This window comes from Gloeotrichia echinulata CP02 (assembly GCA_038087035.1).
GTDB classification, from domain to species: Bacteria; Cyanobacteriota; Cyanobacteriia; order Cyanobacteriales; family Nostocaceae; genus Gloeotrichia; species Gloeotrichia echinulata.
The window spans coordinates 4,250,910-4,308,580 of the sequence record CP051187.1 but is presented as its reverse complement, the minus strand read 5'-3'; the positions used below and the strand labels follow the sequence as shown (position 1 = coordinate 4,308,580).

Annotated in this window: 41 protein-coding genes (1 of these 41 only partly in view); 17 read left to right on the top strand and 24 right to left on the bottom strand. The window is 42.9% G+C overall.

Annotated features, from left to right (window positions below; translation table 11 throughout):
* Positions 1–1,962 carry the 3' end of a CHAT domain-containing protein gene (locus HEQ19_18980; protein WYM01266.1) on the top strand. It extends 2,565 nt beyond the left edge of the window, so the window shows 1,962 of its 4,527 coding nt (coding positions 2,566–4,527); its start codon lies off the left edge, out of view; it ends in the stop codon at positions 1,960–1,962.
* Here HEQ19_18980 and HEQ19_18975 read toward each other — a convergent pair.
* The 3 genes from HEQ19_18975 to HEQ19_18965 all read right to left on the bottom strand — a co-directional run bounded on the left by HEQ19_18975 (position 1,937) and on the right by HEQ19_18965 (position 6,777).
* Positions 1,937–2,146 carry a hypothetical protein gene (locus HEQ19_18975; GenBank protein WYM01265.1) on the bottom strand — a complete coding sequence of 70 codons (210 nt, stop codon included), beginning with the start codon at positions 2,144–2,146 and terminating at the stop codon, positions 1,937–1,939. The genes HEQ19_18980 and HEQ19_18975 overlap by 26 nt on opposite strands.
* Positions 2,147–2,540: 394 nt before the next feature.
* Entirely contained in the window at positions 2,541–4,247 is a 1,707-nt protein-coding gene (locus tag HEQ19_18970) for a serine/threonine-protein kinase (GenBank protein WYM01264.1), read from the bottom strand.
* An 814-nt stretch (positions 4,248–5,061) separates the two neighbouring features.
* Positions 5,062–6,777, bottom strand: a complete 1,716-nt coding sequence (locus tag HEQ19_18965; GenBank protein WYM01263.1) for a ShlB/FhaC/HecB family hemolysin secretion/activation protein — start codon at positions 6,775–6,777, stop codon at positions 5,062–5,064.
* Positions 6,778–7,232: 455 nt separating this feature from the next.
* Between HEQ19_18965 and HEQ19_18960 the strand changes: the two genes are divergently transcribed.
* From HEQ19_18960 to HEQ19_18940, 5 genes are all read left to right on the top strand, one after another.
* Positions 7,233–8,087 (top strand): hypothetical protein, encoded by an 855-nt coding sequence (locus HEQ19_18960; protein ID WYM01262.2) that lies wholly within the window; start codon positions 7,233–7,235, stop codon positions 8,085–8,087.
* A 372-nt stretch (positions 8,088–8,459) separates the two neighbouring features.
* Positions 8,460–12,575 (top strand): CHAT domain-containing protein, encoded by a 4,116-nt coding sequence (locus tag HEQ19_18955; GenBank protein ID WYM01261.1) that lies wholly within the window; start codon positions 8,460–8,462, stop codon positions 12,573–12,575.
* Positions 12,576–13,100: 525 nt separating this feature from the next.
* Positions 13,101–13,616, top strand: coding sequence for an FHA domain-containing protein (locus HEQ19_18950; GenBank protein ID WYM01260.1), 516 nt, complete (start codon positions 13,101–13,103; stop codon positions 13,614–13,616).
* Between the two features lie 84 nt (positions 13,617–13,700).
* Entirely contained in the window at positions 13,701–15,386 is a 1,686-nt protein-coding gene (locus tag HEQ19_18945) for a hypothetical protein (protein ID WYM01259.1), read from the top strand.
* A 123-nt stretch (positions 15,387–15,509) separates the two neighbouring features.
* Entirely contained in the window at positions 15,510–15,962 is a 453-nt protein-coding gene (locus tag HEQ19_18940; GenBank protein WYM01258.1) for a hypothetical protein, read from the top strand.
* A gap of 331 nt (positions 15,963–16,293) precedes the next feature.
* Here the strand turns inward: HEQ19_18940 and HEQ19_18935 are convergent, their stop codons facing one another.
* The 5 genes from HEQ19_18935 to HEQ19_18910 form a co-directional block, all read right to left on the bottom strand.
* Positions 16,294–18,114 carry a serine/threonine-protein kinase gene (locus tag HEQ19_18935; GenBank protein WYM01257.1) on the bottom strand — a complete coding sequence of 607 codons (1,821 nt, stop codon included), beginning with the start codon at positions 18,112–18,114 and terminating at the stop codon, positions 16,294–16,296.
* A gap of 317 nt (positions 18,115–18,431) precedes the next feature.
* The gene (locus HEQ19_18925) at positions 18,432–18,617 is read right to left on the bottom strand and encodes a hypothetical protein (GenBank protein WYM01256.1); all 186 of its coding nucleotides are present in this window, start codon (positions 18,615–18,617) and stop codon (positions 18,432–18,434) included.
* A 119-nt stretch (positions 18,618–18,736) separates the two neighbouring features.
* Positions 18,737–19,198, bottom strand: coding sequence for a DUF4079 domain-containing protein (locus HEQ19_18920; protein ID WYM01255.1), 462 nt, complete (start codon positions 19,196–19,198; stop codon positions 18,737–18,739).
* Positions 19,199–19,213: 15 nt separating this feature from the next.
* A complete protein-coding gene (locus HEQ19_18915) occupies positions 19,214–19,651 on the bottom strand; it encodes a hypothetical protein (GenBank protein WYM01254.1) in 438 nt (145 codons plus the stop codon).
* Between the two features lie 55 nt (positions 19,652–19,706).
* Complete coding sequence (locus HEQ19_18910; GenBank protein ID WYM01253.1) at positions 19,707–20,096, bottom strand: DUF1830 domain-containing protein; 390 nt, start codon at positions 20,094–20,096, stop codon at positions 19,707–19,709.
* A gap of 586 nt (positions 20,097–20,682) precedes the next feature.
* Between HEQ19_18910 and HEQ19_18905 the strand changes: the two genes are divergently transcribed.
* The 3 genes from HEQ19_18905 (at position 20,683) to HEQ19_18895 (ending at position 24,552) form a co-directional block, all read left to right on the top strand.
* Complete coding sequence (locus HEQ19_18905) at positions 20,683–22,275, top strand: photosystem II high light acclimation radical SAM protein (protein WYM01252.1); 1,593 nt, start codon at positions 20,683–20,685, stop codon at positions 22,273–22,275.
* Between the two features lie 130 nt (positions 22,276–22,405).
* Positions 22,406–23,764 (top strand): DICT sensory domain-containing protein, encoded by a 1,359-nt coding sequence (locus HEQ19_18900; protein WYM01251.1) that lies wholly within the window; start codon positions 22,406–22,408, stop codon positions 23,762–23,764.
* 149 nt (positions 23,765–23,913) lie between these two features.
* Positions 23,914–24,552 carry a pentapeptide repeat-containing protein gene (locus HEQ19_18895; GenBank protein ID WYM01250.1) on the top strand — a complete coding sequence of 213 codons (639 nt, stop codon included), beginning with the start codon at positions 23,914–23,916 and terminating at the stop codon, positions 24,550–24,552.
* Positions 24,553–24,855: 303 nt separating this feature from the next.
* Here the strand turns inward: HEQ19_18895 and HEQ19_18890 are convergent, their stop codons facing one another.
* The 3 genes from HEQ19_18890 to clpS all read right to left on the bottom strand — a co-directional run bounded on the left by HEQ19_18890 (position 24,856) and on the right by clpS (position 26,687).
* Entirely contained in the window at positions 24,856–25,095 is a 240-nt protein-coding gene (locus HEQ19_18890) for a hypothetical protein (GenBank protein WYM03501.2), read from the bottom strand.
* A 192-nt stretch (positions 25,096–25,287) separates the two neighbouring features.
* Positions 25,288–26,118 (bottom strand): type II CAAX endopeptidase family protein, encoded by an 831-nt coding sequence (locus tag HEQ19_18885; protein WYM01249.1) that lies wholly within the window; start codon positions 26,116–26,118, stop codon positions 25,288–25,290.
* Between the two features lie 287 nt (positions 26,119–26,405).
* The gene (gene clpS / locus HEQ19_18880) at positions 26,406–26,687 is read right to left on the bottom strand and encodes an ATP-dependent Clp protease adapter ClpS (GenBank protein WYM01248.1); all 282 of its coding nucleotides are present in this window, start codon (positions 26,685–26,687) and stop codon (positions 26,406–26,408) included.
* A 753-nt stretch (positions 26,688–27,440) separates the two neighbouring features.
* Between clpS and HEQ19_18875 the strand changes: the two genes are divergently transcribed.
* The gene (locus HEQ19_18875) at positions 27,441–27,776 is read left to right on the top strand and encodes a hypothetical protein (protein ID WYM01247.1); all 336 of its coding nucleotides are present in this window, start codon (positions 27,441–27,443) and stop codon (positions 27,774–27,776) included.
* 244 nt (positions 27,777–28,020) lie between these two features.
* On the opposite strand, the gene HEQ19_18870 is transcribed toward HEQ19_18875, so the two are convergent.
* Positions 28,021–28,218: a hypothetical protein gene (locus HEQ19_18870; protein ID WYM01246.1), complete on the bottom strand. Its 198-nt coding sequence runs from the start codon at positions 28,216–28,218 to the stop codon at positions 28,021–28,023.
* A 758-nt stretch (positions 28,219–28,976) separates the two neighbouring features.
* Here HEQ19_18870 and HEQ19_18860 point away from each other — a divergent pair.
* The 4 genes from HEQ19_18860 (at position 28,977) to HEQ19_18845 (ending at position 37,541) form a co-directional block, all read left to right on the top strand.
* The gene (locus HEQ19_18860; GenBank protein ID WYM01245.1) at positions 28,977–31,721 is read left to right on the top strand and encodes a TIGR03960 family B12-binding radical SAM protein; all 2,745 of its coding nucleotides are present in this window, start codon (positions 28,977–28,979) and stop codon (positions 31,719–31,721) included.
* A 1,388-nt stretch (positions 31,722–33,109) separates the two neighbouring features.
* A complete protein-coding gene (locus HEQ19_18855) occupies positions 33,110–35,194 on the top strand; it encodes an Rne/Rng family ribonuclease (protein WYM01244.1) in 2,085 nt (694 codons plus the stop codon).
* A 332-nt stretch (positions 35,195–35,526) separates the two neighbouring features.
* Positions 35,527–36,192 carry a ribonuclease HII gene (locus HEQ19_18850; GenBank protein ID WYM01243.2) on the top strand — a complete coding sequence of 222 codons (666 nt, stop codon included), beginning with the start codon at positions 35,527–35,529 and terminating at the stop codon, positions 36,190–36,192.
* A 125-nt stretch (positions 36,193–36,317) separates the two neighbouring features.
* Positions 36,318–37,541: a transposase gene (locus HEQ19_18845; GenBank protein ID WYM01242.1), complete on the top strand. Its 1,224-nt coding sequence runs from the start codon at positions 36,318–36,320 to the stop codon at positions 37,539–37,541.
* 14 nt (positions 37,542–37,555) lie between these two features.
* Here HEQ19_18845 and HEQ19_18840 read toward each other — a convergent pair whose 3' ends face one another.
* Complete coding sequence (locus HEQ19_18840) at positions 37,556–38,140, bottom strand: DUF1997 domain-containing protein (GenBank protein WYM01241.1); 585 nt, start codon at positions 38,138–38,140, stop codon at positions 37,556–37,558.
* A 350-nt stretch (positions 38,141–38,490) separates the two neighbouring features.
* On the opposite strand from HEQ19_18840, the gene pheA reads away from it, so the two are divergent.
* Positions 38,491–39,363, top strand: a complete 873-nt coding sequence (gene pheA, locus HEQ19_18835; GenBank protein WYM01240.1) for a prephenate dehydratase — start codon at positions 38,491–38,493, stop codon at positions 39,361–39,363.
* On the opposite strand, the gene HEQ19_18830 is transcribed toward pheA, so the two are convergent.
* From HEQ19_18830 to HEQ19_18795, 9 genes are all read right to left on the bottom strand, one after another.
* Entirely contained in the window at positions 39,356–39,997 is a 642-nt protein-coding gene (locus tag HEQ19_18830) for an LON peptidase substrate-binding domain-containing protein (GenBank protein ID WYM01239.1), read from the bottom strand. The genes pheA and HEQ19_18830 overlap by 8 nt on opposite strands.
* A gap of 211 nt (positions 39,998–40,208) precedes the next feature.
* A complete protein-coding gene (gene rpsJ, locus HEQ19_18825; GenBank protein WYM01238.1) occupies positions 40,209–40,526 on the bottom strand; it encodes a 30S ribosomal protein S10 in 318 nt (105 codons plus the stop codon).
* Positions 40,527–40,693: 167 nt separating this feature from the next.
* Entirely contained in the window at positions 40,694–41,938 is a 1,245-nt protein-coding gene (gene tuf / locus HEQ19_18820; protein ID WYM01237.1) for an elongation factor Tu, read from the bottom strand.
* A 23-nt stretch (positions 41,939–41,961) separates the two neighbouring features.
* Positions 41,962–44,040, bottom strand: a complete 2,079-nt coding sequence (fusA, locus tag HEQ19_18815; protein ID WYM01236.1) for an elongation factor G — start codon at positions 44,038–44,040, stop codon at positions 41,962–41,964.
* Between the two features lie 609 nt (positions 44,041–44,649).
* A complete protein-coding gene (gene rpsG / locus HEQ19_18810; GenBank protein WYM01235.1) occupies positions 44,650–45,120 on the bottom strand; it encodes a 30S ribosomal protein S7 in 471 nt (156 codons plus the stop codon).
* 545 nt (positions 45,121–45,665) lie between these two features.
* Positions 45,666–46,049, bottom strand: a complete 384-nt coding sequence (rpsL, locus tag HEQ19_18805; GenBank protein WYM01234.1) for a 30S ribosomal protein S12 — start codon at positions 46,047–46,049, stop codon at positions 45,666–45,668.
* Positions 46,050–46,125: 76 nt separating this feature from the next.
* On the bottom strand, positions 46,126–46,248 hold the full coding sequence (locus tag HEQ19_31180) for a hypothetical protein (GenBank protein ID WZI66958.1): 123 nt from the start codon (positions 46,246–46,248) through the stop codon (positions 46,126–46,128).
* A 39-nt stretch (positions 46,249–46,287) separates the two neighbouring features.
* A complete protein-coding gene (locus HEQ19_18800) occupies positions 46,288–46,644 on the bottom strand; it encodes an iron-sulfur cluster assembly accessory protein (protein ID WYM03500.1) in 357 nt (118 codons plus the stop codon).
* 371 nt (positions 46,645–47,015) lie between these two features.
* Complete coding sequence (locus HEQ19_18795; protein WYM01233.1) at positions 47,016–47,444, bottom strand: phosphomannose isomerase type II C-terminal cupin domain; 429 nt, start codon at positions 47,442–47,444, stop codon at positions 47,016–47,018.
* 220 nt (positions 47,445–47,664) lie between these two features.
* On the opposite strand from HEQ19_18795, the gene HEQ19_18790 reads away from it, so the two are divergent.
* The gene (locus tag HEQ19_18790) at positions 47,665–47,904 is read left to right on the top strand and encodes a hypothetical protein (GenBank protein WYM01232.1); all 240 of its coding nucleotides are present in this window, start codon (positions 47,665–47,667) and stop codon (positions 47,902–47,904) included.
* A 45-nt stretch (positions 47,905–47,949) separates the two neighbouring features.
* On the opposite strand, the gene HEQ19_18785 is transcribed toward HEQ19_18790, so the two are convergent.
* Positions 47,950–49,959 carry a phosphodiester glycosidase family protein gene (locus HEQ19_18785; protein ID WYM03499.1) on the bottom strand — a complete coding sequence of 670 codons (2,010 nt, stop codon included), beginning with the start codon at positions 49,957–49,959 and terminating at the stop codon, positions 47,950–47,952.
* A 907-nt stretch (positions 49,960–50,866) separates the two neighbouring features.
* On the opposite strand from HEQ19_18785, the gene gltB reads away from it, so the two are divergent.
* A complete protein-coding gene (gltB, locus tag HEQ19_18780) occupies positions 50,867–55,555 on the top strand; it encodes a glutamate synthase large subunit (GenBank protein ID WYM01231.1) in 4,689 nt (1,562 codons plus the stop codon).
* A gap of 85 nt (positions 55,556–55,640) precedes the next feature.
* On the opposite strand, the gene HEQ19_18775 is transcribed toward gltB, so the two are convergent.
* A complete protein-coding gene (locus tag HEQ19_18775) occupies positions 55,641–56,555 on the bottom strand; it encodes a polysaccharide deacetylase family protein (GenBank protein ID WYM01230.1) in 915 nt (304 codons plus the stop codon).
* Positions 56,556–57,671 lie beyond the last annotated feature (1,116 nt).

Here is a 57,671-nt window from a genome sequence, read left to right as displayed (position 1 = left end):
GGTGCAGTCACCATCACTGCAAATAATGGGAGCATCACAAATCGAGGATATACCAACAGCAACAACATCACAGATACAGGATATATAACATCAGGTGCATACTCAGAAAATGGGAATGCTGGTAATGGGGGTGCAATTACTTTAAATGCCAAAAATGATATTTCCACCGGAGTGCTAGTTTCTGCTGCTTATGCTCCAAAAGGCACCAGCGGCACTGGGGGTAATATAGACATCAATACTGGTGGATTATTTCGTGTAACTGACAAAATTAATGATTCGACCATACAGAATTTCCCAGCCGTCAGCATCGCTTCCTTTGGTGGTTCTGGTAACGGTTCTATCGCTATCAAATATGGCGGTAATGCTACTTCTTTTGTTGTCGGCGACGCCACTACCAACGGCACTGCAGGAGCAATTATTCCTAGTTTAACTAACATCATTTCACCTATTACATCTTTTCAAGGCAACATTCTAATAAATAGCCAAACACCAGCACCCACGCCAACAGCAATACAACCACCACAAGTAAATACACCCAATCAAGAAACAACATCAGAAAAAGAGCAGACAGGAACGACACCCACCACCATTGCATTACCATCAACTAGCAGTAATCCACCCATACAAACCAGCACAGCTATTGAAGAAAAAGAAGAAAAATTGACGCAGCAATTTAATGTATTGGTAGGACAACCGACAAATCAAACTCCAATCAAAACTACAGGAGAAGCACGGGCTACCCTGCGTCAAATTCAAGCACAAATAGGCATTAAACCAGCAATTGTTTATGCTTCCTTTACTCCCGAAAACTACATACCTGGCTCTACTAATTCCAACTTTGCAGCCCAAAATAGTGACGTTCTCGATTTAGTTATCGTCACCGCCGAAGGTGAACCCATTCGCAAACAAATACCCGGCGCAACTAGAGCCAAAGTTCTCGCAGCGTTGACAGAATTTAGAAGTGACATTGCTGACCCTAACAAAATTGTCACTGCTAATTCAACCGCCAGCAAGCAACTGGGAAAAACTAATAACACCAGCTATTTAACCAGCGCCCAGCAACTTTATCAATGGCTAATTGCGCCGCAAGAAGAGGAATTGCAAAAACAGGGAATCAAAAATTTAATGTTTGTCATGGATGAAGGATTGCGATCGCTCCCCATAGCAGCGCTCCATGATGGTAAACAGTTTCTCGTCGAAAAGTACAGTGTCGCACTGCTTCCCAGTCTCAGTCTCACTGATACTAAATACGTTGGCGTCAAAAACACCCAAGTCTTAGGATTGGGTGCAGAAATGTTTACCGCAGACCAAAATCAACCAAGTTTACGGGCTGTACCTGTAGAAATTTCTGCTATCACTCAAAAACTGTGGCGCGGAAAATATCTCCTCAACCAAAGCTTTAAACTAGAAAATCTTAAAGGACAACGAGCCACAACACCATACGGAATTGTTCACCTAGCTACCCACGCTGACTTTCCCAGTTTAGAAAAAGGTGGGCGCAATGAATCATACATCCAGCTTTATAACCAAAAGCTGCGACTCAATCAAATACGCGAGTTAGGCTGGAATAATCCACCAGTAGAATTACTAGTGTTAAGTGCTTGTCAGTCAGCTTTAGGCGATGCTGAAGCGGAGTTAGGTTTTGCTGGGTTAGCTATACAAACTGGGGTCAAATCAGCCGTTGCTAGTTTGTGGTACGTCTCCGATCCTGGAACTTTGGGACTAATGACGGAGTTTTACCGACAGTTAAATACAGCACCAATTAAAGCCGAAGCCCTGCGACAAGCTCAAATAGCCATGATACAGGGCAAAGTGCGAATTGAAGGTAATGAATTTGTTGGTACTAACGGTAGCATTAAACTCACACCGGAAATAGCCCAATATTTGCGCCAGAATATCGCAGGTGATCTCTCCCATCCATTTTACTGGGCAGCGTTCACGATGATTGGTAGCCCCTGGTAAGCGATGGGGTGGGCGACAATTCAATTGTATTGACTTGCAATTGAATTGTATCGACTCGCAATTCAATTGTATCGACTCGCAATTCAATTGTATCGACTCGCAATTCAATTGCATCGACTCGCAATTCAATTGTATAGCATTGTAGAAAATTGTCGTAGGGGCACGGCACGAATAAAATTGTCATTAGAAGCAAAAATTTTGGATGCCGTGCCCTTGTCGTAGGGGCACGGCACGAATAAAATTGTCATTAGAAGCAAAAATTTTGGATGCCGTGCCCTTGTCGTAGGGGCACGGCACGAATAAAATTGTCATTAGAAGCAAAAATTTTGGATGCCGTGCCCTTGTCGTAGGGGCACGGCACGAATAAAATTGTCATTAGAAGCAAAAATTTTGGATGCCGTGCCCTTGTCGTAGGGGCACGGCACGAATAAAATTGTCATTAGAAGCAAAAATTTTGGATGTTCCCTACAGTGTATATCATTCGAGCCTAACATCCCTGTATTGTCTTATATCTCGCTTCCACGCAGAGCATGGGAGCGAGACAAAAAACGCCAAAAAGGGCGCAAGGCCTTGCGCCCCTACTGGATTTGTTGAATTAGGGCGTCTGCATTTTTGACACCATCAATCAATCCTCTTCCAGAATAAAGCTTTTTCGCTTGCTGCAAATCGGCAATTGCTGCTTGTTTATTTCCTTGGTCAATGTAGACTATAGCGCGATTTTTATAAGCATCAGCAAAGTCTGGTTTGATCTCAAGTGCTTTAGTAAAATCTTCAATTGCTCCCTGTTTTTCTCCTAGTTGAAAGCGGGTAAAACCTCGACCATTATATGCTTCGGCGTATTGAGGATTGTGTCCTATTGCTTGGTTAAAATCTGCGATCGCATTTTTGTAATCTGGAATTCTATAGTAGGCAACGCCCCGATTTAGGTAGGCTTGAGCATCGCTAGGATTGCCTTCAATCACCATTGTTAAATCAGTAATAGCTTCCTGATTTTTCCCTAGATTAACACGGGCAGCGGCACGATTGACGTAAGCATCGATATATTTGGGATTCAGTTCCAGTGCTTTAGTGCAATCACCATCAGCTTGCTGATATTCTGCTAGATTTACATAAGCACCACAGCGACGACTGTAAGCTTCAACATATTTAGAATTAATATTAATTGCTGCAGTCGCATCCTCAACTGCTCCTTTATAATCTCCACTAAAAAAGCGAGCATTTGCCCGTTCGTAAAAAGCTGCAGCATACTGCGGATTAATTTCAATCGCTTTGGTAAAATCCTTAATTGCTTCCTGCTTATTTCCACTTTTAGACTTAGACAGTCCTTGCTCATAAAGTTCTACATTCTCAGATGGATGTACCTGTTTATAGATAAGCAACCCAACACCAGCAAGTATAATGAACGTGATTACACCAGCGACAATAGATCGATTATTCAATGGTTTACCCTTCACTCCTACATTAACTTTATTTAAATAATTCAGTACGTCAGTCGCTGAATTGTAGCGTTCACGATGGTCAAATTTCACCATTTTATCAATCACGTTTGCCAAAGAATTGCTAACTTTGAATTGGTTACGCCAGAGGATTTCCCCTGCTTGATTATTATTAGTCCGTAGAGTTGATAACTGATTATCTCGTATACCCAAAAGCGCTTGAATGGCAATCATTCCTAATGAATAAATATCACTATTAAATTGTGGTAAACCATGAAGTTGTTCTATCGGCATATAGCCGGGAGTACCGATAGCAATAGTAATATTTGACGAATTTGAACCTGCTTGATTGCCAATTTCTTTTACAGCGCCAAAGTCAATTAGCACTAGCTTATTGTCAGAGGAACGCCGCATTAAATTACCAGGTTTAATATCGCGATGAATTACACCTTGACTATGTACAAATACCAAAATTTCTAAAACTTCTGTTAATAACGTAAAAACTTGGTCTTCACTCCAAGGTTGACCTGGTAAAATTTCTTGGTTTAAAGGAAAACCATCAATAAATTGTTGAACCAAGTAAAATTCCTGATTTTCCTCAAATTCTGCTAATAGTCTGGGTATTTGGTCGTGTTGACCTAACCTTTCTAATATTTCTGCTTCTGTTTTAAATAAGCGCCCGACAGTCTGTAAAGCTTGAGGATTTTTACTTGAGTAAGTCAGTTGCTTAACTACACAGCTTGGATGACCAGGGCGCAGGATATCTTTCGCCAAAAAGGTCTTCCCAAAAGCGCCTCCACCCAATACTTGGACAATTTCATACCGTCCGCTCAAGACTTGACCGTTCATCGTAATATCAACGCCACTATAAGTAAATTTTAAAACTTAGATATTTCCTTTTTTCAAGTTTAATTACTTAAAAAAATGGCTTTGATACCAAATGGGGATTGGGGGGATGAGTAATGAGTAATGAGTAAGGAGTAATGAGTAAGGAGTAAGGAGTAATGAGTAATGAGTTATGAGTTATGAGTTATGAGTTATGAGTTATGAGTTATGAGTTATGAGTTATAGCACTTCCCATTCCGATGAAGTACAAAATTGTATCACGCGGTGTAGGGGCACGGCATTGCCGTGCCCAGGAGGGTGTACGTCACTAGGGCGATAAACGCGATATGAGTTATGAGTTATGAGTTATGAGTTATGAGTTATGAGTTATGAGTTATGAGTTATGAGTTATAGCACTTCCCATTCCGATGAAGTACAAAATTGTATCACGCGGTGTAGGGGCACGGCATTGCCGTGCCCAGGAGGGTGTACGTCACTAGGGCGATAAACGCGATATGAGTTATGAGTTATGAGTTATGAGTTATGAGTTATGAGTTATGAGTTATGAGTTATGAGTTATGAGTTATAGCACTTCCCATTCCGATGAAGTACAAAATTGTATCACGCGGTGTAGGGGCACGGCATTGCCGTGCCCAGGAGGGTGTACGTCACTAGGGCGATAAACGCGATATGAGTTATGAGTTATGAGTAATGAGTTATGAGTAAGGAGTAAGGAGTAATGAGTAAGGAGTAATGAGTAATGAGTAATGACCAATGACCAATGACAAATGACCAATGACAAATGACAAATGACCAATGACAAATGACAAATTACAAATTACAATCGATAGCCGAGAGAAAAGTAAAATCCACCGTCTTGGGGATTATCGCCTTTATCATCTAAACGAATTAGGGGAAAACTATAGTCTAGGCGCAGATTAATATTTGGTAGTGGTTTTAACAAAACTCCTAATCCCGTACCTGCTAAAAAGTTCTGTCTTTGCAAGCGATTGGGGTTATTGTTGACGTTCCAGGCGACTCCCATATCAAAAAATGGTGCTAATTGTAACACTGGTCTTCCACCTTCTTCACGGCTTAAGGTAATCTGGTCTTCTAAAGACAAGCGGAAACCGTTGTCACCAGCGCGGACGTTTTGACGATAACCGCGCACTGACTGACCTCCACCAATGACAAATTGCTGTCCGGGTAATAAACTGTGGGGTGTGAGTTGCAAGTCGGCTTGGGCGATTAAGCGATGGTCTTCACTCAAGAGTTGTTCTCGTCGTATTTGCCATAACCAGCTAAAAAAGCGACCATCGGGCTTGGGGTCATGGTTAATGGTAGCATTGAATAAACCAGTACCAAAACTGAGTTGCGATCGCAATGCCCAAGCGCCTTGTTCATCTCGGTGGATGAAATCTTGTCCGAATTTAATTACACGGGTGCGACTGTTACCTTGGTCATCTGGTCCAATACTAAAGGGTGTAGGTCCTGCAAAGGTAAAGGTCTGACCATTTTGGACGCTAAAGCCTAAGTATAAAGCAAATTCTTTTCGCGTTGACCGTTCTAATGGTTGACGATAAGTAATTTCTGATAGTTGAGATTCTCCCCGAATTTTCAAAGTGTCAAAAGGCGATTGAGTGACTTGGTTATTGTTAATTGCAGTTCGTAATTGCAATGTGCCATTCATGGCATTTATTGGCACTTTATAGCTAAAATCATAAATATTTGAGCCGTTGGTTGTGGTGCGGTAATAAGCAGCAGCTAGTTCATCGCCGGCGCCTGTTGGGTTACGATAAATAGCGCTAACTCCTAATCTTTCGGAACCGACGCTAGGGGGCGAATAATTATCAAAACTTAAGGCGACATTAATTGGTTGAGCCTCAGTAACTCGCACTCGCAAAATCCGTTGACCTTCTTGAGTTCCTAGGCGTAAACTAGCTTCGATATTTTCAAATAGAGGGTCAGCGCGTAGTAACCTTAATTGTTCTTCTAAATTAGCGGTTGAAAGTGGTTTACCCGCACCTAAAGCAATCCGCGATCGCACATATTCAAGATTTATCCGTTGTGCGCCTTCAATACAAATATCTTCTGGTTTTAAACTCCCTTCAATTACTTTAATTTCGACAATACCATCCTGAATTTTTGTTATGTCTGGAGGAATTGCTCTGGAATAAACATAGCCTTTCTTCAGATATAAATCGGTGATAGCATTAGCAATTTCATTGATTCTTTTCTGAGTTGCTAGTTTTTGGGTCTTTGATGGCTGAATATATTGATTCCAGTCAGCTTCAGTTAAAATTGTGCTGCCGATTATCTTAATATCTTCAATGGGAATATCTTTAGTATCTGGAGCAGGTAATGTTTCTGAGTTATCGGTCTCTGGAGAATCTTGTGGTAACTCAAAGGGTTGCTGACAAGGATTATTTTGATTTTCTGGCTTCGATGTCACAGATTGACTCACCAACTCCGCATAACTGGGCGATGTACCCACAAGTAACAAAGCGCTGGGAACTAACAGTAAACTCCAAGCAAACTGTAAACTAAAGCGCATACAATTTTCTCCCTTAAATTTAAATTGTTAATAATATCTGGCGATAGAAAACATAAACTCTCACGTAACAAATATTATCGGATTTTTTCTATATTTATTGTTAACTAAAAAACCAACAAGCTTTTTATAAAAAGAAAAATAATATCAGCCTAATCTTAATATATCAGGAGATTTATCTAATTTTATGCAAAATATATAATGTAGGAAAATGTATAATTTAACGGTGAAACTCTATTCATTATTTGGGATGATTTATATCATGTTTTGATAAATACTTGTCATTGCGAGACGCAATGAGTTAAGGAAAATCGTAGGTTGGGTTTCGTTCCTCAACCAAACCTACGAATTTTAAGTTTTTTGAGCTTAACCGAGCAGTATTGGAGCTACAGCCCTGAATGCGAACAAAAAAAGATTTGTTTAATGGCGTCGAATTACTTATCAAGGAGAAAAAAATCATGTTAAATCGGTATTTATTACCAAGTTCTGTAGTTAGTGCAGCAATAGTATTTATAGCTAGTCCAGTTTTGGCGCTAGAAACCTTACCATCCAACCAAATTGCTCAAATTGCTAGAGAAACTGTAGTCAGAATTGAAGCTAGCAATGGTGTTGCGGGTTCTGGAGTAATTATTAATCGCGAGACCAAAGGCGGAAAGAATATTTATGTTGTGCTGACAGCCAAGCAAATAGTTCAGAATAAAACTCAGCAATATAACATTATTACTCCGGTGTTTGACGAAAGTGGTAAACGCCAAAAAATACAGATTTCTCCAGATGGAGATATTGAAGAAATACCGGATACCGATTTAGTGCAACTACGGTTTCGCAGTGACCGGAATTATAAAACTGCAAACACTAACGCAAATCCCACAAAATGTGCTGGTGTCTATGTATCTGGATTTGCGAAGAGTTTAATAAATAGAAAACGGGTATTTCAGTTCATCTCAGTATTTGATGAAAAAGCAAATGATATGGGGATGATTGGCGCCCCTATATTTGACGTATCAGGACAAATAGTTAGTGTTAACGGTTCCCAGGAAGAAGCTGCAAATAATAGTAATGAATCTGCGGATGACTGCAAATGTCCTCCCGGAACACGAGGATTTGGAAATAAACGCAAATTTGGTCGGCTTCTGCGGAGTTTTTTACAACGCTTGGATATAAATCAAAATAATGTAGCGGATAGTCCAAAACCTACATATAGATCTCCGTTTTCTGAAGGAATTGCATCTGGTAGTGTTAGAGGTTCTGAAATTTGTATCAATCCTTATATTGACATAGTAGAACCGACAAATATTGAGGTGGAGAAATGAGTTAGGAGTAAGGAGTTAGGAGTAATGAGTAATGAGTAATGAGTAATGAGTAATGAGTAATGAGTAATGAGTAATGAGTAATGAGTAATGAGTAATGAGTTAGGAGTAATGAGTAATGAGTAATGAGTAATGAGTAATGAGTAATGAGTAATGAGTAATGAGTTAGGAGTAATGAGTTAGGAGTAATGAGTAATGAGTAATGAGTAATGAGTAATGAGTAATGAGTTAGGAGTAATGAGTTAGGAGTTAGGAGTAATGAGTAATGAGTAATGAGTAATGAGTAATGAGTAATGAGTAATGAGTAATGAGTAAGGAGTTAGGAGTACTGAACCGCATTGACTTAATAACATCATAAATTTTAGGAAATGTGTAATGCTAAAGATTAATTTACTATTATTGACAGGTGCGATCGCTCAGATAATTGCTCTTGCAATGAGTACACCTGTAAAAGCTCAATCAATCACGCCAGCAGCTGATGGTACAAATACCGTTGTCACACCGGATGGTAATCAACTAAATATTAATGGTGGTACTCTTTCGGGAGATGGCGCGAATCTCTTCCACAGCTTCCAAAAATTTGGTGTGGACTCTAACCAAATTGCTAATTTTGTTTCTAACCCGAATATTCAAAATATTTTAGGGCGGGTTGTTGGTGGTGATCCTTCAATTATTAACGGATTAATTCAAGTTACTGGGGGAAATTCTAATCTGTTCTTGATGAACCCCGCCGGTATTTTATTTGGTACAAATGCAAGTTTAAATGTCCCCGCTGATTTCACCGCTACAACGGCTAACAGTATTGGCTTTGGTGACAATTGGTTTAATGCTTTTGGTGATAACAATTATGCTGCTTTAGTCGGAAACCCAAATGCTTTTGCTTTCACCACAACAGAACCAGGAAGTATTGTTAATCTGGGGAATTTGGCTGTAGGTAATGGCAAAAATTTAAATTTATTCAGTAATACCGTTGTCAGCAATGGAGAACTATCAGCACCGGGGGGAAATATCACCGTTGCTGCTGTACCTGGACAGAATATTTTACGCATCAGCCAACAAGGACATCTATTAAGTTTAGAAGTTCCTGTTTCTATTTCTGTGCCTTTTTCTCCTGCTTACCTGCGCGAACTTTTAGCAGGTGGAAGTTTAGCAGATACTGGAGATGTGGTAGTTAAGGGAGTAACAGCACAAACAGCTACTCTTTCTGCGGTTAATAATTTGAATTTGACAGAAAGTCAATTGGTGACAACTGGCGATTTAAATTTATTGGCTGGTAATACTGTCAAGGTGCGTGATAGTGTCGCGAATCCCTTTTTAGCGCAAGCGGGGGGAAATCTTGATATTCAGGGTAATCAAAGCATTGATATTTTAGCTTTAAATCATCAACAAACACCCTTTGTTAGTGGGGGAAATTTAACTTTAGTTAGTGATGGGAATATTTCTGGCGATGCACATTTTTATAGTGGTGGACAATTTGCGATTAAAAATTTAGCCGGTGGTGCGGGTAATTTTGTCAGTTTATTTGACCCAATTATTTTTAGTCAGGGAGATGTGAGTTTAGGAAACTACAGTGGCGCTTCCCTACATATCCTATCAGGTGGTAGTGTTAGCTTAGGCAATGTAGAGATTACAGGAGCAGGAACAGCAGCAGAGACAATAAACCCTGCAAACCCAGATTCATTCATTGCTAATTTGGCAACTGTCACTTTATCAGATAATACTTCTTTAACAATTAATGGCAGTGCTACTCCTACTTTAGATATTAGAGCCGGTATTGATTGGACTGCTTTAGGCGGCTTATCTCAAAACAAAGTTATCGGGGTAAGTCCCACATTAGCTAATAGTGCTAGTAATGCCAGTATTACTGTAGGTGATGTGAAGATAAACGCACCTTCTGGCGCTAATGGTACAGTCTTTTTGTCTAACCAGTTTAAACCTAATCAAAATTTAGCCAGTGGAGCAATTCAAACTGGAGTGATAGATTCAGGAGTAGGTGGTTCTCTCATAATTGATTCCAGAAGTTTAGTTAACAGTAGTGCCTTTCCTTTTACTGTGACAGGTAATGCTACCATTCGCAGCACAGGTCAGCAAACAACTCTCAGTTTAGAGTCGCCAACCTTAACTTCTAAGGACAGAATTGTGTTGTCAGGGTTTATTAATCCTGGTCAGTTTACCAGTGGTCAAAAATACAATGTCGCTTTTGTCATTGATGTTTCTGGTAGTACTAGCCTTGGTTTTGGTTCCAGTTCAAATGTTGGTGACGTGAATGGAGATGGTCTGGCTAATACCATTTTAGATGCAGAAATTGCTGGTTTTCTGGCGCTGAACAAGTCAATTATTAATTCTGGAGCGGCAAATAACACATCAGTTGGTGTCATACCTTTTGATAGTTTTGCCACTCTGAAAACGTTCACAACTGCAAATGCTGATGTAGAAACTTATCTGCGCTCCTTGCGTGATGGAGGTGGGACAAACTTTGGGAATGCTTTAAGTAAAACTATCGATTTTTTCAACCAAGCGCCTACAGGGAGAAATAATCTAGTTTTCTTCCTTTCCGATGGTCAAGGATTTGGTAACACTCCAGCGCAGACAACTACTCTCACTGACCCCAATGGTATTAATGCGAAGATAACATCTATTGGTGTGGGATCTGGCTCCAGCCTGACAGAACTGGATCGTTTGGATGATAACCAACTAAACAACTCTGCTACCCCAGTTTTAGACCCCTCATCTCTGACTGCTAATTTGACTGGTGGTGACACCAAGATAAATGCCAGCGATGTACAAAAGGTTGAAATATTGGTTAATGGAACTTTAGCTCAGACCCTTTCAAAAGATCAGTTAACTAGTAATTCTTCTGGAAATGGACTAAGTTTTAATACTGAACTCAATGGGCTAGTTTCTGGGAATAATTCAATTCAAGTTCAGGTAGTTTTCAACGATTCAGATACTACTAAAGTTAATGCTATCCAGAATGTCAATGTCATATCTACCACGCAATTTTTCCAAAATAGTAACTCGCAAGGCAATGTAAAAATCATCATTGGACAGCAACCACCCACACCCACACCGTCACCCACACCCACAGAACCAGCACCACCAACAACAAATACACCAAATGAAGAAGAAAAAAAGGTTTCTGACAGTAAACCAATAATCGAAATACCACAGAGTGACAGAATTAAAACCTTAGAAGCTGATACATTAGCTGAAGAATTAGAAGTACGCGCTACACAGCAATTTACCGGATATTTAGGAGCAGACAACAAGCCTAATAATCTCAAAACGATGCTTAAAGCACGGGCTACCCTGCGTCAAATTCGGGCACAAACAGGTATTAATGCAGCAATTGTTTATGCAGCATTTACTCCTAAAAACTACGTTTCTGCTTCTTGGATTTTAACTCCTCAATCCCAAGATAGTGATGTTTTAGATTTAGTCATCGTCACCGCTGATGGACAACCTATTCGCAAGCAAATAGAAGGCGCAACCAAAGCTGAAGTTAGCGAATTTACAGAGAGATTTACCAAAACAGTCGCTGAAGGAGCGCAATTTATTGGTGGTAGCGAAAAACCAGAGCAAAAACTTTATCAATTGCTAATTTCACCCTTAGAAGCTGAGTTACAAAAACAAAACATTAAGGTCGATCACTTGATGTTTATTATGGATGAAAAATTGCGATCGCTCCCCATCGCTGCTCTAGTTGATGACCAAGGTAAATATCTCATCGAAAAATATAGTTTGGGACTTCTCCCCAGTCTCAGCTACACCGACACAGAATACCGTGGTGTGAAAAATTTGCAAGTTTTAGCAGCAGGCGCTAGTGAATTTGCTAAAGACCAAAAGCAAAGTAATTTACCTGCTACCAGTCTAGAAACCTCGCAAATCGCCAAAATTTGGGCGAGTCCTGAACCTTTGTTTGGTGATAAGTTTACCTTGAATAATCTCCAAGCTCAAGGCACTAAATTTGGTATCATTCACTTAGCAACCCACGCTGATTTTCCATCTCAAAACGAAGGCGATCAAAATAATTCTTACATCCAGGTGTATAATGAAAAGCTGTTCTTCGATAAAATTCGTCAGCTTGGATGGAATAAGCTACCAGTAGAGTTATTAGTTTTAAGTGCTTGTAGAACAGCTTTGGGTGATACAAATGCAGAGTTAGGTTTCGCTGGTTTAGCAGTACAAACTGGTGTGAAATCAGCTTTAGGTACTTTGTGGAAAGTGAACGATAACGCAAGTTCGGCGCTGATGATCGAATTTTATCGCCAGTTACAAACTGCACCAATTAAAGCCAAAGCCCTACAACAAGCACAACTGGCGATGATTAAAGGTGATATTCGCATTGAGGGAAATCAGTTAATTGTTCCCAATCTTGGGAAGATTTCACTAGATAAAAATATAGTTCCAAATTCCGAACCAACAACGTCATTGAAATTCCAAGAACCAAATTTCTGGGCAGCTTTTACATTGATTGGTAGCCCCTGGTAACGGATTGGGGAACAAACCAGCAGATAACCCCACCATCCCTCAAAGTTTTAGTATTGGGGGCGCAAGGCCTTGCGCCCCTACGAATATCTGTGGTTATCGCCTGAAAATTGCTGTCATTTGAATAAACAATATTTCTCTCTACATAGATATATAATAGTATACTTTTTTAATTAGGGAAATTAGATAGAATCATAACAAATAATTGCCCTAATTATTATTAGGGATGACTTACGCAACTGGCACATATATCTTCTTTCTTGGAAGTCAAGTGTCAAAAGTTCTGGTTTTTTTGACTTTTGACTTTTGACTATTGTCTGCGACACGCTGCGCGATGACAACCTCCGCGAAAAAAATATGACAGTTGCGTAAGTCCTATTAGGTTTAAATCGTATCAAGTATTGGCAGGGTGGGCATTTACTCTCAAAATATCGATGTCGTGGGCAATGTCTACAGATATTTAAATATGTTCAAAAATTAAACCTGATTCATATGGTTATTGATTAATTAAATCCCTAGGTAAAAATCATGTACAGCTTAACCCTGGAATGGGTAGAAAATGGTCGTGTCCGTTCTCAAATTGTGTCATTGGCAAAAACAATATTTCCCGGAATCATTCGGCTTGGACGTTCTGAGGAACAGTGTGATTTAGTAGTGAATGATCAGGAACAAACTGTTTCTCGTTTACACGCAGAAATTTTTTATTTGCCTCATCTGAATACTTTTAATCTCCGCAATATAACTCAAACCCGTCCGAAGCCTAATCGCGTGGTTGTAGACGGTAAAAATATTGTTGAACAAGTTGTTCCTCTCCATTCTGGTAGTGTAATTTGGCTGGGTAAAGTTGAGATAAAAGTTAAGGAGATTTTACTTCCTCAACCAAAACCAAAAGTAACACCAAAGCCTTTACAAACAGAACCTAAAAGTTTCATGATTAAATGTCCTAATGGTCATGAAGTTCCATTTGAATATGCTAATGGATTTTGTCCCCATTGTGGCACTGCAGTGCAATCGGGCGGTACTGTAATTGCGCCGCAAAAGTAATTAATTGGTTTTTATTGCACGCAGAGGCGCAGAGAGAGAGGAACAAGAGTGTGGTTTGTGATTTTAAATTAGTGAGGAGAAAATATGGCATCACCAAACGAAAATTTTGATTTGGAGACGAAAATTCTCGACTACACAACTATTGAGAATAAAGCTGTCAAATCTCAAGAAACAACGATTATTTTCAATCCAGAAACAGATAATCTAGAAACTGAAGTTACTCCGACTCCAGTTCCTGAAGAAAATCAATTTCCCCCGCCAGGAATTTGGTCAAATAAAAAAGTATCTGTACAAGCACTTCATGCCACAGGCTTATCTGTAGAAGAAACAGAGTATGCGGCTCTTGGTGGGGGTATGGGTAGTTTTGTTTGGGTAGATACTATTAGAATTTATGGTGTAAAGCCAGACCAAATTGTTGTGTTGGGCATTGAATCAAAGCCTTATGCACGTTACAAAACTCTCACAGGTAATTCACAAATTCCACTCCATGAAAGAATCCGTTCTGGTTCTGATTCTTGTCCAGATAATATTTGGGGTTGGCCTGGATATGCTTTGCGGGAAGCATGGGGAGAAACGTTTCGGCGAGGTAGACTAAATCGCACTATTGGATTACTTTGGCAAGTGTTTGCTGAACCAGCTTTGGCGGATACTTATACACCTAAATTAGGGAATGTTTTTGATTCTTTAGACAGAGAAGCAGAACGCATCAGTTGGGATAGAATGTGGCGTTATGGTGCGATTCGTTCTATTCGTCAAACTGAAGATGGACGTTATGCGATCGCCTATTCCCGTTCTACCGAACAACGTCGGGAACATCGCTTCTTAATTGCACGCTATGTTCACTTGGCTATGGGTTATCCCGCCATTCGCTTCTTACCAGATTTGCAAGCCTATCGCGCCACCACCGGAGACTTTAAATCTGTTGTTAACGCCTACGAACAGCACGAACATATCTACAATCACCTAATACGTAACGGCGGTAAAGTTGTAGTGCGGGGACGGGGAATTGTCGCTTCCCGTGTGATCCAGCGACTTTACGAAGTACGTCAACAAAATCCCCAAGTTAGCATTATCCATCTCATGCGAAGCCCCAAGCCAGAAGGGGATAAATTTGAGTTTTCCCAGCGTTATGCAGAAAATCAATGGGAATTCCAACCCTACAACTGGCCTAAAGGGACTTGGGGTGGCGATATGCGCTCCCGGTTAGAAGCCGCTAGCCCCACAGAACGATATAAGCTACTCAAAGCTTGGGATGGTACTACTACCGCTAGTCGCAGTGACTGGCGCAAGATGATTAACGACGGACTCAAAGAGGGATGGTACACCATCGCTTTTGGTCAAGTACAGCGCGTAGAACGTTCCACCAATGGTAAACCACTGACTTACATCACCACCAACCAAGGGGAAATCAAAGTTGAGGCGGACTTTATTATCGACTCTACCGGACTAGAGGCGAAACCAGACGCTAATCCCTTATTAAAGGATTTAATTAACCACTACAATTTACCACTCAATCCCTTTGGGCGCTTAGATGTCGCCAACGACTTTGAAATGCTGCAAATGCGGAATGACCGCTCCCGCATGTATGCTTCTGGAGTTATGACTCTCGGTGGTCCCTACGCCCCAGTCGATACATTTTTAGGACTCCAATACGCCGCTCAACGATCTGCAGATGCTTTAGTACGATCCAGAGCCGCCAAAATTCACTATCTCGATGGTCTTGGCTCCTTAATTCAATGGATTAAATGGGCGACAAATCAAAATCCCTAATCGGGATTGCGAATTGGGGATTAGGGATTAGGGATTGGGGGGAGATAAAAAGTTATTCTTCCTCATCCCTCTCATCCTAAAATCTACAATCCAAAATCAAAAATCAAAAAATCAAAAATTGAAATGACACCAACATTATTTGGACGCTGGCAAACACGTGTTTTTCTTTTAGCAACTGTGGGCGCTATCTTCTCTTTACCATTTTACTTTGGTTTAATTGGTAATCAACCAAGCCCAGTTTATTTTTTTGTCCTGTTCTACATTGGACTTTTTGGCTTGGCGTGGGATATCCTCTATGACTTTCTCCAAAAATTCATGTGGGACCACGATTGGCCTGGTGTTTTTCAGTTTATTGCTGCCATTATTGAAGCAATATTCCTGGCAATCATCATTACATTTATTGGCTTACCACCAATTGACGCAACCCAATTTCACATAGATTTATTTGCACTACATTACAGTGTCGTTTGGGTAGCTGTTTACATAGCTTCTTGGGTGCTGATGCGCCTGTTGTTTCCTCGCGCTAGATTCCGGGGTGGTCAATGGTTGGGAAAATGGCCTAAAGGTAACGCTTAATCTTGTTTAATTACATCATCATTAGCAGCACGGGCACAAAATCAAAATTTTGTGTCCTTTTTTTTGATTAGCAACTATCAAAGCAATTTCCACGCAATAATACCATTTCACCAAAACTCTGATACATATAGAAGCCAGTAGGGGCACGGCAATGCCGTGCCCCTACCAACGTATTTGTATCATACTTAAAGTGAAACGGTATAACCACAGATATTCGTAGGGGCGCAAGGCTTTGCGCCCCGCAAGGCTTTGCGCCCCGCAAGGCCTTGCGCCCCTACCGCGTGATCTATTTACCTACAATTCAAAAATCAACAAAAATCAAATACTAGCCCTATGGCTGCAGTTTAGTAATCTCGCTTTGTGCTTTAGTGGCGCAATCTGTCAGAGCTTGTTCAATACATAGCGTTTTCGCTTGCTCAAAATCGGCGATCGCTTTTGGTTTATCCTTTAAATTTCGGTAGGCTAGTCCGCGATTATAGTAAATTAACCCACTCTTAGGTGCTAATTTGATAGCTGCAGTAAAATCGCCGATCGCTCCTTTTTGGTCTTTGATTTCTAACCGTAACAAACCCCGGTTACTATAGGCTTTAGCACTAGGAGATTTGGAACTGCGTTTTATTGCTTGGTTGAACGCTTCTAGCGCTCTTTTGTTGTCTTTAAGACTAGCATAAGCCAGCCCAAGATTGGTATAAGCATCAGCTTTGCTAGGATCTAATGCAATCGCTTGATTCAAATCGGCGATCGCTCCCTCATTGTCTCCTAAATTATGCCGGATAAATCCCCGATTGTAATAGGAATCATAGGCAATTGGATTATCTTTTTTCAGGAATTTAATTCCCTGAGTGCAATCCTGCTGCGCTTTTTCATATTCGCGACTCAGTGCGTAAGCCGCACAACGTCGGCTATATGCTTCCCCATATTCAGAATCTAAAGAAATCGCCTTGCTTGCATCTTCAATTGTTCCCGGATAATCTTGAGTGTAAAAGCGAGCATTTGCTCGTTCATAAAAAGCTTCAGGATATTCACGGTCAATCACAATCGCTTGATTAAAATCTAAGATAGCTCCTTGCTTATCTCCTTTTTTAGCCTTTTCCAACCCTTTTTGATAAAATGCTACTGCTTCTGCTGGTGGCTCGTCCTTGAGAAAATTGTAAGCAACAAAACCCCCTACACCTAATACAATTAACGCACCTATCCCCGCCAAAATCGGCCACCGTGGCTTCTGATATGAATTGACAATAGTATGTGGAATATTAATAATTGATGGTAGGAACCCAGAATCTCCAGATTGCTCTGTTGCGCTGACTGAGTTCGTGGATACTGTACCAACTTTCCCCAATGCAATCAGCACTTCACTGGCTGACTGATAACGTTCATTAGAATCAGAATGCACCATTTTATCAATCACATCGGCTAAAGCCTCATTCACCTGCACTCGGTTACGCCAGAGAACTTGATTTTTATTCGGACTATTGGGATTTCGTAGTTTGGATAATTCACCAGTATGTAACCCAGAAAGTGCTTGAATAGCAATCATTCCCAAAGCATAAATATCACTATTAAATTGTGGATGTCCCTGCAATTGTTCTATGGGCATATATTGTAAAGTACCCACAGCTACACTAGGTGCTAACTGTCCTTGAGGTGTTTGAGTACCAATTTCTTTCACCGCTCCAAAGTCAATCAAAACTAACTTGTCATCAGCGGAGCGTCTCATTAAATTAGCAGGTTTAATATCCCGGTGAACTACACCCTGTCCATGTACAAATATTAAAATCTCTAAAACTTCTGTCAACAGCCGAATCACTTGGTCTTCATTCCACGGTTGACCTGGTAAAATTTCCTGGTTTAAAGGATTACCATCAATAAATTGTTGAACCAAGTAAAATTCTTCATTTTCTTCAAATTCTGCTAACAGCGTGGGAATCTTATCGTGTTGACCTAACTTTTCTAATATTTCTGCTTCTTTTTTAAATAAGCGTCGAGCAATTTGCAAACTTTGAGTATCTTGACTTGAGTAACTCAGTTGCTTAACCACACAGGTGGGATGACCAGGGCGCTGATTATCTTTTGCTAAAAAAGTTTTCCCAAAAGCGCCTCTACCCAATACTTGGACAATTTCATAACGTCCGCTCAAGAGTTGATCGTTCATGGTAATATCAACGCCATTTTCACGTAAATTATATCACCTTGTGTGCCCAATAAATTGAGTATTTTTACTCTTGCGGATGGTTATTATACAAAAACGTGATTCAATGCAGGACTTACGGACTAGGGCGTGTTTTCAAAGTCTTATACAATACCACTAAAACGCTGACACATGTATATTTCGCGTAGGGGCACGGCAATGCCGTGCCCCTACAGCTGCTATCATATCGTGTGGATTTAGCGGATTGCGTTCTACAAAATAAATTACGGGTGCTGTATCCAGAAATAAGCGAGAAATTCCAGCTAACGCATCGCTAATCCTCATTCTTCTGCTCGCAACAACCGTTCTCGATGCTCATCTGCTTTCTGGCGAGTCCGCGAAACCCATTCCTGAGCATCCTCACCTAACAGCGGATAGGGTGCCATACCCTTCAAATCACTCCATTTGCGTTTTGGTTGCGCTTCGGTGATATGTTCCGATCCAAAAAAGCTAACAAATGCTAACAAATGTCCGCTTTTTCTTCCTGCAACGACTAGGAAGTGTCGGCACTATCCAGTCCACAGGCTAACACGGTCAATCTGACCGCTTCTTTTCTTAAATTAATATTACGTAAGTGCTACCAAAGTTATGGCAAATATTTTTGCACCACACTCCACCCAGTCAGGGACACCCAAGCGAATCCCACAAACAGGATCATGTTCACACCGATGTGTAAACTTCTAGCCCAAGGTCGTCTGGAACTAATTTGTGTAGCACTCAAAGCAGAAACTAAAACTAATACTACAACCGCCAAGCCAGCCACCAAATGTGACGAATGTCCCAAGGAGCCGAAGTGACCTAAAGTACCAACAATCCCAATGGCCAGTAGTAGCAACACTAAACTTACCATAGTGATACCAATGAAATAGTGGAGCGATCGCACCCCATGATTTCCCTCAGGAAACAGAGAGAAACTAGGAGCAAACTGCGAAGTTCTCACCCGAAACATCCAAAAGCCGGTGATCGCTAACATCAAATATGCCAGCAGAGATAACCCCATAGACCAAGCGGCTATTTTCCACAACCACAGAAAAGTAGGCAAATTCATACATTAATTGTAAACCTAATTGGGGATTGGGGAAATGACAAATGACAAAGAGTAATGAGTAATGAGTAATGAGTAATGAGTAATGAGTAATGAGTAATGAGTAATGAGTAATGAGTAATGAGTAATGAGTAATGAGTAATGAGTAATGAGTAATGAGTAATGAGTAATGAGTAATGAGTAATGAGTAATGAGTAATGAGTAATGAGTAATGAGTAATGAGTAATGAGTAATGAGTAATGAGTAATGAGTAATGAGTAATGAGTAATGAGTAATGAGTAATGAGTAATGAGTAATGAGTAATGAGTAATGAGTAATGAGTAATGAGTAATGAGTAATGAGTAATGAGTAATGAGTAATGAGTAATGAGTAATGAGTAATGAGTAATGACAAATGACCAATGACAAATGACAAATGACAAATGACAAATGACAAATGACCAATGACAAATGACATAAACAAAAAGGGCTGCTGAATTTAGCAACCCTTAAGGTTGGGAAAAATTGTTTTTTTAATCAACGGATGCTAAACCAGCTACTGTTAGAGGTTTTGTGGTATCTTCAGTTTTTGTTTTAATTGACTGCACCATTGGTGTATTGATAGAGCCTAGTGCTTCTGAATTGGTATCAAACTCAGAAGTACTAGGCTCGTTAATTACAAGGCGATCACACGGAATAGTATCTGACAAAATAGCACTCGCCATCATCCCCGTATGAATCTCCATGTGAGCTTCGCGCGGGGCTTCAAATACGAGCCGTTGTCCAGGAAATACAACTCTTTCAAAGTACCAATTGGGAATATCACAGATGCGAGCTACCTGGATTTTGCTCGTGGCATTAATGTAGCAGCAGAGAATCTTTCCCGATTGCTCAGGTGGTAGAGGATCTAATATTTGAGCCATAACTGCTGAGGAGCTTTACGCCACAATTTTACATTACACCAGCAACGCTAGCACTGGGTGATCCCCACAAGCTGTAACTGCGACTACCATCTGCAGCATATCTATACGATTTCTATCTAAAGATATGTCTCCAATATAAAATTGTGTAAAGATATATGGTTTTTCCGTAATTATACATTACAAAAGCGGGTTTTCCACAGTTTTGTCTAGCCAAACAGGCTGTAAATTGCTTTATGTAGCTAATGTCACGTAACACATAGCGATCATCCCCTTGCGTGTCAGCCAAGCTAACAGTCAATTCTCCTGTGCCATCTATCCCCAGACTAATAGGCTGAGATCATCGCTTTATGAATAAACTCAATGTTATGGTAAAGCTATATGAAAAATGCCCTCATAAATAAATGTTGTGGATGCCACAAATATGGTGTCCAAAGAGGTTTTAGCTATTCCCACGTCAGCAAAAGGGGGTTATGACATATCAAAGATTGGTGATAAAGTCAATCGAATTAGACAAACAAAAGCAAGCAAAACAAACACGCGCCCAAAAACGGGATTTTTCTGAACTTTTCCCCTGAACAACGGCAAGATGGTAGTTAACCCACGCATAATGGAAAACCGAATTCTCTACGTTCGCCTTCCCTGTAACCCCATCTTTCCCATTGGGGTTGTATACCTGAGTGATCATGTCCACAAGCAGTTTCCCTCTATCGAACAGCGGATTTTTGATTTAGGCACTGTACCACCTTTAGATTATGCTCACGCCCTAGAGCTATGTATCGACCAATTTAAACCGACACTACTAGTATTTTCTTGGCGGGATATTCAAATTTATGCCCCAGTCGGTGGTCGTGGCGGAAATCCTCTGCAAAACGCCTTTGAATTTTATTACGCCAAGAATCCCCTACTGAAACTACGTGGAGGATTGGGAGGTTTACGCATCTTCATCGCGTACTATACAGAACTCTGGCGTAACCTGGGATTAATTAAACGCGGTTTAAAACGCGCCTTGAATTATCAAAAAGACGCCCGCGTAGTCCTTGGTGGTGGTGCAGTCAGCGTCTTTTATGAACAATTAGGCAAAAGCTTACCCAAGGGGACAATTATCTCAGTAGGAGAAGGCGAAACCCTGCTGGAAAAATTCCTAAGTGGTAAAGAATTTCGTGATGAACGCTGCTATGTAGTCGGAGAAAATCAACCCAGGAAACGGTTAATTCACGAACAGCCCACCGCACTAGAAAAAACCGCTTGTAACTACGACTATATCGAAAACATCTGGCCGGAGTTTAACTACTACCTGCAAAGTCAAGACTTCTACATCGGTGTCCAAACCAAACGCGGATGTCCCCACAATTGTTGCTATTGCGTTTACACCGTAGTCGAAGGTAAACAGGTACGGATCAACCCAGCAGATGAAGTCGTTGCCGAGATGCGACAATTATATAATCGTGGCATTCGTAACTTTTGGTTTACCGATGCTCAATTCATCCCAGCCCGGAAATTTATCGACGATGCGGTCGAACTCTTACAAAAAATCGTCGATTCCGGGATGACAGATATCCACTGGGCAGCATACATCAGAGCCGACAACCTCACACCACAATTGTGTGACTTAATGGCGAAAACTGGAATGAACTATTTTGAAATCGGAATAACCAGTGGTTCCCAAGAACTAGTACGAAAAATGCGGATGGGTTACAACCTGCGAACAGTTTTGCAAAACTGTCGCGACTTAAAAGCAGCTGGTTTCAACGATTTAGTTTCCGTCAACTACTCCTTTAACGTCATAGACGAAAGCCCCGAAACCATACGCCAAACCATCGCCTATCACCGCGAACTCGAACGCATTTTTGGCGCAGATAAAGTTGAACCCGCTATCTTCTTTATCGGACTACAACCCCATACTCATCTAGAAGAATATGCCTTCAAAGAAGGAATCCTCAAACCAGGATACAATCCCATGAGCTTAATGCCCTGGACCGCCAAAAAATTATTATGGAACCCCGAACCCCTAGGTTCATTCTTTGGCGAAGTCTGCTTACAAGCCTGGCGACAAAACCCCAACGACTTCGGACGCGAAGTCATGAAAATCTTAGAAGAGAAATTGGGTTGTGCTGACTTAGAAGAAGCACTTTCCGCACCAATTGAAACGAAAGAAAAACAGTTAGTCACTTTATCATAAAGGACAGGGATTGGGGACTGGGGACTAGGGGACTAGGGACTAGGGTCAAAAGTCATTAATGATCCCCATCCCCCCATCTCCTCCTCTCCCCATCTCCTTCTCCCCCTCTGCGGTTCATTTAAATAAACTCATGTTAGAAGGTTCAATACTACAAAAGCTGGAAGCAAACCATCGCTACAGCTCCAGACCAATTAGATTCGGGGTATACTACAAAAATACCCTAGTAGCCCTGTGTCATGCCTTAGAAGACCACATCTTAAGCGAAGACGGTACACCTTTAGTGATCACCGCCTTTCAACAAGGTAAATGGTATTTACAAGAAGCAGAACGATACGCAGACATTGCCAAGTACAGCCGTGAAATTACCATTATGGCTGCCTCGGATAGTGGCTTTGCTGAACATCCCACAAGTCTTTTACCAAATATAGACTTAGTGCCCTTAGATCCAGCAGATCCAGTCGCCCAAGAGTGGCATTTGATTATTTTGTCACCTAAATACACAGCAATGGTAATTTGTCAAGAATTATCAGAAACTGATTACAACAAAATAGGCTTACCCGCATCAGACGTAGAGCGGAAATTTTATGGCTTGTGGACATTTGAACCAGAGTTAGTGAACGAGACAGCAGAAATTGCGATCGCCCACATTCAAAAATATAATCTTGAATTAGCAGCAAAACTCACCGCCCATAAAGATGCAATTCAGCCTCGTCTCGCCACACCAGAAGAACTCAGTACAGTTGTCTCCCGCGTAGTCGATTATCTCCAAACTGGGCAGGAAAATTTATCTATCCCCACCGCAGGGCGTCAACAAGTGCTAGATCGCAACTTGGTTTCCAACGAAATCCAAGCATTTTTGCGGATGGCACAACTAATGGATCTAGCCGATATCAACAACCCCATGGCCGCCTCTGAAGTCGTAGCCCTAGTAGAAACAATGGGGCAACTTTTAGATCTTCGCGCATGGCAAATTAAAAGATTACGCCTAGCCGCCTTGCTACATCGCATAGATCCTTTACAGAAAGCAGAAAGCTTACTCACTCCAGGTACATCTAAACGTTACCAACAAGAGTCCCCCAGTTGTCCCTTGGTACCAGGGGCCCAGGTATTACGAACTATGCCCAGATTGCGGGCGGTTGCTCAAATTATCACCCATCAAACCGAATGGTGGGACGGTACAGGAGAACCAGCAGGTTTAGCCGCCGATGAAATTCCCCTAGAGTCGCGAATTTTAGCCTTAGTCGCCGACTTTCAATGGCGAGTCAATCAAAAAAAATCATCCCAATTCAATCGCCCAGAGATATTTGCTCAAGCATTCGATGAATGTAGACAACAATCAACCCGCTTTGACCCTAAACTGATAGATACCCTAGGTTTGTTAGTCATGGGTTTACAACAAGGACTCGACTTAGCCTTGATAGAACCCAAAGTCAGCGCCGGCTTGTGGCTAATTGATTCCCGATGGGATAACACCAGCCAAACTAAGTAGGTCGGTAACAATAACGTTTACAAATGTCATTTGTCGTTTGTTATTTGTTATTCATAATTAGTAAGGGTTTCTGAGAGATTTACGTTTTGCAATATAGTTTTGTTGGTTTTTGTTCACCTACTTAGTGAGGAGATTAGTAGTTAAGCGAAATGAATATTGAAGCCATTAAAACCGGAAATCTAAAAGAACTTTCAGGCGCAAATTTAGAAGATGAGGAACTCTCTCAACTAGATTTAAGCCGCGTCAATTTTGCCGGCGCCACCCTTGTCGGCACCAATTTCTCTGGTTCCAAACTCGAAGGTGGACATTTAGAAGGCGCAAATTTGATGGGTGCTAACCTCCAAGCAACTGACTTGCGGGCGAACCTCATGGGCGCTAACTTAATGCAAGCCGATTTAACAGGCGCTGACTTGCGGGGAAGCAATTTACGCGGCGCTAACTTAATGGGCGCTACACTCAGCGAAGTCTCTTTGGCGGGTGCTTTTTTGAGTGGTACTAATTTAATGAACGTCAATTTACAAGGCGTTGACTTACGCGGTGCTGACTTGCGCGGTGCTAACCTGACAGGCGCAAATCTTAAAGGTGCTGACTTGAGTCGCGCTGATTTACACGGCGCCTTGTTGAGTGAAGCAAATCTCGAAGAAGCTGACTTACGCGGCGCAAATTTAGCCGGGGCGAATTTCACCAGGGCGAATTTGTTATGTGCGGAGTTAGAAGGTGCGAATTTTACTGGGGCGAATTTGGATAAAGCTTGTGTAGTGGGAACAGTTGTGGAGGTGGCGTTGTGAATTGGAGTTAATTTACACAAATTAAAAAGTCATTTTATATTTTCAAAAGATCAATTTTTCGGTAATATCAATTTAGAAAATCTTGTCAACAAGTCGATAATCTGTAGGAGCGCAAAGCAAACCTTTGCGCCCCTATACAATACTTATATAGCGGTTCTCGGTTGAGTCCAATACACTCTTTTGGGCACAGCAGTGCTGTGCCCCTACAGGCTACGATATAATTTGTAAGGCATCCAACTGATAACTCCCCTGGTAAAGCATCCAATTGTTTTTGTACAGGCTTGGGGATAATAACCTGGTAGCTCATGAAGTTTCACCAGATTGATTAGCAATGTATTCTTCAATAGTTTGATAATCACCATTTTGATAAGCCTTGCGAGCCTCAAAAACCTCAGCAATAACCTGTGGATGTTCTTCTAATAAATCTTCTTCTGCTGACAAAACTTGCTCTTGTAAGATTTCTATAAGCTGATGCTTTTCTTCTAATCTTAGAGATGCAATTGCTTCAATTAAAGATTCAAAGGTAATTTGTAGCCTAATCATGGTCATAATTTTCTCCTTAGCACAATATCATCGATGTAACAGGAATAATCGTTATACCCGCACTAATAAGATGCGGCTCAATGGCAATCTTTACTAAAAACACCACAGCTATATCTGTTTTAATATCAAACACATTTTGTGCAAATTGAAGAAGTTGCCTGCATCTGAAGCGTGATACTTTCATATCGTTAATTATAACTCATTCTTAACTGTCCTTCCCCTCATCCAAAATGCCAATATACTCATAAATAACACCCCCATCACACCTTGCAAAGGATTATTATTTACCCCCGTCACCCAATCAGGAACTTGACCAGAATATTTAATTAATCCCCCAACATTAATAATGTAATAACCCCAAACTAAACCACCATGTAAACCAATTGGTAAACCCAATCTTCCCCGACGCCAACGCTTTCCCCATACCTGCGTTAATCCCAACAATACTAAAGCCGGAAATTGCGGTAATGTCTGAATAATTGCCTCTAAGGGTCTAATAAAGTGCAAAATCGCAAAAGTAACAGCATCTATCCTCAAAGCCACAGTCGGATTATAATCTCGCTCCAACTCATCCAACAACCACCCCCGGAAAACTAATTCCTCCGCAAACGCCACACCCAAGCTGACAATTAAACCTTCTAAAATTACTTGTAATAATAAAATTTTAGGTTGTTGCCATACCAGCCAACCTAAAAAGCCTTGTACCACAAACAGTATAGTAATATTAAATACACCCATAACCAAACCACACAGCAGTTCTACACCATTTAGCCGCGTGATTTCTAAGCCATAATGGCGCAGTATTTGAGGTTTATGGTAGGCTTGCTTCCCCCAAAATTTAAGTAGAAAAATAAACTCTACATAAAGTATCACCATTGTCAATATACTTACTAAATTGGCGTCATGCACTAGTAAGTATATTGGTACCGCAAAGGGCAACCATAGTAATGATAAAATTAGAATGAAACAACCCAGCCTGATGGAGGCAGGGCGTTGAGCTAAACGAACAAAGTTGATTTTCATAACAGCTTTGTAGATTGTCTTAGGGAACACCAAAAAATAAATTATCCCAACTTGGCTTAGGTTAGGGTGCGTCAGTACCAATAATTTCTGGCGATATCAAGGATTTCTGGCTCCTGATGCACCCTACATATGGGATATTTTTTTATTTGGAAGTCCCTGATTAAAACACTCTACTAATCTGCCTTAAATAATCAAGACTGACGCACCCTACAACCAGATTTTGACAAATGACAAATGACCAATGACAAATGACAAATGACAAATGACCAATGACCAATGACCAATGACTATTCGTCAGGTTCGATTGTGCTGCTCAAACCATGACTTTTCAATGTTTCGCAATAAAACTCAGCATGTTCCTGAGCGCAAGTAATCACTAAAGCAAACCCATTTGTATGGGCTTCCATCATGATACTAACAGCCTGGGGCTGGGTTAGGCTCGGCACAGTGGTTAATAGCACTTGTACCACGTACTCCATCGGGTTGTAGTCGTCATTATGGAGCAAAACGCGATACCGAGGCGCGAGCTTGCGGGACGTGGAACGCTTCTCAATGGTTTCGACTGACACTGCTCTTTGCTCTTTTCCCGTTCATTTACTACAACAGAAGCTCTGTTCAGCATTTGCTTCACAGTTCTTGACCTATTCTATAGCATTTCCTCACAAATGCCGTAGCAGAAAAAATTTTTGTTGCCTTTTAACGGAATCACGGAAGTCCCCACCTTCAACGAAGTAAGGTGGGGATGGACAGTGGACGATGACGAAAACATCTTGAGCCGACATCAACCGCTGGTTGATTAGAGATCGGGATGGTTGAGGAATCGTCACTGTTTGTGAGACAATATTGATGGTTGTTGACCCACCCGAATGACTAAGAGGCCACCCTTGGGGTATAAAGTATGTACTCGGCAGAGATCGCTTAAGCTGAAAACCTAGCTGGTTGACTATTGTCGTAAATCCAAGGCGAGTAAGACGAAAAGTAATCAAACTGTCTGCGGGAGGCGGATAGCTGCGCGGGTTCTCTCTTGAGAAGATAAAGGTAGAAATACCAGAGACGCTGTGTAAGACTTAGACCGGATTTGGTTCCGCTTCCTCAGTAATGAGTACGCCCAACAGAGCAACGGCGAACGAGACGCGAAACGATGATGGTTGTTTCTTTTGAAGCTCCGGCTTCAGCGGATCTTGCCGGAGTACTTCACCAGGTTTAAAATTATATGATCTACGCAACTGGCACATTAATAATCGTCGGATGCGTGACGCTGCGATAAATATTGTACGCAGTTACAGGACTTGTGGCGTCATGCACCATTGTTTAAATTTGACATGAGCCTCAACTTCCAACCAGGACAAATTGTGTCTTTAGAATATGGCGACAGGAATCTGTATGCAGAAGTCATTCAAGTTGTAGTTGAGCGCCAGTTGTGCTGGGTGCGTCCGTTACTGCTGGTAACAGTCACCCAAGAATCGCCGCTGATCACTGACTTGCGAGATGGGTCTGACCTGCTTTGGCCTGTGAATTTATTTCGACCAGCTTTAGATACAGAAGTAATTACAATTTTGACTCAGCTGTTTGCCAAACCACCAAAGGCTGAACCCGACTCCGCAGCCAAACAGCAACTCCATCAGTTTATTCACCAACTCTGGCAAGCATACCAATAAATACCAGTTATGTGATTGCTGTAGTTATCGGTGCTGCAGTTATTACCTTGATTAACTACCCCTGCTCCCCTGGGAAAGGACAAATCACGCCATCCTAGTACCGCTGCGTGTAATTCGTCATGGGTTACGCCCTGCTACGTCAACGGAATTCGTCATTACCTTTTTTTCAGGGTTTGTAACGTTCCTCATGGGTGGTTTATTAACGCCGTGCTGTAAAGAGTGAATTTTATTTGCACCGACATAGTTATCCTAAACTAGGAACCAACTGAATTCGACCAGCATCCATCTCTGCCATTAATAATTCTAATGCCTCATAGTCAACGTCAGATATATAACCAGTTGCGGTTAATTCTGAGTTGATTTCATTTTCTATTTCGGGAGTTAATTTTTTAATGTCAAGAGCTTTTTCTACCAATTGACGAATAGCGTATCTCGTTTTCATAAACAATAAACCAATTGTTATTTTTGACTAATTATCCAAGATCTGGCTAGGTATAAAAAGTGATCCAGCTGCGGAAATAGCAGTGATCTAGATCACAGTTCAAAGAAACGGATGATTTGCAATCAACCTATGATATTTGTGGATGACAAAGGTGAAAATCAGGGAATTTACTGAAAATCTCGATTGAGTTTACAGCAGCTTAAGTATATACCAAGAAGGCTTTATCAGCATGGCTACGGATGAATGATTTATTCTTGGGTTATCTATGTTGATTGTTTTTTAACTCTCAAGAAAAAAAAGTATATATGAATACGATTTAATCTGTATTTATGACAATCTTTAAACAGAGGGTGTAAAGCGATAAAGATTCCGCAAAGACAGTTCAGACAAATGGTTGATGTTATAAAACAAAGTTTATGTTCAGATTAATCTAAATTAAAGCTTTACAGTTCCATCACTCAAATTAGGATGTGCTTATGCCAGCGGTACTTAAATATTCAAAAATTACAGTTATTCGGACACAAGGCTCTTTAAATGCCTGTAATGCCTGGGAATTTCAGCGATAGCTAGCTAAAGCGTTGACACAAGACGGTATTTCTCTGAAAAATTAACCAATGCCCCATGTCCTATGCCCACAAGGCCTATCTCCACGAATAGCCTAGTGCGTAAGTCCTGAAGGAATAACTCTGTGAACAGGCCTAATCAATGCTAAGGTTAGAAGTGGAAGCCTGTAATTAAGGTAGCTAGAAGATAGCACAGTGACTGTTGCAGTAGAAAAATTAATAACATCGGATATTTTAAAGCCAGCGCGTTACCTAGGTAACGAGCTACTGTCCGTTCACAAGCCTTGGGATACGGCATCAATACGCTGGGTGTTAACTTACCCAGAAGTGTATGAAGTCGGAGCATCGAATTTAGGGCATATCATCCTCTATAACATCTTGAATGCCCAACCGCGCCAATTATGCGATCGCGCTTACCTACCAGGAAAAGACCTGGCGGATAAACTGCGGTCAACCAATACACCGCTGTTTGCTGTAGAGTCAAAGCGATCGCTGACAGACTTTGATATTTTAGGGTTTAGCCTCAGTTATGAACTAGGCGCAACCAACATTCTCGAAATGTTGGATTTAGCAGGGATACCCCTAACATGGCAAAAGAGGCGTTCTGCAGAAGCCAAAAGACAAAGTAATTCTTCACTCCCCCCCTCTACTTCCTATCCATTAATTTTCGCCGGCGGACAGACAGCAACATCCAATCCTGAACCCTATGCCGACTTTTTGGACTTTTTCGCCCTAGGGGATGGTGAGGAATTGCTGCCAGAAATTGGCTTAGTATTGGAATTAGGGAAACAAGCCGGATTAACCCAGCAAGAATTATTGCTGGATTTGGCACAGATACCAGGGGTATATGTCCCCCAATTTTATGACATGGCAGAGGATGGCTCAGTTCATCCCAATCGCCCAGATGTGCCAAAACGCATTCTGCGGCGGGTTGCTACCCCCATACCCGCTTATTCCATTGGGCTGGTTCCCTATGTAGAAACGGTACATGACCGCCTGACAATTGAAATTCGGCGCGGTTGCACTCGCGGTTGTCGCTTCTGTCAACCGGGAATGCTCACCCGACCAGCACGGGATGTCGAACCAGATCAGGTGGTGGCAGCGATTGAACAGGGAATGCGAGACACTGGTTACAATGAGTTTTCCCTGCTGTCCCTGAGTTGTTCAGATTATTTATCCCTACCAGCCGTGGGGATGGAAATTAAAAATCGCTTAAAAAATGAAAATATTTCCTTGACTCTACCCAGTCAACGGGTAGACAGATTTGATGAAAATATCGCTAACATCCTTGGTGGGACAAGACAAGGGGGGCTAACCTTTGCCCCAGAAGCAGGAACCCAGCGGATGCGGGACATCGTGAACAAGGGTTTGACCAATGAAGAATTATTGCGGGGAGTAAAAACAGCTTGGGAAAAAGGCTGGGATAAAATAAAATTATATTTTATGATCGGTTTACCAGGTGAGACAGATGCCGATGTTTTGGGCATTGCCGAAACCGTAAACTGGCTCCAGCGTCAATGTCGCTTAAATGGGAGAAAACCCCTCAACTTTAATTTAACTATTTCTAACTTTACACCCAAACCCCATACACCCTTTCAATGGCACTCAGTTTCTACAACGGAATTTAAGCGCAAGCAACACCTGTTGCGGCAAGAATTCCGGCGGATGAAGGGAGTCAAGGTAAATTTTACAGATGTCAGAATTTCGGCAATGGAAGACTTCATTGGCCGGGGCGATCGCAGTTTAGGTAAGGTGCTGCAACGCGCCTGGGAATTGGGCGCAGGGATGGATTCCTGGTATGACAATATAGACCAGGCTTTTGCAGCTTGGGGGTCGGCGATCGCCGAAGCCGGTTTAGATTGGAAATATCGCCTAGTAGAAAACGGCGAATGGAATCTGTTTTATGTAGATGAGTCACAGACAAAAGACCAGGAGTCCAGGGAACAAGGGGAGAATACCCAACCTCCAAACCCTAATTCCTCACTCCTGACTCCTCACTCTCTGGATGCTCCCTTACCCTGGGACCACATCGACACGGGAATTGATAAAAAGTGGCTCAAAGAAGACCTGCAACGTGCCCTAGAAGCCGCAACAGTACCAGACTGCTCTTTTGAGGGTTGTTCTCACTGTGGGGTCTGCGGCACAGATTTTGGTCACAATATTGTCATTGAACCGCCGCCAGTTCCCCCATTTGCAGGCGATTTTGTCCCCAATACAACCAAGGTACAGCGGGTGCGCGTCTGGTTTGGCAAGCAGGGCGATATGGCTTTGGTGAGTCACCTAGATTTGATGCGCCTGTTTGACCGGGTGATACGACGAGCAAGTTTACCAATTGCTTTTAGTGGTGGGTTTCATCCGAATCCCCGGATTTGTATAGCCAGTGCTTTGACATTGGGAGCCACCAGCAGCGGTGAAATTGTTGATTTTGAATTATCAGGACCAGTGGATGTGGAAACTTTCGCCCAACATCTGGCGCGGGAACTGCCCACAGACATACCTATATATAATGTGGAACAGATAGATTTAAAATCTCCGGCAGCTAACCAAATAATTGAAACAGCTGAATATTTGATTACCGTGGCAGCACTGAGGGAGGTAACACCTGCACAATGGCAAAATTGGATTGATGCAATTCAAGCCAAAGACGAAATCTGGTCTGAGCAAACAACCAAGTCAGGTAAGAGCCGATTAGTAAATCTGCGCGAGCGCTTATTTGAGTTGGAATTAGTAGCAACCAATACTAGCATTGCCTACTCTACATCTGTCCTGCGTTACATGGGTAGTTGTCGGCACGACGGATTGGTCTTGCGTCCTGAACAAATATTGTCTATGCTAGAAATAGTGGCGCTTGAAGTTCCAAATATAGACAGTCTCTGCTTGGACTTGGCAGAATTTCAACTCCTGCACATCCACCGCAATCGGCTAGTTTTGGGGATATAATCCTTTAAGGGCAACTTGCTAGTAGTTGCCCTAGTTTTGGACATCATGGGAATTGATTTTTAGCAAGGTTGCGTTAGAATAAAGAGAAGAGAAATTTTCTGGCGCTGCATTGAATGAGCTGGTTCACTACCCTATCAGGGGGCATAAGCAAAGATATTAGAGTGAAACTTCTAGGATTTTATCCCAGACAACCTGTGGCAGATTTACAGAACACACTCTCTCTAAAGCTAGCTTGTGAATCAGTAACTAACAACAGACAAGCCAAGGCTTCTCTAACTCTATGCTTTTTCAAACAACTGCTAAATGCCTAATCCAGATTAGTGCTGAAGAGCCAGTGCGTTGGTGTTAGCGTAGCGTCTCGCTCAGGAGAGGCAATCAGGTCTTTTCCCACGGGAGACGCCAAGAGCGATGGGGGTTTTGCTCTGGAGGATCTACCGGGTTCCCCGATTTTCCTACGCTTGAGCTAGCTACGCACAGAGTCTTGGACAGTAGACGTAACTGGCATAGCTCAGTAATGAGGAGCCAGTACCTTGGTGAAGAGACTTGTAACCCTATGGGAAATCAAGTTCGTGTAGCTTATGTGACTGGAGTTGTCTAGCCAGTGGCTTTGCTGAGTATCACCCTAAGCTAAAATTCGGGGCAGGGAAAACAGATGTAGTTTATTTTTCTTCACAACTCTAGGGGGTTGCTTTCAAATCCAACCTTCACAAATCAAAATCTCACTTATATAACGCCAGCTTACTCAAATCAAGGGAGTAGATTGTTAAGAGAAGTCAAGTACAGCACGGTGGAAATAAAGATTCCATTCAAAATAGGCAAAAAGCTGATGAAGCAAGCTTTTTGAAGTTTGAATTTTGCATTCCGCACAGCGGTACTAGTCCCCAGTCCCTAGTCGTCAGTCTCTATTTTTAAGCTAGGACTCCCTTTGGTAAGGGTAACTGCGGCTTGATGATTGACCGAGATTTAAACGCAGCAATCAATTTGAGTCAAGCTGTCAGTTAGACAGTTTTAGCCTGTGGACTGGTTAACGCCGACGTTGCCAGAATGTTCGCTCTTAGCGTTCCCGCAGGGTATCAGGAAGTAAGCATCAAACTACATAACATGAGTAGATTTGTCTATTTGTGAGTAGTTATGAATAGGTCTTATGTAACGGTATAGGATCAAAAATCAACCACGGCTGGTTGATTGAACTGGTTAAACAACAAGTCGCCGTTTTGTAATCATCAGGCGTGTAAACGCAATCACAGCCTCAATAGCTCTTTAACTTTAAAGCTCAGATTCGCAATTTTTATTACTAGCAGCGCTGTTTGAGGGATTCAGTAGACATCAGAGGCATAAAAGTAGCTCTCCTAATCCCCTATGCTGCTGCCAATTTTTGAGGGAATTGAATGCCAAAGCAAATTATCATCGCGGAACAGCATCAAATTGCTGCAGTATTTTCCGAAGATCAAATTCAAGAACTTGTGGTTGCCACAGGACATCACCAAATAGGTGATATTTACTTAGGGGTAGTAGAAAATGTCTTACCAGGGATAGATGCCGCATTTGTCAATATCGGCGACCCAGAGCGGAATGGCTTTATTCATGTAACTGACTTGGGTCCATTGAAGCTGAAGCGCACAGCCGCAGCAATTACAGAATTATTAGCACCACAACAAAAAGTCCTGGTGCAGGTGATGAAAGAGCCAACGGGGAGTAAAGGCCCAAGGCTCACAGGTAACATCACCTTACCCGGACGCTACGTAGTGCTGATGCCCTATGGTAGGGGTGTAAACTTATCCCGACGGATTAAGAGTGAAAGCGAGCGCAACCGCTTGCGGGCTTTGGCAATTTTGATCAAACCAGCAGGGATGGGTTTACTGGTTCGCACAGAAGCAGAAGGCAAACCAGAAGAGGCAATTATTGAAGATTTAGAAGTCCTGCAAAAGCAATGGGAAGCGATTCAACTCGAAGCCCATTCCACCCGTGCGCCGGCTTTGCTCAACCGGGACGATGACTTTATTCAGCGCGTCCTGCGGGATATGTACGGCGGCGATGTGAATCGAATTGTCGTCGATTCGAGTACTGGTTTGAAGCGGGTGAAGCAGTATTTACAGAACTGGAGTGGCGGACAGACACCGCAAGGATTGCTGATTGACCATCATCGCGATCGCTCATCGATTTTAGAATACTTCCGGATCAATGCTGCGATTCGTGAAGCGCTCAAACCCAGGGTAGATTTACCTTCTGGGGGTTACATCATTATTGAGCCAACAGAAGCATTAACGGTGATCGATGTCAACTCTGGTTCCTTCACGCGATCGGCAACCGCCAGAGAAACGGTACTGTGGACTAACTGCGAAGCTGCTACAGAAATTGCCCGCCAGCTGCGACTGCGAAATATCGCTGGGGTCATCGTCGTTGATTTTATTGATATGGAATCCCGACGCGACCAACTCCAAGTCCTGGAGCATTTTAACAAAGCACTCAAAGCAGACAAGGCTCGTCCCCAGATAGCCCAACTCACCGAACTGGGATTAGTCGAACTTACCCGCAAGCGTCAAGGCCAAAACATTTACGAATTATTTGGCGATACTTGTCCGGCCTGTGGCGGTTTAGGTCACACCGTGCGGCTACCTGGAGAAAATGAAAGCCGTTTACCAACACCAGCAGAAATTCCAGAACGTTTGGTATCGGTATCTCATAGAGAACCACGTATGCCCGTGTCCCGTGTGTCAGAACCACGGGATACTTATGAGGGATTTGGGGAAACCTTCGATCCTGACTCTGACTTGAGTGCCCTCAATCTCATTAATCATCCCAGCTATCAAGAACTGAGCGATAACAATAAGCGCCGTACCCGTACCCGCCGTAGTCGCATTGGTATCAATGGCGCAAATGGTAAAGATGAACCTCGGATTTTGACCAATCCACTAGCTTTTATCAACGAGCCAGACTTAGACCTTGATGCTGAAGTAGAACTAACACCAACACCAGAAATACCACCACCCACCCTGGGCAAACCTACCTGGAGTGACAGGACAGAACGCACTAAAATTACCAAAGCAGAGCCGGTTAAACCAGTGGTAGAACCACCGGAAATTGTCTCTGTAGAAATGACAGGAGATGAACAGGATGTTTTTGCTTTAATGGGAATTTCGCCCCTGGTGCGTTTGAATCGGGAGGTAAAAAATACTAAATCGGTGATTATTAATGTTGTCCAGCCAGGACAAGTTTCGACTACGCCAACTGAATTAACCTCAGACTCCATTACCACTGAAAGAACACCCATTGAAGTTACCCCAGTCAAAATACCTCCACCACAAGTTGAGCTAAAACCAAAATCTTTCTTCCCCGAAGAAACAATTGAGCCACCAAGTCCGGCTGAAATCACAGACGAAAATGAAGCGAATAGCATTAGCACTGCTAACCGTCGTCGTCGTCGTCGCTCCTCTGCTCTGAACGACATTTCCTCTAACATGGAAGACAGTTAAACTCAGTAATTCACAATTACTTTTTGTGAGGTAGTTCCTTCGTCGCAAAGGAACTACCTCCAAAATTTGTTACAGCAATTTTCATTCATTTGAACCACAGATCTTCGTAGGGGCGCAAGGCCTTGCGCCCCTACGGATTATCGATGTGTTGCAAAGATTTTTTGAATTGGTATATAGCAACCGCCAAAGTGCTTAGGACATTAACTGATGATAAAACCTAGACACAATAAGACTTGTAACCCAGTCCCCAGCGATGCACTGAGCGGTCGTTGTGTCCCCAGCGATGCACTGAGCGGTCGTTGTGTCCCCAGTCCCCTGCTATAACTTTCCTGATCGTAGAAACAGAGCAAACGGCTGCTGGTTGGTCAACTACAATGGTAATTGAATCGAGTTGGTTGGAGTTATCCGCCTTATCAGGTACTTCGGGTGTGGCTGGGGTGGATGAGGTGGGCCGAGGTGCTTTATTTGGTCCTGTGGTTGCGGCTGCAGTGATCTTACCAAATCATGCAATGTCAGAATTGATCGCGGCTGAAATTAAAGATAGTAAAAAGCTGTCTAGTTCTCGCAGAACGAAGCTATCACAGCAAATTTGTACCTTGGCCGTTGATTGGAAAATTGGTTTTGCTTCCACTGCGGAAATTGACCAAATAAATATTTTTCAGGCGACATTATTAGCAATGAAACGGGCTGTGCTGAAATTAAAAGTGCAGCCTACTCTTTGCTTAATTGATGGTAATCAGTCAGTCAAAGACTTGCTATTACCCCAACAAACAATAATTAAGGGGGACGAGCGATCGCTGAGTATTGCCTCTGCTAGTATTGTGGCAAAAGTTTGGCGTGATGATCTGGTGCTGCGTCTAGCATCTAAGTACCCCATGTACGACCTAGAACGCAACAAGGGTTATGGTACCCCAAGACACTTGCTAGCACTGCAAAAATACGGTCCCTCACCCCTACATCGCCAGTCCTTTCGTCTTTGTCAACCAGATAAGTTTTGAGGGCTTGTTTGTAGTTTCGCTACCCTAGGGAAAAGCTGCGCTAATGGCGATCTACACTCTGTCAGCGCTAAAGCGCAACTACAAACAAATTAAAAATTACTCAGGGTCGAAATAGGTACTAACCAATGCAATTAGTAGAAAAACATATAATTAAGCGGACTCATAGATTTTGGAAAGAATGCGATAATCTGGCTTTTCAGTCTAAACATCTATATAATTCAGCTAATTATATCCAGCGTCAATATTTTTTTGATACAGGTAAATATTTTAATTCAATAGATATTTATCATCAAACTAAGAATCTTGAAGCTTATAGTTTTCTACCCACTAAAGTTAGTAAGCAGATAGTTCGTACAGTTGCTAAAGCTTGGAAAGGTTGGCTAGCCGCTATAAAAGACTGGTCACAACACCCAGATAAATATTTAGGTAAACCAAAAATACCTAGATATAAACATAAGGAACATGGTAGAAATGTAGTTATCTACCCTATTGATGCTATATCAAAACCAGCACTGAACAAGGGTGTTATCAAACTATCACAAACAAACATCAACCTACCCACTAGAGCTAAAAATGTTGACCAAGTAAGGATTGTGCCTAAGCTTGATCATTATGTTATTGAAGTAGTTTACACCATTGATGAGCCTGAAAAAAATCAAGGTAAATACTCAGCAGGGGTAGACCTTGGATTGAACAATTTAATGGCTGTAACTTCAAATCATCCCGGTGTTCAACCGTTTTTGATTAATGGCAGACCTTTAAAAAGTATCAACCAGTTTTTTAATAAGAGAGTGTCAAAGGCTCAATCAATAGAAGCTTGGAAACAGGTGAAAAAATTAAATAGTAAGCGTGATAGAAGAATTGATAACTACCTACATACTGTTAGTCGTAGGACAATTGATTGGTGTCAGTTACATGGGATAAGTCAATTAGTCATCGGTAATAATAAAGGGTGGAAACAAGATATCAATATTGGTAAAAGAAATAATCAAGAATTTACCAAAATACCCCACGCTAAACTAATTCACCTGTTGACCTATAAAGCACAATTAGCTGGAATAGAAGTTTTACTGACTGAAGAGAGTTATACCTCAAGAGCTAGTGCTTTAGATGGGGACAATATACCTGTTTACAATAATCAATCAGGTCTTAAACCTGTTTTTAGTGGTAAGCGTATAAAACGTGGTTTATATAAAACTTCCACTGGTAAAACAATTAACGCTGATACCAATGGAAGTTTAAATATAGCTAGAAAACTAATCCCAAACTTTATGAATGGGATAGAGGGATTGCCGTTTATCCCTGTAGTTTTAGGACTTTGGACTAAGATTACAAACGTGAAATGCTAGATTTATCTAGTTTTTTACGAACGGTTGAGGATTGGTAATTCTCCATCATTACCAAGCGGTTTGTCTTTTGTTTGTAAGACCACCCAGTGGCGATAATCTGCTAGCAGTTGATATAATAATCTTTGCTTAACCGTCAATAGTACGCTCTTGAGCAAACCATTGCCGGTGGTTTCTAATATCGGCTTGGGTGTGAAGGAAAATGGTGGGGGGAGATCCACTATTACTTCTAAATCCGCTCTTCCTTGTAAGCGAGTTCCAGTACTTAGCTGATAGGGAGACAAATTTCCGCTTAAATTCAGACTAAAGCGCTGGTTAATATACTCAAAACCCAGAATTTCACAGCCTACCGACCGTAAATAAATGATTCCATTTGATTCAGCCCACACTCTCATGTCTACAGTAGGTTGAAGACTCAGTGACATAAAAGTTAACGGTCGCATTTTTAACCGAAATACTTCCTCCGTAATATGCTGAATTCTACTGGTATCAACTAAAGCATATACCAGACGTTGGGGCTGACGCAAATAGTGTTGAATGGGAATAGGCTGCTCTGGAACAGCGATTTCAACCGATTGTGAGGCAGTAAACCGGGTAACCATGAGCGAATTAAATAAGCTATCTTTTAATTTTAATATTTTTTAACAAATTGGATTTGTTTGCATAAACGCTTAAACTTTATTGATAATAAAAATTGTCGTTGCTTAGAATCGTCCATCACTGACAAAAAGCTGGATAATCTGATTACTCCCTTCCCGGTCTAAGATTACCTATAATTTTCCTTCTTTGCGCCTACTCTTCGAGAACGCTTCGCGAATGCGCCTTTGCGTGAGCTAAAAATTATTTCGGTAATCTTCCAGCGGTTCGGGAGTAATATATTTCAGATAAAGAAATCCGGGTTTAAGCATTGACAAAAAAGTAAAAATATGCACAAAAAAATTTATTTGCAGCCATGACACTATCGATCGCACATTTAGGGCCTCCTGGAACTTACGCGGAACAAGCAGCTGTATTTTATGTGAACTGGCTGACGAAAAATCAAGGCATTGAAGGGATATTATGCCCCTATCCCAGCATATCCCAGTCACTGCAGGCCGTTGTCCAAGGTGAAGCGCAGTTAGCTGTTGTACCAGTAGAAAATTCTATTGAAGGCAGTGTTACCATGACAATGGATGCACTGTGGCAGTTGGACAGTTTACGAATTCAGTTGGCTTTGGTCATGCCCATTGCCCATATGTTAATTTCTACTGCCACTAGTTTAGATGGCATTAAAACTGTTTACTCTCACCCACAAGCTTTGGCACAATGTCAAGGGTGGTTAGGGCAATTTCTCCCGACTGTACAATTAATTCCCACTAACTCTACTACTGAAGCACTACAGGGACTTGAGCAAGACTTAACAGTAGCGGCGATCGCATCTAGCAGAGCGGCTCAACTTTATCACCTGCCGATCCTCGCCCGCAGCATTAACGACTATCCTGAAAATTGTACCCGTTTTTGGGTGCTAAGTCACGGTCAAACAGATGTTGACTACCATGTATCTGCTAGCAATACCCATACTTCTTTAGCTTTCAGTGTACCTGCTAATGTACCGGGGGCGCTGGTCAAACCGTTACAAATATTCGCTCAAATTGGGATTAACCTCAGCAGAATTGAATCTCGCCCGACAAAGCGATCTCTGGGAGAATATTTGTTTTTTGTTGATCTAGAAGCAGACACAAGCGTTACAAAAACGCAATCCGCTTTGGCAGAATTAACCACTCACACAGAAATTTTAAAAGTCTTTGGCAGCTATAATGTTTTGTCAATTAGCGCTGCTAATTAAACGTATCTTTCAGGACGGTACGAGCGGCCAAATGATTGCGAGTGGAAGTCAAAATTTCTGCTTCCCGTTCTAAACGAGCGGTAGTGTCTCGCATTTCTAGTAATAGTTGTTGCTCTGCGGCGACACCGTAGAGGTTACTTGCTACCCAATATGATAGCTCTGTTGGCAGATCGGGTAAATCTTCTGGGAGTTCAATATTTTGTTCAGTTAACTTGGCTGAGAGACGCACAACATCCCCCAGCAGTTGCTCTACCTCAGCGGCTAAAGGTCGTAAATCCTTAGTGGGGGGCTGGTCTTCAATCCACTCGACCAAACCAACGCGGTAAGGTTTTTCGCGAACATACTCTAAAACACGGAATCTTTGTTGTCCCAAAGTTAACATTTTTATCCGGTCATCTGGCAGCCGCTGGTAATGAATAATTTCAGCGCAGCAACCAACGTTGGCAATTGTTCCTTGAATTGGATCGACCATCAACACCCCAAACCTGCGATCGCTCTCTAAAATCGTGTTCATCATGATTCGGTAGCGAAATTCAAAGATATGCAGGGGTAATGGTCGGCTGGGAAACAGAACTACTTCGGGTAACGGGAACAGAGGTAGTTCGCGAACTGCAATTTTAGAAGAGGATGTCATTGTTACTTTGGTATAATTTTAATTTTAAAATTTATTTTTCTCTGATTTTCCCGTACTTTGTTTATATTCTATCATTTCTTGTACAGCTAATAAAAAGCCCTGCAGAAATTTATCTCAGGGCTATGTTATTATTCATACAATTGTCAGATGTCCCTTGTCCTTTGTTATTTGACTGAGTACAACTGACACATGACAACTCACAGATGACAAATTACAATTTGACTTCGATATCCACACCAGATGGCAAATCTAGTTTCATCAGCGCATCAATCGTTTTCGAGGAAGGCTGGTAAATGTCAATAATCCGGCGATGGGTGCGGGTTTCAAAGTGTTCGCGGGAATCTTTATCTACGTGAGGCGATCGCAATACGCAGTAGATCTTACGTTTGGTGGGTAAAGGAATCGGTCCTATGGCTGTAGCGTTGGTGCGGTTAGCGGTGTCTACAATCTTCTCGCAAGATGTATCCAACAAGCGGCGGTCAAAAGCCTGTAAACGAATTCGTATCTTCTGCTGCTGTAGAGTAGCCATCTTTAATTTTCCTGGTTCTGATTAATTTTAGTAAGGGATTGGGGATTGGGGATTGGGGATTGGGGATTGGGAAATTAACAAGCACCAATCGCTTTTGTATAGGGCAGCGAAAGGAGCAGAGATGCATTTTACCATCTCTGCTCCTTTGTTATGAAGCTCAAAAGGCGCTATTTAGCCGGTTTGGTATCGAGGATTTTAGAAACGACACCAGCACCGATGGTGCGACCACCTTCACGAATCGCAAAGCGCATCCCTTGCTCAATAGCGATGGGGTTGATCAATTCTACTGTCACTTTGATGCGATCGCCTGGCATAACCATTTCCACCTCGCTACCGTCATCAGCGGTGAAGGCTTTGATTGTGCCGGTTACATCTGTTGTCCGGACATAGAACTGGGGACGGTAGCCGGCGAAAAATGGTGTTTTCCGACCACCTTCTTTTTCGGTTAGCACGTACACTTCACCTTCAAATTGAGTGTGAGGGGTAATTGACTTGGGTTGGGCGATTACCATTCCCCGTTCAATATCAGCTTTCTGAATCCCCCGCAATAGTACACCTGCATTATCCCCTGCTTGACCTTCATCGAGACTCTTTTTAAACATCTCGATCCCGGTAACGGTGGTAGCGCGAGTGTCTCTAATGCCTACTAATTCGACGTTATCACCAACTTTGACCTTACCACGCTCAATCCGACCGGTAGCGACTGTACCACGACCTGTGATGGAGAACACGTCTTCTACCGCCATCAAGAAGGGCTTATCTATATCCCGCTCTGGGGTGGGGATGTAGGAATCTACAGCGTCCATCAGTTGGTATATCTTATCTACCCAGGGATTTTCACCCCGTTGGGTCTTGGGATTAGCGGTCATTGCTTGGAGAGCTTGCAGACCTGATCCTTTGACAATGGGAATATTGTCACCATCAAAATCATAACTAGTCAGCAATTCCCGCAGTTCTAGTTCCACTAGTTCCAACAGTTCTTCGTCATCCATCATGTCTTCTTTGTTCAAGAAGACCACCAAGCTGGGAACGCCTACCTGTTTTGCTAACAGGATGTGTTCGCGGGTTTGGGGCATAGGACCATCAGTAGCAGCGACTACGAGGATACCTCCATCCATTTGCGCTGCACCGGTGATCATGTTCTTCACGTAGTCAGCGTGTCCGGGACAGTCTACGTGAGCATAGTGCCGTTGTGCGGTTTCATACTCTACGTGAGCGGTATTGATGGTGATACCCCGTGCCTTTTCTTCTGGCGCGTTATCGATTTGGTCGTAGCCTTTAGCTACAGCCTGACCCATAGCCGCCAAGGTCATAGTGATGGCTGCTGTCAATGTAGTTTTACCGTGGTCAACGTGGCCAACAGTACCGATATTTATGTGGGGTTTATTCCTTTCAAACTTTGCGCGTGCCATGAATCCTCGTTTCCTTTATCTAATTAAGCGTTCCCTTTGCTTTTGGCGATGATAGTTTCAGCTACGCTGCGAGGCACCTCTTCGTAGTGGCTGAACTCCATCGTGAAGATACCCCGACCTTGGGTCTTCGACCGGATATCCGTGGCGTAGCCGAACATGCTCGCTAGTGGAACTTTGGATGCCACTTTAGCAAGTCCTTGTTCAGTGCTTTGGCTTTCAATCTGCCCCCGGCGGGAGATGAGGTCACCAATGACGTTCCCGATAAAGTCTTCAGGAACTTCCACCTCAACTTTCATCATAGGCTCTAAGAGTACCGGTGAAGCTTTCAGCACAGCTTCCTTCATTGCCATTGAGCCGGCAATTTTGAAAGCCATTTCCGAAGAGTCCACATCGTGGTATGAGCCGTGAATCAGCGTTGCTTTCACGTCAATTAGCGGATATCCAGCTAAAATACCAGATTCACAGCTTTCTTTCATACCTTGTTCCGCAGGACCGACGTACTCTTTTGGTACTACGCCGCCGACAATTTTAGAGACGAATTCAAAACCCGTACCTGGTTCTCCTGGCTCCAAATTGATCACAACGTGACCATATTGACCTTTACCACCACTTTGACGGATAAACTTGCCTTCCACGTTGGTGACTGTTTTGCGAATCGTTTCGCGGTAAGCTACTTGTGGCGCACCAACGTTAGCTTCCACTTTGAATTCGCGTAACATCCGGTCTACCAGAATTTCCAGGTGGAGTTCTCCCATCCCGGCAATTACAGTTTGGTTAGTTTCTGGGTCAACGCGGACACGGAAGGTTGGGTCTTCTTCTGAGAGAGATTGCAGAGCCTTGGACAACTTGTCCATGTCGTTCTTGGTTTTGGGTTCAACCGCCACCGAGATGACAGGCTCAGGAATGAATAGAGATTCCAGAATCACTGGCGATCCGTCATCACAAATCGTGTCACCTGTCAAGGTGTCTTTCAATCCTAGGGCTGCTCCCAAATCACCCGCCCGCAGTTCATCGACATCTTGTCGGTCATCTGCTTTCATCAGAACTAAACGGGAAATCCGTTCTTTTTTGTTCTTACTAGCGTTGAGGATGTAGCTACCCTTTTTCAGCACACCAGAATAAACGCGAACAAATGTCAGCCGACCGTAAGGGTCAGCCATAATCTTAAACGCCAGAGCCGCTAGGGGTTCGTTGTCATCAGCTCGCCGCTCGACAGCATCCCCATTTGGCAGGAGTCCTTGAATTGGCGGTACTTCACTTGGCGCTGGTAGGTAATCGACAACGGCATCCAGCATCAGCTGTACACCTTTGTTTTTGAATGCCGAACCACAAAGTACCGGTACGATTGTCCCCGCAATTGTGCCTTGACGCAGGGCAGTACGAACCTCGTCTTCTGTAAGTTCTTCGCCCTCGAAATACTTAGCCATCAGGGTATCATTAGTTTCCGCCACCGCTTCTATTAGCTTGGTGCGGTATTCTTCTACCTGGGCTTGCATTTCTTCCGGGATATCAGTTTCCTGAATATCAGTACCTTGGTCGTTTGCGTAAATATACGCACGCTGACGGACAAGATCAACGATGCCTTGGAAGTCGGTTTCACTACCGATTGGCAGCTGAATGGCAATGGCATTAGCCCGCAGGCGATCGCGCATTTGCTCGTGAACTTTATAGAAGTTCGCTCCTGTGCGATCCATTTTGTTGACAAAGGCTATCCGTGGTACTTTGTAGCGGTCTGCTTGTCGCCACACTGTTTCTGATTGTGGTTGGACGCCACCCACTGAACAAAATACTGCGATTACACCATCCAACACGCGCATGGAACGCTCTACTTCAATTGTGAAGTCAACGTGGCCAGGAGTATCGATAATGTTAATTTGATGATCTTTCCAGCTGGTACTAATTGCCGCAGCGGTGATGGTAATTCCCCGCTCCCGCTCTTGTTCCATCCAGTCGGTGACGGCAGTTCCTTCATGAACTTCGCCAATTTTATGAATTATCCCAGAGTAAAACAATATTCTCTCTGTTGTCGTTGTCTTGCCCGCATCTATATGCGCCGCAATACCGATATTGCGTACTTTTTCTAGCGGGATCGTACGTGCCACAATAGCCTCCTATAATTGTTGCCTCATCCAGAGTCGTCGCCCCGTGGGAACCCCTTCCTTGTCTTTGCTACGCAACGCTACCGCGAACGACACACTGCGCGAACAGGTATGGGGATAAGGGGCATCAGAATTTATTCTAAGTGGATATTTTGATGCCATTACACGGGAGTTGTTGAATTTGGTGTGCTTTTGTAATGCACTTTCAATAGGACAGTTACTATTTCAAATTTCACAACCCTGTACGCATAATGGTTTTGCTCAAAAGAGCCTCCCTTTCGGGGTGATGTTAGCTGAGACCATGTTAGAGGACGGTAACTATCCAAACAGCACTTCCTTAACCCTTTTACAGATATTTAACTGCTTGGTTCTAGAGCAAGGAACTAGCTACAGATTCCTTGGTAGGTCTTTAACTCTTGCCTCTAACTTAGTACGCGAGGTACTTAGTCTGGTCAGATTTGGGCTTTTTCAAACCCCCGCATTTATGCGTCGGGTTTCTGACGATATCTTGTATATTACTCTTTGTTAAGATTCTATACTTTTACGGAAAACCGTCTTTTTGAGAAATTTACGATATATTGCCGTAATCATCACGATATATCGTTTGTGTACTTAGTAACGATAATGAGCAAAGGCTTTGTTCGCTTCCGCCATGCGATGAGTTTCTTCTCTCTTGCGAATGGCATTCCCGGTTTCGTTGGCAGCGTCCATTAACTCATTAGCCAATTTACCCGCCATTGTCCGCCCTGGTCTAGATCTGGAAAATTGCACCAGCCAACGTAGTGCTAGGGTTGTACCCCGATCTGAACGCACTTCCATTGGTACTTGGTAGGTCGCTCCACCGACTCGGCGGGCTTTTACTTCTACTAACGGAGTTGCATTGCGTACTGCCCTTTCAAAGGTTTCTATGGCAGCAGCACCAGTGCGTTCTTCAATAGTTTTTAAGGCATCATACACAATCCGTGCGGCAAGTGATTTCTTGCCATGACGCATGATCCGCCTGATGATCATACTAACAAGGCGACTATTATATACAGAGTCAGGCGGAACTGGACGCCTTTGAATAACACCACGACGAGACATACTGCTCCCTTAATTCAGATTTGGCAACGAAATTATATGCTATCAAACACTGGAAACTAAAAGCGGTGGAACTCGCCGCTCTAACTTACTCAATTTTTGCTTTACAGTGGTACAGTCTTTAACCTATTGATTGACCTGCTACCCACAACCAGAAACCGCGACAACATTATAAATCTTAATCTTTAGATTAAAATACTGCTGTCACTCACAGGATTCTTGTCTAAGCTGCCTACACTTGCTCGCTTAGTGCAGGGTGTAGCTTGATTTGTGTAAACAAACACAAGAACTAGAATGACTGTACTTTAGAAGCGATGCCTACGGCGGGCTAGGCTTATGCCGTTTTTTCTGTCCTGCGGCACTTTTATCCAACTTATCAGTTATCAGTTATCAGTTACATAAGCGTGGGTTAAACAATACCCGAATTTACCTCAGGCGTTGGTGCGCGTCCACTGACAACTATACGCCGTCAGAACTGTTCACTGTTGACTGTTCACTGATTTGTGGCAGGCAATTAATCGTGTTTAATGCGATTAATCACCCGGTTCCTATTTTTTCGCTGCTTTTGGACGCTTGGTTCCATATTTGGAACGACCTTGCTTGCGGTCTTTGACTCCGGCTGTATCTAACGTGCCACGGATAATGTGGTATCTCACGCCTGGTAAGTCCTTAACCCGACCGCCGCGAATCATCACAACTGAATGCTCTTGCAAGTTGTGACCAATGCCTGGAATGTAAGCTGTGACTTCAAATCCAGATGTTAGCCTGACTCTTGCTACTTTGCGTAACGCTGAGTTAGGCTTTTTAGGTGTGGTCGTGTACACTCTGGTGCAAACCCCCCGACGCTGGGGGCACTGCTTCAGGGCAGGGGACTTGGTTTTTTGACGCGCTTTTTCGCGTTCACTACGTATTAGCTGCTGTATGGTTGGCATGAGTTACAGCGCATGAAGCTGCATTATGGTCTAAGTTTTAACAAATCCTGATTATATCTTTTTTTATGGTTTTATGTCAATCGTTATTTGTCCTTTGTCCTTTGTCAGTTGTCAGTTGTCCTTTGTCAGTTGTCCTTTGTCCTTTGTCGGTTGTTGTTTGTCCAATGACCAATGACCAATGACCAATGACCAATGACAAATGACCAATGACTAATGACTAATGACTAATGACTAATGACTAATGACTAATGACCAATGACCAAGGACTAATTGCAAAGGAATTACCACAGCCACAGGTGGCGATCGCCTGGGGATTGTCAAAGCGAAAACCACCGCCCATCAGATCTTCTGAATAATCCACCTTCAAACCATTAACTAAATCTATACTTTCGGCATCTATGGCTACTTGGATACCGTTCACGTCAAAAATGCGTAGGCTTACATCGCTCACATTTTCCGATTGCTCAAATGACATATCATAAAACCACCCGGAACAGCCACCAGGTTTAACTGCCAATCGAAACACAACCTTGTTCTGCTGCTTTAACTTTAAGCGCCCGATCTCACTGGCTGCGGCTGGACTCAGATGAATCATGGATGAAATCCGTGTTGGAAATTGAAACCCCATCTTCAATATTACAGATGGGTTGACTGAAAATAATTCCTAATTCGTAATTCGTAGAATAACCTGTCAAAACTTATGTGGCAATACAGTTCAGTTAGGCTCGAATGATATACACTTACGGGGCACGGCATCCAAAATTTTTTCTTCTAATGACAATTTTATTCGTGCCGTGCCCCTACGACAATTTTCCTTAACTGAACTGTATTGACTTATGTGGTGGAATACTAGACGCAAAGCGCGGCTTGACGCACGGGCGTGAAACACTTTTGGCAATTGCTTGAAGGCGTTGGTGCTATAAAACACATGCACCAACGCCTGATAACTCTTAACTTATAAATGTTTTAACGGCTTTTATTCTCAGTGCGAGAATAATCGTCCTGGTAGCGAATAATATCATCTTCACCTAAATATTCGCCATTTTGCACTTCAATTAGCACTAAGGGAATGACGCCAGGATTTTCTAAACGATGAGCAGTACATTGGGGTACATAGGTTGACTGATTATTATTCAACAGCACTTCGTTTTCGCCGCAAACCACCTTAGCTGTACCAGAGACGACTATCCAATGTTCGCTGCGGTGGTGGTGCATTTGCAGGCTGAGACGGTGCCCTGGCTTAACTTCAATCCGCTTAATTTTGTAGCCGCGCCCTTCTTCCAAAACGGTGAAAGAACCCCAAGGACGCAGTTCAGTTGCAGCAACGCCTCTATTGGTCACAACTGAGGATAGGGACAGAGATTGAGTTGGAGCTGTTTCTTGAATTTGAACCATAGTTACCTCATTTGGAGACATAACAAACCGTCTGTACTTTTAACCTTTGAGCGAAAAATCTGGCGCAATGCGACAACCGTAAAAATCAGTACTTGAGTTGTACTTTGCTAAACATACCAAAATCAGCCTTGATGATGTCAACGACCCCGCTTAAGCTCTTGTTTCTATACCAAATCTTCATATAGCACAATGGCAGCTTATTCCAAACTTTAAAAAGGGATTGCACTTCGGCTCCGCTCTGTTACCAGGGATTGGGGATTGCACTTCTGGTGCGGACGCTACGCGAACGGCTCCGCTCTGTTACCAGGGATTGGGGATTGCACTTCTGGTGCGGACGCTACGCGAACGGCTCCGCTCTGTTACCAGGGATTGGGGATTGGGGATTGCACTTCTGGTGCGGACGCTACGCGAACGGCTCCGCTCAGTTACCAGGGATTGGGGATTGGGGATTGGGGACTAGGAAATCCTTTTTATGCCCCATACCCCATACCCCATACTCAATGCCTTATGGCTTTTGTTGTAAAAAGATACCAATGCCGTTATGGACACGAGCAGCGGTAGTAGGGGAACGGTCAAGTAATTGACCTCCGAGGTAAAGACTGGTAGAACTACCGCCATCTAAATTGAGGGCATCTACACAACCCAGAAGCTGCATGAGTTGGGCGTGTTCGGCTAAGGTGGGTCCAGGTCCATCTGCACGATTATGCATGGCAGCAATTATTATATGACCTGTGGTGGTTGTACAAATACCGCTGCGAATTGCTCTTTCGGCAATAAAGGCATCACTGAATTTTTCGGCTTTGGCATCGAGGACTATTTGCCGATTTTGCACTAAAAGAGGCCCTGCTCCGACAATGTGAGGATAACGATTAAACTCAGCGGGTGCAGTGGCGCTGGTAATGCTGAGTGTAGTGCCAATGGGCAACTGTGATGCTGCATTGCCAGCGTTGCCGCGTAAAGTTAGTAGGTAGCCATCCTGGGGAATGGGAAGGTTTGTTTGACCAGCTTTACCCGCTGATAATTGATTGATTACTTGGTTTTTTTGGACAACGAGGATGATTTCGTTGTCTATTAAGGGGGTGTAGGTCGGTCCCCAAACTGGGGTATAACGAGCAATCCCACTTTGAACGTAGCCACTATTGAGAAAGAGAATTGGCAAGCGCAGGTTATTAGGTGCAATTATAGTTTCTTCTAATGTGAGTCGCCCTAAGTAAAATTGCCCAGCATCATTCCAGGCGATCGCCCCTCGGTTGAGTATCGGACCTGACAACCATTGACCATCCCGCCGAATTGCACCCAAGGGTAAGCGATTATTGCGGTTAAAATAACCACCGTTAATGGCGGCTACGGCTAAGTAGCGTTGTGCTGTTTCCATCAAGGGAGCAGTCCCCGCTTGGGTATCGGGGTTACTGGAAATTGGTTTGAGGGTGAGTCCAAAAGCCCGTGGATTAATTTCTAACCAAACAATGGGAAACTTTTGGGTGCCTAAATTGACAAATTTTTGTCGCCAACGCAATCCCTGTGCCCAGGTAATATCTCGCTCTACCATCGCATCTGGGCGAATTTCGATGATCAGGCGATTGGGGTTGGCTAGGGTGCTAATTCGGGGAGATTGGCCAAAGGGAACACTCAGACTAATAATTGTTTGGTTTTTGACTACCTCGACTTGTTGAATCAGTGGTTCTGGAGTTGGTGTTGCTGGGATTGTTCTTGGTAGTAATTGTTTGAGGGGATTGGGTATTTGTATTGGTGCTGATGGTTGGGGGGTATAACGTTGTACTAAGATGGGAGCGGCTATGCCATCCAGGGTAATTTTCCACTCTCGATTTGGCTGTGTAGAAGGTTTGGCTGTTTGGGTATCAGGGTCGGGAGTTCTGGTGATTGGTAAACCTTGTGTGATTTGCCAAGGTGTTGGGCGATCCAACTCTACAACGATGCGGTTGCTTGCAGGTTGTGGACTGGGAATAATATCTGTTACTTTTGTTGCCGGCGTGGAAATTACTAAGGTGTTACCATTGATCTGTATCTGCCATCCGGCTGTTTGAGCAAAATTTGTGATATCTAGATAGCGATAGCCCCTCAGTAGCGAAGCGGCTAAGACTAGTGGCTGTGTCTCTGAGGAAAACCATGCTACTGGTTGTCTGGTGGGATTAGTGGTGTTTAAAAAATCTATCCCCATGAATTGTCTGAATGCGCCATCACTGAGATGGGTTGTTACTTCACCACGGGCACCTGTTTGCTGCAACCACGCCCCAGATACGGTACGACCATTGAGGGTAATTTGATTACCACAGGACTGCACCCCGGCTATTGGGGATTTTGGCACATGGGGAATCAATGTAGGTTTTGGTTTGATACCTGCGGGAGATTGTTGGGCAATAGTAGTATTGGTAGTATATAAGCACAATGCGATCGCCAGTATTGGCGACATAGTAGCCCCCAAAGTGATTTTCTGGGAAATTAGGGTAATAGCACTGTGGTCTTTTTCTCGGCTGAATTTAAGCATTTTTACCATCACTGGCTTGGTACTTTTGAAAGCTATCACCCAAGGTACAGGTTAACTAAATTATGCGGAAATCTTAAAAAATCATGATATGAATTGGGAATAAACATGATAATGTATATGGTGGCTCGTTATCTCTTGCAAAAACAAACAAGTTTTTACCCACCAAAAAGTGTTTCAACTGTCACTAGTAGTCTGGCAAGTCAACTTTGCAGGGCTGTTTGTAGTTGCGCTTTAGCGCTCTTGATTGTCGAGAGCGTTAAAGCGCAACTACGAACAAATAAATTCACCCATCATATTTATTTAATGTGGTGGACTACTAGTAGTAACAGAGGTGGTATCTGATTATCCGCAAAAATCTAGACGACAATAGAGAGACTTAGGAATTGTCAAATGGGCATATAGTGTAATAGGCTGATTTTGTAACTGAAATCAGTAAAATTTCGGGTTGCAAAGCAGTAAAGCGTTCAAATTACGTTTTATGTCAGGTGAGCCGGTACTGCTTTTGGCAGAAAAACGGCTTGGCTGTGAAAATAGGGAATTGAGAAAACACCTAGTACCGCTGCGCGGAATGGGCTACGCCCCGCTACGCTAACGTAATTACCTTTTTTTCAGGGTTGGTGACGTTTCTCATGGGTGATTTATTTACCCCTTTGCGTACTAGCTTGACAATATAAAGAGAAAATTGTCAAGACCAAGGTAATTTGTCTCACCCAGCATAAACAGATCAAAAATGACGCGAATATTTTAACACGTGTGAAGCAAAAAGTAAAATCAAAGTTTACATCAGTCAACCGTCAACTAACTGTTAAATTTTTTCCCTAAATTCCGGTGATTTCGTATTTCTTCATTGGTAAATTTAGAAATTTTTCTCACAAGTAGTGGCAAAATTAGTAACTCAAGATTTCAGGAAAAGGGTATGAATAATCAACCTATGAATCAAGATCAAAAAAATGCATTATCGGCTGCTAACTCACAGGATACCTATCAGGGTCCAAGGTGGTTAGTAGAAGAACGGGATGCTTGTGGTGTAGGGTTTATCGCCCATCGTCGAAATCTTGATCGCCACGAAATTGTGACAAAAGCCTTAGCAGCTTTGACTTGCTTAGAACATCGGGGTGGTTGTAGCGCCGACCAAGATTCAGGTGACGGTGCTGGGATATTGACGGCGATACCTTGGGAGTTGTTCCAACAAGAATCTACCAAATGGGGGATAGATTTTTCATCCCATACCAACTTGGCTGTGGGGATGATATTTTTACCACAAGACCCCGAAGCAGCGCAAAAAGCTCGTACAGCGATTGAAGAAATAGCGTCTGAGGAAAAATTGACTGTACTGGGTTGGCGAGTAGTACCAGTTCAGCCGGATTTACTGGGGACACAAGCCAAAGAAAATCAACCCCAAATAGAACAAGTTTTTCTCAATTGTGCCAACCACAGCGGTGAGGAACTAGAACGACAACTATATATTACCCGTCGTCGCATTTTCACAGTTGCCAAAAACATTTCTGAAGACTTTTACATCTGTTCCTTGTCGAGCCGTACCATTGTCTATAAGGGGATGGTACGTTCTGCCATACTGGGAGAGTTTTATCTCGATTTACAAAATCCCGCTTACAAAAGCGCCTTTGCAGTCTATCATCGCCGCTTTAGTACCAATACTATGCCCAAGTGGCCCCTGGCTCAACCGATGCGGCTATTGGGTCACAACGGCGAAATCAACACACTGTTGGGTAATATCAAATGGATGATGGCACGAGAAGCCACCCTCAATCATCCAGTTTGGGGAGAACGCATTGAGGAACTGAAGCCCCTGGTTCATATTGACAATAGTGACTCAGCTACCCTAGACAATGTGTTTGAGTTGTTGGTGCGTTCCGGTCGCAGTCCCTCGGAAGCTTTGATGATTATGGTGCCAGAAGCTTACCAAAATCAACCTTCTTTACGCGACCATCCAGAAATTGTAGATTTCTACGAATATTACAGCGGTTTGCAAGAAGCCTGGGATGGTCCAGCACTTTTGGTATTTAGTGATGGACTAAAAGTTGGTGCAACACTAGATCGTAATGGCTTAAGACCAGCCCGCTACATCATCACTAAAGATGATTATATAGTTGTCGCTTCCGAAGCAGGTGTTGTAGAATTCCCGGAAGCGGAGATTATCGAAAAAGGTAGACTTGGCCCTGGGCAAATGATTGCTGTGGATTTACAAACCCATGAAGTGCTGAAAAATTGGGAGATTAAGCAGCGCATTGCTAAACAGCATCCTTATGGAGAATGGTTACAACAGCATCGCCAAGACCTCAAAGATTTGGTCAATGGTCATACCCTATCTGTCAATGGTAATGGCAATGGCAATGGTAATGGCAGTGTCCACATTTCAAATGAGGAAGGACAGAAGACCATTGATAGACAAACCCTGCTGCAACATCAAATTGCCTTTGGTTATACCACAGAAGATGTGGATATGGTCATCAAGGAAATGGCGAAGCTAGGTTCAGAGCCGACTTTCTGTATGGGGGATGATATTCCCCTAGCAGTGCTGTCAGACAAACCCCACCTACTTTATGACTATTTCAAACAGCGCTTTGCTCAGGTGACAAACCCAGCTATCGACCCGTTACGGGAAAGGCTAGTTATGTCCTTGAACGTGGAACTGGGTGAGCGGGGTAACTTATTAGAAGTGAAGCCAGAATATGCTCGCCGAGTCAAGTTAGACTCACCAGTGCTGACTGAGGTAGAATTAGAGGCGATTAAACTTTCGGGATTTGCTACGTCGCAGTTATCTACAGTGTTTCCCATCGCCAGTGGACCCGAAGGTTTAAAAGCCGCAGTGGAGTCTTTACAAGCCAAAGCTGCTGAGTCGGTGCGGGCAGGTGCGAAGATTTTAATATTGAGCGACCGTTCAGGATTAGACGCTGAATACACCTACATTCCCCCAATGTTAGCCGTGGGTGCTGTTCACCATTACTTGATCCGTGAGGGTTTGCGAGTGAAAGCATCCCTAGTGGTTGATACGGCTCAATGCTGGAGTACTCATCACTTTGCTTGTCTGATTGGCTACGGTGCCGCTGCAGTTTGTCCGTACATGGCTTTAGACACCGTGCGCGATTGGTGGTCTGATCCCAAAACTCAACAATTTATGGCACGGGGTCAAATTGCTACCCTAACTTTAGAGCAGGCTGTAGCCAATTATCGCAAAGCAGTTGCATCTGGTTTGCTAAAGATTCTCTCCAAGATGGGAATTTCTCTGCTATCGAGCTATCAAGCAGCCCAAATTTTTGAGGCGATTGGTATCGGTGGGGATTTATTAGAATTAGGATTCCGTGGGACAACTTCCCGCATTGGTGGCTTGAGTGTCAGCGAACTGGCGCAAGAGGTACTTTCATTCCATCACAAGGCTTTTCCAGAACTGACTACCAAAAAGTTAGAAAATCTGGGCTTTGTTAAGTACCTTCCTAGTGGTGAATACCACATGAATAGCCCCGAACTGGCAAAAGCACTGCATAAGGCAGTAGATGGTAAAAAATATGACCACTATGAAGTTTATAAACAGCACCTCCAAGGGAGACCAGTAACAGCCCTGCGTGACTTGCTGGACTTCCAAAGCGATCGCCCGTCGATTCCTTTAGAAGAAGTGGAGTCAGTCAGTGAGATTGTCAAGCGCTTCTGTACAGGTGGGATGTCCTTGGGTGCTTTGTCACGGGAAGCTCATGAAGTTTTGGCGATCGCCATGAACCGGATTGGCGGTAAATCTAACTCTGGTGAAGGTGGTGAAGACCCCGTGCGTTACAACGTCTTAAATGATGTAGACGCTGCTGGTCACTCCCCCACCCTCCCGCACTTAAATGGACTGCTTAATGGTGATACCGCTTCTAGTGCGATTAAACAAGTCGCCTCAGGTCGTTTTGGTGTCACACCAGGATATTTAGCCAGCGCCAAGCAAATTGAAATCAAAATCGCCCAAGGTGCAAAACCAGGGGAAGGCGGACAGTTACCAGGTGCCAAGGTTAGCCCCTACATTGCCATGTTACGGCGCTCTAAGCCTGGTGTTACCCTGATTTCACCACCGCCGCACCATGATATCTATTCTATTGAAGACCTAGCCCAGTTAATTTTTGACCTCCACCAAATTAACCCGCAAGCACAGGTGTCAGTAAAGCTGGTAGCAGAAATCGGGATCGGGACCATCGCTGCTGGTGTCGCCAAAGCCAACGCCGATATTATCCAGATTTCCGGTCACGATGGCGGTACAGGAGCATCACCACTCAGTTCAATTAAGCACGCTGGTTCACCTTGGGAACTCGGCTTAAGCGAAGTGCATCGGGTTTTGATGAACAACAGCCTGCGCGACCGCGTAATTTTACGGGTAGATGGTGGTCTCAAAAGTGGCTGGGACGTGGTAATAGGTGCATTGATGGGCGGTGAAGAATTTGGCTTCGGCTCCATCGCCATGATTGCCGAAGGCTGTATTATGGCGCGGATCTGCCATACCAATCAATGCCCTGTGGGTGTCGCTTCTCAAAAAGAAGAACTGCGAAAGCGGTTTACTGGTGTTCCAGAACACGTGGTGAATTTCTTCTACTTTGTCGCCGAAGAAGTGCGTAGCCTGCTAGGGCGACTTGGCTATCGTTCGTTGTCAGAATTGATTGGCCGTGCTGATTTATTGACATTGCGCCACGGGGTGGAACTTACCAAGACCCAATCACTGAACCTCAACTGCTTACTTCAACTACCAGATAGCAAAGAAAACCGTAGCTGGTTGGTGCATGAAGTAGTCCATAGCAACGGCCCAGTTGTCGATGACCAATTGCTTGCTGATCCAGAAATTCAAGCGGCGATTAGCAATCAATCGACTGTGAGCAAAACCTTAACAATAGTCAACACAGACAGAACAGTGGGTGCTAGATTAGCCGGGGCGATCGCTTCTGTGTATGGTGATAGCGGTTTTGAAGGACAAATTAACCTCAACTTCCACGGTAGCGCCGGGCAAAGTTTTGGGGCTTTCAACCTTCCTGGGGTTACTCTGAGGCTAGAAGGAGAAGCCAACGACTATGTAGGTAAAGGAATACACGGTGGTGAAATCATTATTCAACCGCCAGCTGGTGCTAACTATGACCCAGCACAAAATGTGATAGTTGGCAATACCTGCCTTTACGGTGCTACAGGTGGAGTATTGTTTGCTAATGGTTTAGCCGGAGAACGCTTTGGTGTGCGTAACTCCAAAGGAATTGCAGTCATTGAAGGCGCTGGGGATCACTGTTGTGAGTATATGACTGGTGGCGTGATTGTCGTCCTCGGTAAAGTAGGACGCAACGTCGGCGCGGGGATGACTGGTGGATTGGCCTACTTCTTGGATGAAGATGGCACATTTGCTGATTTAGTTAACAAGGAAATCGGTAAAAAAATCCAGCGAGTCATCGGCGAAGCTGGTGAAAAGCAATTGCAAGACCTAATTAAAGCTCATGGCGATCGCACTGGTTCACCAAAAGCCCAGAAAATTCTGCAAAACTGGACAGAATTCTTGCCTCATTTTTGGCAATTAGTACCAGATTCTGAAGCTGATAGTCCAGAAGCAAATCAGAAAAAACAGCTGAGTTCGGTTTAAGCTACGGTCACACAAACGGTAAGGGCACAGCAGTGCCGTGCCCCTACAAATACCATGTGCAATCAACCGGATTTGATATGACTAGTTATTTCTTTTTACTAGCGATTAACTTTTGCTCTTTATCTTGCATTTCTAAAAGTTCTGGAACGGTGACAAAGCTATAGCCCTGCTTGCGAAAATTAGCAATAATAGTAGGTAAAGCTTGCACGGTTTGGGCACGATTTCCACCACCATCATGCATTAGCACGATACCACCAGGTTTTGCTTCTCTGAATACGTTATTAATCAACCTGGGGACACTAGGACGGGAGTAATCTACGGAGTCAGATGACCACATGATGATAGCGTACTTGCTATTTCTAGCGTAATTAGCGACCCCATTGGTCATAATTCCTCCTGGTGGTCGAAATAGATTTGTTTTCACTCCCGTAGTTTTGTAAACTATATCTGTTGTGTTGTCAATTTCAAAGGCTGCTGTCTGTGGACTCATGGAATGATACCAGTGATGCCAAGTATGATTCCCAACGGTGTGACCTTCAGCTACTACCCGCTTCATGAGGTCGGGAAAATTCTTCACATTTTGCCCAACAACAAAAAAGGTGGCTTTGATATCATTTTTTTTCAGGATATCTAATACTTGGGCGGTACTCTCAGGCCAAGGGCCATCGTCAAAGGTCAGTGCAATTACTTTTTTGTCTGGGCTGAGTTTTGCTTCTTCAATTGTTGCTCCGAGAAAGCGTGTAGGTACACTAACTGAGAGACCCTTGGCTGTAGCTTCTTGTTGCCAAGTTGTCAGCATCGCCGCCTTTAATCCCTCAATCCGCTGCTGAGTTCCTACTTGAGCAGCACTATGATTTTCATTTATATTTTCTTTACTTTGTGCATCTGAGGTATTTGGCTTCACAAGCAGCATCAAGCCAAGGCTCAAGCTACCAACTAAGGTAACTAGCCCAATTAATATTCCTTGCGGCCAAAAAAACGACGATTTATTTTGTTCCACTGTATAGCTCCTTTGAGGTTTGTACCTACAGCCACGGAACTGATGGTACGTTATAGCACATCTTTCTATATACTTAGATGCCCAGGGACTTTCTCTTAATTCTGAAAATTTGAATACAGATTAACAGAAATTTAGAACTTAGGCATATAGATGATAAAAATTTAACTCAAACCTAGATGATCTGGTTTTGGCGATCGCATCCCATACTGTACTTGGTAATGTTTAATCTCAATGTATACATCAACCACGGATAAGATTGGGATTGTCACCTATTTATAAGATACCTCTAGGATATAGAACAATCGGCTGATTGACCGCACCTCCACAAATTATATTTATAAGAGTTCTGAATTAGATGATACCTCTTTCCATCAGGTGATTATTTCTGCCAACTTAATAGCTAGCCTTTTGTGTTTTGTGTATTTGTTCAAGAGGTGGGGTAGTTAATCATTTAATACTGGGAGGGATATTTACCCAAAAAAATAACTAAACATCAATTATTTTGTTGGCAATTTATATTCTACTGCTGAGTGTCATGGGTTACTTCTGAAGAAAAAGTTAATTTTTTTACTTAACTGATTGTTGGTTTTACCTTCTATGAAGTAGGTAGACGAAAATCAACTAAATCTAGTTTCACATTGCCAAGGGTGACTTAGCCGTTAACCTAGATGCACTTAATTTATTGGCTACTAGTACTCTGTCAAGATAAAAATGATGGACTGTAGTGCGGGCATCTTGCCCGCGTGAGCGAGACGCTCACACTACCAAAAATCCCTCAAAACAAAATTGACAGACTATTAGAATTTGATTAGCAAATAAGTTATTTTTGTATTTTAATGCCTCAACTGTTAACAGTTCACCAAATCATTTAGGACTGCTATAGCTAACTAATTCATAATAAAATTAAACAGATGATTATTATTTCAGTATAACTACTGAATTTTCTGGTCAACTCATAAGTTAAACTTGTGAGTTTTGTGGTATAATGTCATCTTCTAAATTTATTTAACCATTGAATATTCCAAGAAATAGTAACATTCAATACCAAATATACTGATTTTTTTCCTATATCAACTTTAACTGACATCTTGTACAGCAACAGGACTTAGGCGGCGA

Coding starts and splice junctions, on each gene's coding strand:
- HEQ19_18950 (WYM01260.1), top strand. CDS start 13,101: ATGTACAGCTTAACCCTGGAATGGGTAGAAAATGGTCGTGTCCGTTCT.
- HEQ19_18845 (WYM01242.1), top strand. CDS start 36,318: ATGCAATTAGTAGAAAAACATATAATTAAGCGGACTCATAGATTTTGG.
- HEQ19_18970 (WYM01264.1), bottom strand. CDS start 4,247: ATGAACGGTCAAGTCTTGAGCGGACGGTATGAAATTGTCCAAGTATTG.
- gltB (WYM01231.1), top strand. CDS start 50,867: ATGAATAATCAACCTATGAATCAAGATCAAAAAAATGCATTATCGGCT.
- HEQ19_18965 (WYM01263.1), bottom strand. CDS start 6,777: ATGCGCTTTAGTTTACAGTTTGCTTGGAGTTTACTGTTAGTTCCCAGC.
- HEQ19_18945 (WYM01259.1), top strand. CDS start 13,701: ATGGCATCACCAAACGAAAATTTTGATTTGGAGACGAAAATTCTCGAC.
- rpsG (WYM01235.1), bottom strand. CDS start 45,120: ATGTCTCGTCGTGGTGTTATTCAAAGGCGTCCAGTTCCGCCTGACTCT.
- HEQ19_18885 (WYM01249.1), bottom strand. CDS start 26,118: ATGAAAATCAACTTTGTTCGTTTAGCTCAACGCCCTGCCTCCATCAGG.
- rpsL (WYM01234.1), bottom strand. CDS start 46,049: ATGCCAACCATACAGCAGCTAATACGTAGTGAACGCGAAAAAGCGCGT.
- pheA (WYM01240.1), top strand. CDS start 38,491: ATGACACTATCGATCGCACATTTAGGGCCTCCTGGAACTTACGCGGAA.
- HEQ19_18855 (WYM01244.1), top strand. CDS start 33,110: ATGCCAAAGCAAATTATCATCGCGGAACAGCATCAAATTGCTGCAGTA.
- tuf (WYM01237.1), bottom strand. CDS start 41,938: ATGGCACGCGCAAAGTTTGAAAGGAATAAACCCCACATAAATATCGGT.
- HEQ19_18905 (WYM01252.1), top strand. CDS start 20,683: ATGGTAGTTAACCCACGCATAATGGAAAACCGAATTCTCTACGTTCGC.
- HEQ19_18800 (WYM03500.1), bottom strand. CDS start 46,644: ATGATTCATCTGAGTCCAGCCGCAGCCAGTGAGATCGGGCGCTTAAAG.
- HEQ19_18920 (WYM01255.1), bottom strand. CDS start 19,198: ATGAATTTGCCTACTTTTCTGTGGTTGTGGAAAATAGCCGCTTGGTCT.
- HEQ19_18890 (WYM03501.2), bottom strand. CDS start 25,095: ATGATTAGGCTACAAATTACCTTTGAATCTTTAATTGAAGCAATTGCA.
- HEQ19_18830 (WYM01239.1), bottom strand. CDS start 39,997: ATGACATCCTCTTCTAAAATTGCAGTTCGCGAACTACCTCTGTTCCCG.
- HEQ19_18975 (WYM01265.1), bottom strand. CDS start 2,146: ATGACAATTTTATTCGTGCCGTGCCCCTACGACAATTTTCTACAATGC.
- HEQ19_18870 (WYM01246.1), bottom strand. CDS start 28,218: ATGAAAACGAGATACGCTATTCGTCAATTGGTAGAAAAAGCTCTTGAC.
- HEQ19_18895 (WYM01250.1), top strand. CDS start 23,914: ATGAATATTGAAGCCATTAAAACCGGAAATCTAAAAGAACTTTCAGGC.
- HEQ19_18900 (WYM01251.1), top strand. CDS start 22,406: ATGTTAGAAGGTTCAATACTACAAAAGCTGGAAGCAAACCATCGCTAC.
- HEQ19_18960 (WYM01262.2), top strand. CDS start 7,233: ATGTTAAATCGGTATTTATTACCAAGTTCTGTAGTTAGTGCAGCAATA.
- HEQ19_18795 (WYM01233.1), bottom strand. CDS start 47,444: ATGGTTCAAATTCAAGAAACAGCTCCAACTCAATCTCTGTCCCTATCC.
- HEQ19_18915 (WYM01254.1), bottom strand. CDS start 19,651: ATGTCATTTGTCATTGGTCATTTGTCATTTGTCATTTGTCATTTGTCA.
- HEQ19_18940 (WYM01258.1), top strand. CDS start 15,510: ATGACACCAACATTATTTGGACGCTGGCAAACACGTGTTTTTCTTTTA.
- HEQ19_18935 (WYM01257.1), bottom strand. CDS start 18,114: ATGAACGATCAACTCTTGAGCGGACGTTATGAAATTGTCCAAGTATTG.
- HEQ19_18785 (WYM03499.1), bottom strand. CDS start 49,959: ATGGTAAAAATGCTTAAATTCAGCCGAGAAAAAGACCACAGTGCTATT.
- HEQ19_18875 (WYM01247.1), top strand. CDS start 27,441: ATGAGCCTCAACTTCCAACCAGGACAAATTGTGTCTTTAGAATATGGC.
- HEQ19_18955 (WYM01261.1), top strand. CDS start 8,460: ATGCTAAAGATTAATTTACTATTATTGACAGGTGCGATCGCTCAGATA.
- rpsJ (WYM01238.1), bottom strand. CDS start 40,526: ATGGCTACTCTACAGCAGCAGAAGATACGAATTCGTTTACAGGCTTTT.
- HEQ19_18910 (WYM01253.1), bottom strand. CDS start 20,096: ATGGCTCAAATATTAGATCCTCTACCACCTGAGCAATCGGGAAAGATT.
- HEQ19_18840 (WYM01241.1), bottom strand. CDS start 38,140: ATGGTTACCCGGTTTACTGCCTCACAATCGGTTGAAATCGCTGTTCCA.